Genomic DNA, 55,256 nt, shown 5'->3' with positions numbered 1-55,256 from the left:
CGGGCTTCGCGACCTTCCTGCGCCGGGCGGACAAGGGGCGGCCCGAGTACGGGCGCATCGCCTTCCTGCTGCCCGTCGGCTTCGGGGTGCTCGCGGGCCTCGCCGGAGTCTGACAGCCGGGACGCGGCTACGGGGCGGTGCACCTTCCCGTAGCCGCGCGGCTGGTTCGAGAAGGGGCGTGGCGGGGGAAGGAAACCCCATGCCCAGCCGGACCATCACCGTCCACCACATCCGCGCCATGCTGCACGGCGCCGAGCGCCACGGGATCGACACCGTCCCGCTGCTCCGCACCGCCCAGATCCCCCCGCTCCTGCTCGGCGACGACCGGGCCCGCATCACCGAGGTCCAGTTCGCCCGCCTCTTCCGGGAGCTGTACCGCGCCACCGGCGACGAGTTCCTCGGCCTCGGCTCGGCCGTCAGCAGGCCCGGCACCTTCGCGATGATGTGCCACGCGTCCCTCGGCTGCCGTGACCTTGGCGCAGCCATGGAGCGTGGCGTCACCTTCTACGGGCTGTTTCCGGGCGGCCCCGACCTCACCCTTGAGCACCGCGGGACGGGCAGCGCCGTCTTCGCCGTACGCAACGACCTCGAACGGGACTACTTCCTCGCCGAGTGCCTCGTCATCATCTGGCACCGCCTGTGCAGCTGGCTGATCGGACGCCGCATCCCGCTCCACTGGGCCGAGTTCGGGCATCCCCCGCCCCCGCACAAGGACGAGTACGGGCTCCTCTTCGGCTGCCCGGTCCGCTTCGGCGCGCCGCGCACGGGTGCCGGGTTCGACGAGCGCTGGCTGGCCGCGCCGCTGATACGGGACGAGGAGGCCCTGGAGGGCATGCTGAACCGTGCGCCCTTCGACCTCCTCTCCCGGCGCGAGTACGGGACGACGGTCGCCGAACAGGTACGCCGCGCCCTCGCCCGCGCCCTGCGCACGTCCCCGCGACTCCCCTCCCTCGGCGAGATCGCCGCACGCCTCGCGGTGAGCCCCGCGACGCTGCGCCGTCGCCTGGCCCAGGAGTCCACCTCGTACCAGCAGTTGAAGGACGCGGTGCGGCGTGACGCGGCGATCGCGGGCCTCGCCGAGGGCACGGAGCCCATCGCCGACCTCGCCGCACGGCTCGGCTTCTCCGAGGACACGGCCTTCCACCGGGCTTTCCGGCGGTGGACGGGGACGACGCCGGGGGCGTACCGGGTGGCACATCCTTACGACGGCTCGTGGGAGCCAGGGGGCGAGCCCGGGTCCGAGCCTGGTTCGGGCTCGGGCTGATCCGCGGGCGTTCCCCAGCGGTGGGAGTACGCGACATGTGACTGCTCCAGTTGCCCCTGTGCCGCGAGGGCGTCCCCCATGTCCTTCAGGGCGGCGGCGTACGAACCGGGATCGGTCTCGGGGTCCACCAGGGCGAGCACGGACCGGTACATGGACACCGCTTCCGCGTAGGCGCCCTCGCCCGTGATCTGCCGCAGCACGGTCGCCGCCTCAGCCAACTCACCTATCGTGGCGAGGCAGTTCGCCAGGGCGTACATCGTGGCGACCAGTTCGCCCGGCTGGTCGGCGCGCCGGCGGTACGAGACGGCCTGCCGATAGTGCTCGGCGGCCTCCTTGAAGTTCCCGGCGCCCCGGTGGGTGTCCGCGATGTCGTGCAGGATGCCGCCGTAGACACCGGGTGATTCCTCGGGCCCGGTCAGCGCGCGGGCTTCCTCGAAGCAGGCGAGCGCCTGCGCGTGCCAGACGGAAGGGCCGTCGAGGTTCCGATTGGCGTACCGGAACTGCGGGCTTCCTCCGCTGAGGTGCTGACGGCCCCGGTCGACGAGACCCCCGGCGAGCACGGTGGCCGTCGCCAGGGTCTCCGCGTGGTCGGGGCCGAGGACGCGCCGCAGGTCGGCGAGGACCTGCCGGTATGCGATGACGGAGCCCGCCGCGTCCCCCGCGACGCCCCAGGTGTAGCCGAGGCTGCGGCGAGTGGTGAGGGTGTCGAGGTGATCGGGTCCGAGGACGCGGTCCATGTCGGACACCAGCAGCTCGAAGGTGACCAGAGCGGTGGTCACATCGCCGGAGTCCCGCTGCCAGTAGGCGAGTTCACGGCGGGTACCCAGCGTCTCGGCGTGGTCGGGGCCGAGCACCCGGACCCGGTCGGCGAGCAGCTGCCGGTACGCGGCCACGGCTCCCCGCTTGTCCCCTTCCTCGCCTCGGTAGAGCGCGAGGTTGTGGCGGGCCCGGAAGAGGTCGGGGTGGTCTCGGCCGAGTACACGCTCCCGGTCGACGATGAGCTGTTCCAGTGCGGTGATGGCCCCCGCCGTGTCCCCCGCGTCGCCCCACCACAGGGCGAGCGAGCCCCGGGTGTCGAGGGTCTCGGGGTGGTCATCGCCGAGGACCCACTGCCGGACCACGAGGATCTGCTCCAGGCTGGCCAGGGCGCCCGCGACATCCCCCACGAGGCCGTGCGCGTGGGCCAGTTCGTGCCGGGCGCGCAGGGTGTCGCGGTCGTGGGGTCCGAGCACCCGCTCGCAGTCGACGAGTGCCTCCCGGAGTCCGGTGAGCGCCTCGTCCGGGTAGCCCGCCATACCGCGCAGGTCGGCCAGTTGGAGCCGGATGCGCAGGGTCTGGCGGTGGTCGGGGCCGAGCCGGTCGTGGGCCAGCCGTCCGAGGGTGCGGAAGTAGACGAGGGCGGCCGTGACCTGGCCGCTCTCCTGGACGCTGTCTCCGGCGAGGAGGAGCACGGGGTGGATGCCCGGCCGCCACAGGGCAGGTTCGGCCACCCGTCGTACGACATCGGTGTTGGCCCGCAGGAACTGGGAGAGCGCGGTGTCACGTTCGACGTCGGGCCAGGCGGCTGCGAGCGCGTCGGCCGCCGCGACGGCGGTCTCCTCCAGGACGTCGTGCGGGAGGGACTCGCGAAAGGTCCGCTGGATGAGCTGGTGCACGCGGACGGCCTGGTGCGGGACGCCGGGTGTGTGGTCGACAAGGCTCATGCGGTGCAGGGCACGCAGCGCTCCGACGGCGTCCTCGGCAGTCACCGCTTCCTCTGAGTGCGGGGTGCGGTGCGCGGTGAGGTGGGCGAGGGCCGGTGGGCTGGTGAGGACGGCCGCCGGGATGCCGTTCGGGTCGAGCAGCGAGATGAGGGCGAGCATGGGCCGGGCGAGCCCTCGCGGGCGCATGGCATCGGCACGCTCGGCGGAGAGGGACCAGGTGGCGGTCACGGTGACGGTCTGGGTGTCGGGCAGCATGCCCCGCTCAGGGAAGAGCAGCTCCAACTCGCGGCTGCGGGCGGAGAGTTGCCTCCGATACTCGGCACAGGTCACGTCCCTGGCCTCCAGAAGGTAGGCGGCGGCCTGGGAGAGGGCGAGCGGCAGATCACCGAGATCCCCGGCGAGCCGGGCCACGCAGTCTTGCGGATCATGCCGTGCGGGACAGTCGCCGCGGGGCCGCGCCCGGTCACACTCACCGGGGTCCTTGTCACCGTCACGCCCACCACTGTCCGCATGACCGCACCCGGCGCCCGCCCCTTCATGCCCCGCGTCCAGCACCCGCGTCAGGTAGTTGACCGACTCCTCCCGTGCGAAGAGGCCCACCTCGATGCTTCGGCGGCCGTGGCCCGCCAGGACCGCGTCGCGGCGGCGTGTGGTGATCAGGGTGCGGCCGCGTGGACTTGCCGGAGGCCACAGGCCGCCCCGGTGCAGGGCGGGGTCGGCGAGGAGGTCGACCGGGTCGGCCAGGTCGTCGAGGACGATCAGCCAGCTGGGGCCACCCGCCGGGCGCGGTTCGAGCCAGGCGAGGAAGCGGGCCGCGGCCTGTTCGGAGTCGGCGCGGGCCAGACCGAGCCACTCCTCGGCCGCCTGGGCGTACGCGGAGACGATGGCCTCGCGGTTGACGGCGGTGACCCAGAGGAGCAGGTCGATCTCACCGCTGTCCCGCAGGTCACGCGCGTAGCGAGCCGCCAGCTGGGTCTTGCCGACGCCCCCGGTCCCGGCGAGCACCTGGCCGAGCACGGCGGTGCCTCCGTCGGCCATCTCCCGGGCGAGGCGCCCGCCGACGGCACGCCCCTGGAAGCAGTGGGCCTCCTGCGGCAGCACGCCGACCAGATGCGGCCACTCCCTTTGGGGCGGGCCTGCGGCAGCCGGTCCGCTCAGCCCTGGGGCGGAGCCGGCGGGGTAGGGCCCGCGGGGCCTCCCTGCCACAGCCCGCCGTGCACTTCGTTGATGTTGAACGTCGCGCCATGGCTCTCGTACGACCCGACCACGGAGGTCGCGCCGGGCCCCGCCACCGAGATCCGGCCGAGGCCCGGTGCGGTGCCGTGGCCCTCGACGAGCGCCTGCAACTGCGCCACCGCCTCGCGCCGCCTCGCTTCGTCCAAGGACTCGAGGAGCATCTCGAAGCGCGTGCGCCACGAGGCCTCTTCGTCGATGCGGGCCCGCAGGGCGGCATCACCGCCGGGCCCCGTCAGCGCCACCGCCGTCTGGTCGAGCCGGGCCAGCTCCGCCCGCTCCCGTTCCTCGTCGCCGCGCCCGAACCAGCGGGCCACCGCCTGCCTGATCCCGGACCACGCGTCCGTGCCCGCGGCCCCCGCCACGGCGAGACCAGCCGCCGCTGCCAATGCCGTCATCGTGCTGTCGAGCATCCCCCCACCTCTCTGCAACGCCCGAAAGGCTCCCCCCATGAACGTAGCGCCGGAACGGTGTCAGAGACACAGAGTCAACAAAGCTGAGCGCTCCCGTCAGCGCCGGACTTACCCGTGAGTCACTACGGTCGTCGCCTGAATGCCCCAGCCACTGAGGACAGTTGGGAGAGCCGCATGCACGTTCGTACCAGCGCAAGAACCAGCGCAGGAACCATCGCAAGAGCCCTGGCCGTGGTGGCCGCGCTCGGCCTCTCGGTCATCACCCCGGTGACGGCACAGGCCGCACCGGCTGACGCCGCCGCCCCCGGCGACATCGTCAGCTCCGCGCCCAGCAGCTTCCACCCCCTCCCCGGCCAGCCGACCCACACCAAGGCCTGGAAGATCAACTACCGGTCGACGACGGCGAAGGGCGAGCCGAACACCGTCTCCGGCACGGTCATCGTGCCGCAGGACGGCAGGAAGGGCCCCCGCCCCCTCATCACGTACGCCGTCGGCACGATCGGCATGGGCGACCACTGCGCCCCGAGCGCCGGCTTCCCCCGGGGGACCACCCTCGAAGCCAACCTCATCCAGCAGCTCACCCTGCGCGGCTGGGCCGTGGCCGTGACGGACTACGAAGGCCTCGGCACCCCCGGCGACCACACCTACACGGTCGGCAGGGCCGAGGGCCATGCCATGCTCGACGCCGCCCGCGCCGCGATCCGCCTCCCGGATGCCGGGCTCGGCGAGGACACCCCGGTCGGCATCATGGGCTATTCGCAGGGTGGCCAGGCCTCAAGCTGGGCGGCCGAGCTGCACGGTTCGTACGCCCCCGACCTGAAGGTCAAGGGCACGGCTACCGGCGGTGTGCCCGGCGACCTGATGAAGGTGGCGGACTTCAACGACGGTTCGTACGGCTCGGGCCTGATCTTCATGGCGGCCATCGGCCAGAACGCGGCCTTCCCCGAGCTGAACCTGGAGTCCTACCTCAACCCGGCGGGCAAGAAGCTGATCGGCACGCTGCGAAACAGCTGCGTGGCGGACGGCGCGGTGCTCGGCGCCTTCAAGAAGATCTCCGACATGACGGTGAAGAACCCCCTCGACCAGCCGGACTGGCAGCAGCGCCTGCGCGATTCGACGGTCGGCACACGGGCTCCGGACGCGCCGGTCTACCAGTACCACGTCATCACCGATGAGCTGATCCCGTACGGCGTGGGCAAGCAGGTCCGCAAGGACTGGTGCGCCAAGGGCGCGAACGTGGAGTGGCACACGGTCCCGCTGGGCGAGCACGTCTCCGGAGTGATCACGCAGTCACCGCTGGCGGCGAACTGGCTGGCCGACCGCTTCGCCGGAAAACCGGCGCGGGGCAACTGCCAGTAGTCACCCGAGCCGCCCGCTGGACCACCGCGGGCGGCCGGGGGCACCCTGGAAGAAGGTGTTCCGGAGGTGATGGTCATGGTGATGAGAACAGCTGTGGGCTGGCACGTGGAGATGGAATTCGAGGAGGACGCCCACCGCACCCGTGCGGCAGCCCTCGTAAGACTCCCCGACGGGAACGAGGTGCGGGCGCACGGATACGCGAGCCGGCACCCCTCCGACTCGTCACAGCCACGGGTCGGCGAGGAGATAGCGGGGGCGCGGGCGCTGAACGAGCTGGCGATGCAGCTCCTGACGAAGGCGCACGAGGAGATCGACGAGGCCTCGGGCAGGACGTCGCACGCGCTGAGGTGAGGTGAGCTGAGGTGAGGTGAGCCGGTGACGTCGGTGCGCGGCGGGCAGGCGCCCGCCGCGCACCGACGCTCAGGCCGCCGTCCGCTCCACCGGAATCCACAGCTCCGCGTCCGCCCGCGTCCCGTCGTCCGAGAGGCGCGTCCGCAGGATCTCGGGCCCCGGCCTGCTCTGGTACGGGTTCGACGGGAACCACTGCGTGAACACGTCCCGCCACAGGTACTGGAGCGTCTGCGGGAACGGCCCCTCGCTCTCGAAGACGGCCCAGGCCCCGGCGGGGACGGTCAGCACGTCCATGTCGTCCGGCGCCTCCGCCCGGCTCACCACACCGTGCCAGTAGTCGAGTTCGGTCCCCTCGGCGCGGCTCGGGTCCAGACCGTCGCTCACCGAGACGATCCCCTGCGGCTCCTGGTCCGACAGGCTCTCGATGCGCCCCAGCGTCTCCTGTCCGATCCCCCGGATGAACTCCGCGATGGCCGGGTTCATGCCCTCGTGCACGAGCGGAACTCGCGCCTTCCTCCCGACGACACGGAACTCGTCCCTGTCCACAACCCGGTACTGCATGCTGCTGCTCCCTTCGACGATGAGGCGAAAGGACATCCGGGGCTGGGAGCGCAGCGTCGCGCCGTCCCGCCTGGCCTCGCCGGGTCCGACGCCGTGCATCCCGCGGAACGCCCGCGCGAACGCCTCGCCCGACGAGTAGCCGTAGCGGACGGCGACCTCAAGGAGCGTCCGCTCCCCGGCAAGCACCTCGGCACCCGCGACGGTCAGCCGCCTGCGCCGGATGTACTCCGACAGCGGCATCCCCGCCAGCGCGGAGAACAGCCGCCGGAAGTGGTACTCCGACGTCACCGCCGTCCGCGCCAGATCGGCCACGTCGATCCGCTGATCGAGGCGGGCCTCGATGTGCTCCATGGCCTGGTTCAACCGCTCCAGCACCCCGGACTCCTTCCCTTTCACACCCATCACGCTAGGAAGGAGCCACCCTGCCGGACCCGACATCCTGTGCCCGGTCCGGTCGGGCTCACGACCGTCGTCCGCCGGTCGTCGTCAGAGGGAGGGACGCTCTAGACCACGCACGCGAGAGGCACGTAACCCTTGATGCCCCGGTAGTTCACGTGGTGCCAGCGGTTGTCGTCCTTCCAGCCGCACAGCGAGTAGGTGCCGGCGAGGTCCACCTGGCACTTCAGGAGCTTGGCCTTCTTGCCCTTGGGCAGCAGCCCCAGAGCGGTGGAGTTGACCTTCATCGACTTGCGGATCTTCACGCTCTCGTGGGCCTTGACGTAGTTCCCGCCGGCACAGGAGATGGCCGCCGCCTTCGTGGCGGTGGTGCTCGGTGCCGAGGCCGACGCCGAGGTGGCGCCGAACGCCCCGACGACGAATACCGCCGCGGTCAGGGCGGTGGTGGCGGTGATGCCCCGTCGCTTCAGAGACTTCATGTGTTCCTCCGTTTACGCATTACGGTCAGCGGGCCGGAGGTACACGCCCATGTCCTGGAACAGCCGAAGAGCCGAACGGTCACACAGCAATCAGCCGAACAATCGGACAGCCGGACAAGGCCGACCGCCCGCGTGATGCACCCCCGTGCCACGCGGCGCGCCGAAGCGCGCTCGTGGCGATCTTGCCACTACCCCGCCCACAAGATCGACCTGCTCCACCACTCCCTCACAACCACGGTCCGCCGCCGGGGGCCCGGAGCTCGGCCCAGACCGTCTTGCCGATGCGGCGCTCCGTGACACCCCACGCCACGGCAGCCGCTTCGACCAGCCGGAGCCCCCGGCCCGACTCCGCCTCGGTGTCCGGCGGGCACAGCCGTGGGACGCGGTCGCCGCGGGCGTCCGACACTTCGATACGCAGCGTGCGCGCCGACTCCGCGTAGAGGAGCCGGAGTTCGAAGTCCCTTCCGGGTACGTGGCCGTGCGTGACGGCATTGGCAGCCAGCTCGGCGGTGATGTGCGCTGCCGCGTCGGAGAGGTCGCTGCCGTGCGGGATGCCCCAGGCTTCCAGCTGGTGAGCGGCGAGGCGGCGGGCGAGACGGGCGCCTCTGCGGGTGGGGCTGAGTCGCTGCGCGAACTGCATTTGGGGGGTGGAGATTTGGGATTCCATGTCACCGAGCGTGGTCGGTTCGCTCTAGTCTGACCATGTACGACGCCGCGACGGAGCGTAGCTGTATGAGTGCGGTTGGTTGGGCGTATGAGGTGTCGACCGTGACTGCGGGGCGGTACGGATATGGCGAGTGCGGATCGGGAAGAGCGGCCGGAACGGCCCGCCGAGGCGGACGGCACAGCGCATCTCTTCAGCGCGCTGGGCAAGCAGATCAAGGTGCTGCGTGAGCACGCGGGCCTGAGCCAACGGGATCTGGGCAAGGCGGCGCATTGCGGGGAGGCGCTGATCTCGTCCATGGAGCGAGGGGTCCGGACTCCGCAGCCGGAGTTCCTGATCAGGGCGGATGAATTGCTCGACGCCAGGGGCGTGTTGGCGGCGGCTGTGGATGACGTACGGGAGGCGCAGAAGAGGGCACGGACGCGGCACCCGGAGTGGTACCGGGGGTACGCCAGCTTGGAGGCGTTGGCCGTCCAGCTGTACGTCTACACCAACCAGTCCGTCCCAGGCCTGCTCCAGACCGAGGCGTACGCACACGCCATGTTCACCCAGTGGAAGCCCCTGCTGAGCGAGGAGACCATCGAGAAGCGGGTGGCGGACCGACTCGCTCGTCAGCAGATCTTCGACCCCTGGCCCTCACCTACGTTCAGCTTCATCCTGGACGAGAGCGTGCTGCTGAGGCCCATCGGCGGGAAGGCAGTCCACAAGGAGCAACTGCGGAAGCTCCTGCGCATCGGAAGCATGCGGACTGTCCAACTACAGGTGATGCCACTCGCTCGGGAGGAACAGCCAAGCCTGGACGGGCCGTTCACGCTTCTGACGCCCAAGAAGCAGCAGCAGGTGGCGTACATGGAGATCCATACGTACCCGCGCTTGATCACCGTTCTGGAGGAAGTCCGTGTGCTGGCCGTCCGCTATGGGATCCTGCAATCGGAGGCTCTCACGCCCCGTGACTCGCTGACCCTGATCGAGAAGATGCTGGGAGAACTATGAGCACCGAGGAACTCACCTGGTTCAAGTCCAGCCACAGCAGCGGCGGCGGAGGCGAATGCCTCGAAGTCGCTTACGCCTGGCGCAAGTCCAGCCACAGCGGCGGCGAAGGCGGCGAATGCGTAGAGGTATCCCCCCACCCCCACGCCATCCACGTACGCGACTCAAAGAACCCCAGCGGCCCCAACTTCACCGTCAGGCCCGCGGCCTGGACCGCCTTCCTGGCCCAGGCAACCCGCTCCGAGGTCTGACGCACCGCACGTCCCGCCGACAGGCAAAGGCGCGCCGCCTGTCGTAGCCCCGTCATGCCCAGCTACAGTTCCTTGCCCCCACGGCACCACCAACTCCCCCCACGACTGCATCCCGAACTCCCGTACGTCCGTACGTGGTTCCACCGGAAAGGGAACGCCAGCCGTGTCCAAACGCCGCCCTCTCAGACCCGCAGCCGTCGCCTCCGCGGCAGCCGTCGTCATCCTCGCCCTCGGATTAACCGGAACCGCGCACGCGACCGCGCCCGCCTCGGCCGCCAGTTCCGTCAAGGCCGTCGGCGACGATCCGGACCAGCCCGAGAACCCCCTGTACGACGCCCCCGAGGGTTTCTACGTCACGTCCGGGCGCGAGTCCGTCTCCCTGTCCTGGAGTTCGCTCTCCGCGGCCACCGGCTACGAGGTCTACCGGGCCGAGGCGGAGGGCACTGAACCGGACGAGGTCGGGCCCTACGAACTGCTCGACACCGTCTCCGCAAGCTCGTACAGCGACACCGCGGGCGACGCCGACGTCTCGTACGCCTACAAGATCCGCGCCCTGGACGACGCGGGCCACTTCTCGCCCTACACCGAACCCCTCCGCGGCACCCGGGACACCGTCTCCCCCTTCTCGCCGCGCGACCTCACCGTTGCCCGCGAGGACGAGCGCGGAGTGACGCTGACCTGGCGCACCGGTGACTCGGACTCGGTGAAGTACGTCCTGTACCGCGCCGAGTCCCCCAACGCCCGGCGCACGAAGGTCGGTTCGATCACGTCGCTGACCTTCCGTGACACGAAGGGCGAGGCGGGCCGCACGTACCTGTACGAGGTGCGGGGCGTCGACGCAGTCGGGAACGAGTCCGAGGCGTCGAACGCCGTGAACGGCACCAAGACCGTCGGCTCAAGCACCGCTCCCAAGGCGCCCACCCTGGGCAACGCCCAGCTCGTGGGCAAGCGGCTCACGCTGTCGTGGACGCAGAGCCCGTACGTGCCGGTCTCCTCCTACACCGTCTACCGCTCCAAGACCTCGCCGGTGGACATCACCGACCCGGCCAACCGCGTGGCCACCACGACGAGTACCGAGTACTCCGCGACGGTGGGCGAGGACGAGGGCGAGCGGGACTACTACTACGCCGTCGTCGCCACGTCCTCGTACTCCGTCTCCTCGCCCGCCTCCGCGTCGGTCAAGCCGACGTACTCGGAGCCGCGTCCGCCGGGCGCCACGCAGGTCTACGAGATCACGCCGGGCGCGGGCAGCGTGCGGCTCAACTGGTACGGGGTCCCGTCCGGCGGCGACGAGGCGCCGGTTACCGGCTACCGCGTCTACCGCTCCACGAGTCCCGGCATCACCAAGGACAACGCCGAGTTCACCCACTCCACAAGCAGCACGGAGTACTTGGACCGCGAGCTGACCGGCGGCACGAAGTACTACTACGCCGTCGCCACCGTCAACGCGGACGGCCTGGAGTCCGCACTCTCCCCCGAGGTGTCGGCCACGCCGACCGGCTGACGTAGGCCGGGGCCGGGTGGTTCGCCGCCTCCCGGCCCCGGAGCGGCCCGCCCTAGCCCCGAGGCTCCCCGTACCACCGCCAGGACGTACGCCGCGCCTCCCCCGGCAGCTCGCCCCGCCCCGTCGCCCACAACAGCGTCGGCCAGGGCTCCTCGCCGGAGGGGACGTCGGGGAACAGGCGGTGGAGGACCCGGGCGCACACGTCGGCGGGCGGCGCCCACTCAAGGCCAAGGCCCTCGGCGAGGTCGTACGCGTGGACGAGGGCCTCCACTGCCCCCATCGCGGCGAATCCCTCCGGGTCGGATATCCCGTAGCCGTGATAGGAGCGGGCCTCCGGGGGCGCGGTTCGCACCATGGCGATCAGCAGTGCCCCGCTCGCCTCAAGGACCTGAAGCAGCCCGGCTGGGCCCGCGGCCCGGTCCGCGTGAATGGCGTTGGCGGGCCCTCCGGGCCTGCGGGACTCCCAGATGAAGGGCACCTCGCCCTCCAAGGGCAGCTGTCGCGGGCCGAGTTGAGCGGCGTACGCGAAGAGGTCGTCGGCGAGGTGCTCCACGGTCTCCCAGCAGTCCCACTCCAGCGACCCCGCCTTGCCGTCCCAGGCGGCCGGGGGCGCCTCACGGAGGGTAGCGAGGGCGAGCTGGACGACCCGGTCGAGGTCATCGGGGGTTACGGGACCGGGAGTGGCGGCATCTTGTTCGGCTTGTCGGCGCATGCGGGAACGGTAACCGCAGGGCGGCCTCCGGCACCGGCGGGCGCTAGTCCTCCTCGTCCGCCCCGCAGGAACTCCCGTTCCTCGGCATCTCCCCGTACAGCAGGAACCCGTCCACCTTCTCCCGCACGCACTTCGACCCGGCGTAACCGGTGTGCCCGTCGCCCTTGTTGTCCAGGACGACCGCCGCCGAGCCGAGCCGCTTCGCGGTCTCCTCGGTCCAGCGGTACGGCGTGGCCGGGTCGCCCCGGGTGCCGACGAGGAGGAAGTCGGGGCTCTTCACGTCGCGTACGTCATCGCGGATGTAGTCCGTACCGGCGGGCCGCCCGTAGCAGAAGAGGACCGGCATCAGCATCGACTGCCCGAAGATCGCTGACGTCGACTCGAACTCCGCCTGGAGCTTGCCGACCTCCTTCTCCAGGCTCTTCGCGTCGGGCCGGTCCGGGTCGTCGGCGCAGTTCACGGCCATCAGCGCGGCGGCCATGTTGTCGGCGGGAACGTCCTCCGGCGCCCGCCCGCGCACCCCCGCGAGTCCGCTGCCGGGGTTCTGGTGGGCCAAGGACCCGCTCATCCGCAGCAGAGCCCTGGGGTCACCGTCCGCGAGCAGCGCGCCGAGTGCCTGCGAGAGCGCGGGCCACGACTGCCTGCTGTAGAGCGCCTGGCCGAGTACGTCCACGACGTCCTGGCCGGTGAACTCCGCGCCGTCCGACGACTGGAGCGGGTACCTGTCGAGCCCCTTGATCACTTCGGCCATGTTGTCGCGTGCCGCACGGGAGTCCGTGCCGAGCACACAACCGGCGTTGTCCGTGCACCAGTTGATGAAGTTGTCGAGGGCGGTCTGCCGTCCCTCCGCGCTCACCAGGGCCTGCTCCGCGACGTCCTCGGTCAGCGTGTCCACACCGTCGAGGACCATGCGCCCGACGTTCTTCGGGAACTGGGCGGCGTAGACGGCGCCGAGCCGCGTCCCGTACGAGAAGCCCAGGTAGTTGAGTTTCTTGTCGCCGAGCACCTGGCGCATGACGTCCAGGTCGCGCGAGACGTTGACGGTCCCGACGTACGGAAGGACGGGCCCGGACTTCTTCTTGCACGCTTCGGCGATCTTGCGCATCTCGTCCAGTACGGCACCGGGGTCATCGGAGTCCCCCTCCATCTGCGGCTCCTCGGCACCCGCGTCCCCGCAGCTGACGGGCGAACTCTCGCCCACACCACGGGGGTCGAAGGAGACCACGTCGTACCCCTTGCCGAGATACTCGAACTCCTTCTGCGAGCTGAGCAGACCGGAGACTCCGGCGCCGCCGGGCCCACCGAAGTTCAGCAGGAGCGAGCCACGGGGCTTGCCGCTGGACTTGATGCGGATCATGGCCAGCTTGACCGTGCCGCGCCCGGGTTTCGCGTAGTCGAGGGGGACGGTGATCTTGCCGCACTGGATGCTCTTGTCCTTGGGGACGGCGGTGGCGTCGGTCTCGGACATGAGACCCGCCCCGTCTCCCTCGCAGGCGCCCCATTTGATCTTCTGCGTGTAGTAGCGGGAGAGGTTGGGCGAAGGGGTGGGCGAAGGGGCGTCGGCCGCGCTCTCGGCCGCGTCGCTCTGGGGCGCCTCGCTCTCGGGCGCCTCGCTCTCGGTCGGCAGCCCGGCGTCCGTGCCAGGCAGCCCGGCTTCCGTGCCCGGCAGCCAGGCCCCTGTCCCCATGACGGCCAGCGCTGTCACGCCGGCGAGTGCAACAGCTCCACGCACGGCAACCTCCCTGGGTCTGCCCCTCGATCACCCTAAGCGCGGGGCAGCGGCCCCGCCCGTTCAGGTGACAGTGAGTGACATTCGCTACCGCGCGTGGCCACTACCGTCCGTGGCCGTAGAGCCCCTCGATCTCCTCCGCGAAGTCCCGCTCGATGGCGTCCCGCTTCAGCTTCAGGGACGGGGTCAGATGGCCGCTCGCCTCCGTGAAGTCCACGGGAAGCACGGCGAACCGCCGGATGGACTCGGCCCGCGAGACGAGCTTGTTGGCCTCGTCGACGGCACGCTGCAAGGTCTCGCGCAGATCGGCGTCATCCACCAGAGCGGCCAGGCCCGTGTGCTCCGTGAGCACCTTCTTCTTCATGCGGCACCAGTGAGCGATGCCGTCCGCCTCAAGGGTGAGCAGGGCGGTGATGTAGGGCCGGTCGTCGCCGACGACCATGCACTGGCCGACCAGCGGGTGGGCGCGCAGCCAGTCCTCCAGCGGGGCGGGCGCCACGTTCTTGCCGCCGGTGGTGATGAGGATGTCCTTCTTGCGCCCGGTGATGGAGAGGTATCCGTCGGCGTCGAGGGCGCCGATGTCCCCGGTCGCGAACCACTCACCCTTCGCGGGCACCGCACGCCCGGCCTGCCCGTCCCAGTACCCGCCGAAGACCTGCCCTCCGGCGAGCAGCACCTCACCGTCGTCCGCGATCCGCACGCGCGTGCCCGGCAGCGGCCACCCCACCGTCCCGAGCTTCGGCTTCAGCGGCGGGGTCACGGTCGCGGCGGCGGTGGTCTCGGTCAGCCCGTACCCCTCGAAGATCTCGATGCCCGCCCCCGCGTAGAACGCGGCGAGCCGGCGCCCCAGCGGTGAGCCGCCGCAGATCGCGTACCGCACCTTGCCGCCGAGGGCAGCGCGGATCCGCCGGTAGACGAGCGGGTCGTACAGCGCGCGGGCCAGCCGCAGCCCGAAGGCCGGCCCGGGGCCCGTGCCGTGCTGCTCCGCCTCGACCGCCTCGCCGTAGCGGACGGCGATGCGGGCGGCGCGGTCGAAGGAGGAGGCGCGGCCCATCTTCTCGGCGGTAGCACGCCCGGTATTGAAGACCTTCTCGAGCACATACGGGATGGCGAGCAGGAAGGTGGGCTTGAACCCGCCCAGATCGCCCAGCAGATCCTCGGTCTGAATGCTGGGCGCGTGCCCGAGCCGCACCCGCGCGCGCAGACAGCCGACGGCGACCATGCGCCCGAAGACATGGGAGAGCGGCAGGAAGAGCAGCGTGGAGGCGGGCTCCTTGCTGACGGACTTGAAGACGGGGTGGAGCAGCTCGATGGCGTTGTCGACTTCGGCGAAGAAGTTGCCGTGGGTCAGGACGCAGCCCTTGGGGCGCCCGGTGGTCCCGGAGGTGTAGATGAGCGTGGCCACGGAGTCGGGCCCCAACTCGGCCCGCCTGCCCTCCACTTCGACATCGGAGATCCCCGCCTTCCGCCCCAGCTCGGCGAGCCGCCGCACGTCCCCCTTCTCGAAGGTCCACAGATGCGCCAGGTCGGGCATCCGGTCGCGCTCGGGCCCGAGCGAGGCGGCGAGCGCCGAGGTCTCGACGGCGAGGGCGACGGCGCCGGAGTCCTGGAGTATCCACCGGGTCTGATAGGCGGAGGAGGTCGGATAGACGGGCACGGTGACGAGCCCCGCCGCCCAGCCTGCGAAGTCGAGCAGCGTCCACTCGTACGTCGTACGCGCCATGATGGCGAGCCGGTCGCCCGGGGCGAGCCCTTCGGCGATCAACCCCTTGGCGACGGCGAGGACTTCACCGGCGAACTCGGCGGCCGTGACATCCCGCCACCGCCCGCCCTCGCCCTTGCGGGAGAGCACGGCTTCGGTGGGGGCTTCACGGGCGTTGTCGAAGGGGATGTCGGCGAGGGACCCACTGCTGACGACGGAGGCGAACGGCGGCACGGAGACTTCGCGTACGACGCCGTCGAGGTGGCGCAGGTGGGGTTCTACGAGAGCGGGCTGGGGGGTGATGGGGGGCATGGGCGGGACTCCTTGTAGGAGGGGGGTGGATTTTCCAGCCCGTCGTGGGGGCCCCCTGCTCCTTAAGAGCTTGGGGGAGTTTGAGGACGAACTCGGAGAGGCCGGTGATGACGGTGCGCAAGGCCCCGGCGCAGCCGGTTTCGGGAAGGGGCGGGCTTGGGGAAAGAACCCGCCCCACCCACGCGGGCGACTACCGCTCCAGAATCGCCGTCACCCCCTGCCCACCCGCGGCACAGATCGAGATCAGCCCACGCCCAGGAGCCCCCCGCTCGGCCAGCAGCTTCGCCAACGTGGCAACGATCCGCGCACCGGTAGCGGCGAACGGATGCCCCGTGGCGAGCGAGGACCCGGCGACGTTGAGCCGCTCCCGGTCCACGACGCCGAGCCCCCGCTTCTCCCAGGCGGCCAACGTGGCAAGCACCTGCGAGGCGAACGCCTCGTGGATCTCGACGAAGTCGAAGTCCGCGAGCCCGAGCCCCACCCGCTCCAGCATCCGCGGCACGGCGTAAGCGGGCGCCATCAGCAGCCCGTCCTCGCCACCGGCGACGTCACCGCCGACGAAGTCGACGGCGGCGGTCTCGTACGCGGTCAGATAGGCAAGGGGTTCGAGCCCACGAGCCCCCGCCCACTCCTCGCTCGCGAGCAGGGCGACGGCGGCCCCGTCGGTCAGGGGGGTCGAATTCCCGGCGGTCATGGTGGGGTTGGGGACCTTCGCAGGACCCTTCGCAGGCCCCTTCACCCCGAAGACGGGCGTCAGCTTCCCCAGCTTCTCGACGCTCGACCCGGGCCGCAGATTCTGATCCCGCTCAAGCCCCCGGAAGGGCACGACAAGACCGTCGAGGAACCCCCTGTCGTACGCGGCGGCAAGCCGCTGGTGGCTGGCGGCGGCCAGTTCGTCCTGCGCCTCGCGCGTGACGCCCCACGCCTGGGCGGTCACGGCGGCGTGCTCGCCCATCGAAAGCCCGGTGCGGGGCTCGGCGTTGCGCGGGATGTCGGGCACGAGGTGCGAGGGCCGCACGCGGGCGAGGGCCTTGACCCGCTCCCCCGCCGACTTGGCGCGGCGGGCGGACAGGAGGATCTTCCGCAGGGAGTCGTTGACGCCGAGCGGGGCGTCACTGGCGGTGTCCGCTCCGCCCGCCACGGCGGACTCCGTCTGCCCCAGCGTGATCTTGTTGGCGGCGGCGATGACGGCTTGAAGGCCGGTGCCGCAGGCCTGCTGGATGTCGTACGCGGGTGTGGTCGCCGCGAGGCGCGAGCCGAGGACGGTCTCGCGGGCGAGGTTGAAGTCGCGGCTGTGCTTGAGGACGGCGCCCGCGACGAACTCCCCTACGGCGCCCTCCCCCTCAAGCCCGTATCGCTCGACGAGCCCGTCGAGGGCGGCGGTCAGCATCTCCTGGTTGGACGCGGTCGCGTACGGGCCGTCGGAGCGCGCGAAGGGGATGCGGCTGCCGCCGATGACCGCCACGCGGCGGGTGGTGGGCAGTTTCATGTCTCGACCAGCTCCTGACCCTTGAGTAACCTTACTCTGAAGTAAATTTACGACCGAGCTGGGAGTTGGACAATGGCCGACCGCTATCTGAACTTCACGGGCACCGCACCCGGCCGCTTCCTCACTCGAAGGCTCGGCCTGCCCCAGCCGTCGGCACTGCGCCGCTGGACGCCGGAACGCCCTTATCTGGAGGGTGAGTTGCTCCACCTGACGGCGGGCGAGGGGCTCTCAGCCCTGCCGGACCTCTCCTCGGTCCTGGCGCGGACGCACCTCAAACTCGTGCCCGACTCATCCCGCCCGACGGCGGTGGTACTGGACGCAACGGGCATTAGCGACACCCCCGACCTCGCCCTCGCGCACGCGGCGCTGCACCCCGTGGTGCGCTCGGTGGCGGAGAACGGCCGCGTGGTGGTCCTCGGCGCCCCGGTCTCGCCGTCGGACCACCACCAGGCGGCGGCGCAACAGGCGTTGGAGGGTTTCGTACGCTCCCTGGGCAAGGAGCTGGGCAGGGGCCGCACGGCGACGCTGGTCCGCATGCGCTCGGCGGCGGCCGCGGAGTCGACACTGCGTTTCCTGCTGTCGCCGAGGTCGGCGTATGTCAGCGGCCAGGTGATCGAGGTGGGGGAAGCGGAGCGGTCTCCTTGCGACTGGGACCGCCCCCTGGCCGGCCGTACGGCACTGGTGACCGGGGCGGCGCGGGGGATCGGCGAGGCGGTGGCGGAGGTGCTGGCGCGGGACGGTGCTCATGTGGTCGTACTCGATGTGCCGTCCGTGCAGGCGGATTTGGTACGGGTGGCGGATCGGCTCGGGGGTACGGCGCTGCCGCTGGACATCACGGCGGACGACGCCGGGGAGCGCATGGCTTCGGCGCTCGCGCCGGGCGGTCTGGACATCCTCGTCCACAACGCGGGGATCACGCGGGACCGCAAGCTGGCCAACATGCCTGCGGACCGCTGGAATCCGGTCCTGGCCGTGAACCTGACGAGTGTGCTGCGTACGACGGACGCGTTGCTCAAGTCCGGGACGTTGAACCGGGGCGGGAGTGTCGTGGCCACGGCGTCGATCGCCGGGATCGCGGGAAATGCGGGCCAGACGAACTACGCCGCGAGCAAGGCGGGGATCATCGGTTTCGTTCGCTCGCTCGCGCCGGGGGCTCTGGCCGAGTACGGGGTGACGGTGAACGCGGTGGCCCCGGGCTTCATCGAGACGAAGATGACGGCGGCGGTTCCTCTCTTCATCCGCGAGGCGGGCCGCAGGATGAATTCCCTTGGGCAGGGGGGCCTGCCGGTGGATGTCGCCGAGACCACGGCCTGGCTCGCCTCCCCGGCGTCAGCCGGGGTCAACGGGCAGGTGCTGCGGGTCTGCGGCCAAAGCCTTCTCGGGGCGTAGCCCTCGCATGGACCGGCCCCTACTGGCCCCGCAGCGTTCCCTGCCCGAACAGGCCTCCCCCACCCACCCGCCCGTCACCCCGCAGCCGCCCCTGCACGAACAAGCTTTCCCACCCACCCACCCACCCGATTGCCCCGCGGTGCCGGGGGGCTGCATTCCGGGCGGGGGGGGCGGGATGTCGGCCAGCGGGGGCGGCTGGGGCAGCGACGCGCCCCACCCGTGGGAGCCCGACCCCCACGCACCCGCAGGCGGCAGTGAGACGCGAGGGGACGTGCCGGTATGTCTGCCCGGAGCACGGCTCCCGAAGACTCCGGAGCCGAAGCACCCACACGGCCACCGGACGATAGCGAGGACGGACATACCGGCGCGGCCCCGCCCCACAGCCGGAGCGACGCCGCAGCAACGCACGATGACCCGCAGCCGGCAGCCCACGCGAGGGGCCGTGCCGGTATGTCTGCCCGGAGCACGGCTCCCGAAGTCTCCGGAGCCGAAGCAACCCCACGGCCACCGGACGATAGCGAGGACGGACATACCGGCGCGGCCCCGCACCCACAGACAGACCGTTGCCGTACCCCCCGCACGCACCCGCCGCACACGCACCAGCCCCGCAGCGCACCCGCGCCCCGGAACCCCGCAAGCCACCCGCCCGCCGAAAGGACCCCCATGCTCGCCCCCCTGCTCCTCCGAGGCGCCGTCCTCTCCCCCTTCAAGCGGCCCCGGCCCGACGCCCCCCTCCCGGCCTCACGGCCAACCCTCAGCGGCGTGCGGCCCGACGCGGCGCACCTCGCCGCCTACTCCCGCCTCTGCGGCTACCGCAGCACCCCGCACACCCTCCCCCTCACCTACCCCCACGTCCTCAGCTTCCCCCTGGCCATGCGCCTCATGACCACCCGCGCCTTTCCGCTCCCTCTCCTCGGCCTCGTCCACACGTCCATCGAGATCACCCAGCAGCGCGCCCTGACCACCGACGACAGCCTCGAACTCGTCGTATACGCGGGCCAGTTGGCGTCGCACCGCCGCGGCACCGAAGCCACCCTCGTCACCGAGGCCCGCGTCGACGGAGACACCGTATGGACGTCCAGCAGCACCTACCTGGCCCGCCATCGCACCGACACGCCCACCACGCCCAGCGCCCCGCGCGACAGCGAGCCGCTCCCCGCCCTCGCCGAGTGGGCCCTGCCCCGCGACCTCGGCCGCCGCTACGGCGCCGTCTCAGGCGACCGCAACCCCATCCACCTGCACCCCCTCACCGCACGCCTCTTCGGCTTCCCCCGAGCCATCGCTCACGGCATGTGGACCGCGGCCCGCTGCCTCGCGGAACACGAGACGCAGCAAACGGCGCACGTACGCGTCGACTTCAAGGCTCCCGTGCTGCTACCCGGCACCGTCACCTACGCCGCCGACGGCCCCCACTTCGAGCTCCGCGGCACCACCGGAAAGATCCACCTCAGCGGGGCCATCCGTTAGGGAACCCACCGCCGCCCCTCCATCAACTCCCCCAGCCCCGCCCACGCGAAGTTCATCAGCGTCGCCGCGGCTTCCTTCGCGGACACCGAAGGGTCACCGTTCGCCCAACCGGCGAGCGACTCCGCAGCCCCCACCAACGCCTGCGCCAAGCCCGCCACTTCGCGCTCCGCGAGCTCCGGCTTCCGGTGTGCCTCCCGCGCCGCCTCCGCGATCAGTGACGTCACGAACGCCACGATCTCCTCGCGCATCACGGTGAACTCGGCGGCGAACGGCTCCCCCTGCGTCCGCGCCTGATGGTGCAGGACCACCCACGCGTCGGGCCGCTCCGCGGTATGCGTGAAGAACGCCCGCAAGCCGGACCACAGTTGTCGGTCGGCAGGACCGCCCCCGCTCACCCCGTCCCGCACCGCCGCGACCAACGCCGCGGCCTCCCGCCGGATGCACGCCGTGAACAGCTCTTCCTTGGAGTTCAGGTACAGGTACACCAGCGGCTTCGAGACCCCCGCGACCTCCGCGATCTCGTCCATGGAAGCCGCCCGGTAACCCCGCTGCCCGAAGATCCGCACCGCGGCGTCCAGCATCTGCTGCTCCCGCACCGCCCGCGGCATCCGCTTCTGCCGCTTCCCCACAGCACCCCCGGCCACCCCGGCCACCCCGGCCTTCATGTCGCCCACCCCGGCGCCCCCTCCCACACAGCCTGTGCACAGAAGGTCCAGCCTACGGTCGGCACGCTCGGCGCCAGATGGCACCACTCGACACCACGCGGCGCCACACGGTGCCACACGGTGCCACCGGGCTTGCGCGTGGCGCCATGATGGTGCCATGATGACGTCATGGACCTCACCCCGTATGTCGACACCCTCCGCCGCGAACTCGCGGTGGCCGCCGAAGCCGGCGGGGAAGACGCTCGCGAGCTGGCCGACCGGCTCACCGCTCCCCTGGAGTCGGCGACCCGGCTGACCATGCTCAACGTACTCTCGGCCGCCATGGACGAGATCACCCGCGAGCTCGCCCCCGGCTCGGTCGACGTACGGCTGCGTGGGCTCGACCCCGACTTCGTGGTGACGCTGCCGCCCGGCGACAGTGGCGCCACCGTGGAGCCATCCACGCCCGTCGAACCGTTCAAGACCCCGGCTCCGGCCGACGGCGACGAAGGCGGCACCGCCCGCGTCAACCTGCGCCTGCCGGCCCACCTCAAGGCCCGCGCCGAGGAGGCCGCCGGGCGCGAGGGCCTCTCGGTCAACGCGTGGCTGATCCGCGCCGTGTCGGCCGCGGTCGACGGCGACACCCGGCCGCGTACGACGCAGAAGGCACAAACGATCGGACAGAGCATCACGGGCTGGGTGCGCTGACCGCGCCCCGGTCCCGCCCCTCCCACCACTTCACCCACACCACGTCCCACCAGCGGGGACGCCCCAAAGACTCAAGAGGACGGGACAGCCATGCCTTCTTTCGACACTCCCGAACCGATCTCGGTCATGGCGCACGTGGGGGCCGGTTCCATCCGGTTCACCGCCGGCGACCGGCCTGACACCCTCGTCGAGGTCGCGGCCCAGAACCCGAAGAGGGACAAGGACGTGCGGGCCGCCGAGCAGACCGAGGTCACGTACGCGAGCGGCGTTCTGAACATCAGGACGAAGGAGCGCCTCATCATCGGCCCCACCGGCGCCGTCGACGTGACGGTCGAACTGCCCACCGGCTCACACGTCGAGGTGAGCGGCTCCTGGACCCAGGTGCTCGGCGAGGGCAGGCTCGGCAAGGTCCGCGTGAAGTCCTCGGGCGGCGACGTGCGCCTCGACACGACCGGGCCGCTCAACCTGACCGTCTCCCACGGCTCGATCACCGTCGACCGGGCCGAGGGCGCGGCCGAGATCACCACCAGCTCCGGCAGCATCCGCGTCGGCCTCGTCGAAGGCTCCGCCGTACTGAAGAACTCGCACGGCAACACCACCGTCGGCACCGCGACCGGCGACCTGCGGGTGAGCGGCGCCAACGGCGCCATCGAGGTCGCGCGCGCCGAGGGCTCGGTCACCGCGACCAACGCACACGGCGCCCTGCGCATCGCCGAAGCCGCCCGCGGCACCGTCCAGTTGGAGACCAACTACGGCGCCATCGAGGTCGGCATCCGCGAGGGCACGGCCGCCTGGCTCGACGTCAGCTCCGACAAGGGGCAGGTGCGCAACCTGCTCACCTCGTCCGAGGGCCCGGAGGAGAGCGAGGACACCGTCAAGATCCGCGCCCGCACCCGGCACGGAAACATCGACATCGTCCGCGCCCGCCCCCTCGCCTGACCCCTGACAACGCAGGCACCACAGACGCACAGCAGCACCCCCACGCGCAGCAGCACCTCACACACAGCATCCCCTTCACCCACTTCAGCCTTCGATCGGGAGGGCCCATGCCTTCATCTGTCATGTCCACGTCCAGCCAGAACAACGGCACCCCGCCCTCGGCCGCAGTCTCCGCCGTCGGCCTGCGCAAGTCCTACGGCGACAAGACGGTCCTCGACGGCATCGATCTCAGCATCCCCGCGGGGTCGGTGTTCGCGCTGCTCGGGCCGAACGGCGCCGGCAAGACCACCGCCGTGAAGATCCTCTCCACCCTCATCACCGCCGACGGCGGCCAGGCCCAAGTCGCGGGCCACGACATCGCCACATCACCGGACGGCGTGCGCGCCGCGATCGGTGTCACCGGCCAGTTCTCCGCCGTCGACGGACTGATCACCGGCGAGGAGAACATGCTCCTCATGGCCGACCTGCACCACATCTCACGACGCGAAGGCCGACGGGTCACCGCCGAACTCCTTGAACGCTTCGACCTCACCGAGGCCGCCAAGAAGCCCGCCTCCACCTACTCCGGCGGCATGAAGCGCCGCCTGGACATCGCCATGACCTTGGTCGGCAACCCGCGGATCATCTTCCTCGACGAACCCACCACCGGCCTCGACCCCCGCAGCCGCCACAACATGTGGGGCATCATCCGCGAGCTCGTCTCCGACGGCGTCACCGTCTTCCTCACCACCCAGTACCTGGAAGAGGCCGACGAACTCGCCGACCGCATCGCGGTGTTGAACGACGGCAAGATCGCCGCCGAAGGCACCGCCGAAGAACTCAAGCGGCTCATCCCCGGAGGCCACGTACGCCTCCGCTTCACCGACCCGACCGCCTACCAGTCGGCCGCCGCGGCACTGCACGAAGTCACCCGCGACGACGAAGCCCTGTCACTCCAGATCCCCAGCGACGGCACCCAGCGCGAGCTGCGCTCCATCCTCGACTGGCTCGACTCCGCCGACATCGAGGCCGACGAACTGACCGTGCACACCCCCGACCTCGACGACGTCTTCTTCGCCCTGACCGGCCCGGCCGGCATCCCCAACCAGCCCAAGGAGAACGTCCGATGAGCTCCCTCTCCCTCGCCGTCCGCGACTCGTCCACGATGCTGCGACGCAACCTCCTGCACGTCCGGCGCTACCCCTCCCTCACCCTGAACGTCCTGCTCACCCCGGTCATGCTGCTGCTGCTCTTCGTCTACATCTTCGGCGACGTGATGAGCGCGGGCATCGGCGGCGGCGGAGCGGACCGCTCCGACTACATCGCCTACATCGTCCCGGGCATCCTGCTGATGACCATCGGCGGCACCACCGTCGGCACCGCCGTCTCCGTCTCCATGGACATGACCGAGGGCATCATCGCCCGCTTCCGCACCATGGCCATCCACCGCGGATCCGTACTCATCGGGCACGTCGTCGGCAGCGTGCTGCAGGCGGTCGCCAGCGTGGTCCTCGTGGGCGCCGTCGGCGTCGCCATCGGCTTCCGGTCCACGGACGCGACGGCGCTGGAGTGGCTGGCCGCGTTCGGGCTGCTCGTCCTGTTCGCCCTGGCACTGACCTGGGTCGCCGTCGGCATGGGACTGGCCAGCCCGAACGTCGAGGCCGCCAGCAACAACGCGATGCCGATGATCCTGCTGCCGCTCCTGTCCAGCGCCTTCATCCCGGTCGACTCCATGCCGGGCTGGTTCCAGCCGATCGCCGAGTACCAGCCGTTCACCCCGGCCATCGAGACCCTGCGCGGCCTGCTCCTCGGCAGCGAGATCGGCAACAGCGGGTGGATCACGATCGCCTGGTGCGTGGCGCTCTCCGCGCTCGGCTACCACTGGTCGAAGGCGATCTACAACCGCGACCCGAAGTAGCCGGAAGAAACGACCCCCGCACCGGACGTGCCCCCGTACCCAGACATGGGTACGGGGGCACGTCGCGGTCGAGCCGGGGGACGTCAGGCGGCGGCAGGCACCGCCTGGGGCTCGTCGACAGACCCGTCGAACTCGTCGAGCGGCGAAGCCGACGCGTTCTCGTAGGCCTCACGGTCGAGAATCTTCTCGCGGGCGGCGACGATCACCGGAACAGCGGCCTGTCCCGCCACGTTCGTGGCCGTGCGCATCATGTCCAGGACCGGGTCGATGGCGAGCAGCAGACCCACGCCCTCCATCGGGAGGCCCAGCGTCGACAGGGTCAGCGTCAGCATGACCGTGGCGCCGGTCAGACCGGCCGTCGCCGCGGAACCCACCACCGAGACGAACGCGATGAGCAGGTACTCCTTGATGCCCACCTGCACGTCGAAGATCTGCGCGACGAAGATCGCGGCGATCGCCGGGTAGATCGCGGCGCAGCCGTCCATCTTCGTGGTGGCGCCGAACGGCACCGCGAAGGACGTGTACTCCTTCGGTACGCCGAGCCGCTCGGTGACCTTCTGGGTGACCGGCATCGTGCCGACCGAGGAGCGCGAGACGAAGGCGAGCTGGATCGCGGGCCAGGCGCCCTTGAAGAACTGCAGCGGGTTGACCTTGGCGACCGTGGAGAGCAGCAGCGGGTAGACGCCGAACATCACCAGGGCGCAGCCGATGTAGATGTCGGCGGTGAACGTCGCGTACTTGCTGATCAGGTCCCAGCCGTAGTCGGCGATGGCGAAGCCGATGAGGCCGATGGTGCCGATCGGCGAGAGCTTGATGACCCACCACAGGGCCTTCTGGAGGAGGGCGAGCACCGACTCGCTCAGGTCCAGGATCGGCTGCGCCTTGTCACCGATCTTCAGTACGGCGACACCGGCGACGGCGGCCATGAAGACGATCTGCAGGACGTTGAGCTCGGTGAACGGCGTGATGACGTCCGTCGGGATGATCCCGGTGAGGAAGTCGATCCAGGAGCCCGAGGTCTCCGGCTTGGCGCCGTCCTTCGGGGTGAGGCCGGTGCCGGCGCCCGGGTTCGTGATGAGCCCGATCGCGAGGCCGATGACGACCGCGATCAGCGACGTGATCATGAACCAGACCAGCGTCTGCGAGGCGAGCCGCGCCGCGTTGTTGACCTTGCGCAGGTTGGTGATCGACACCAGGATCGCGAAGAAGACGAGCGGGGCGACCGCCAGCTTCAGGAGCCCGATGAAGGTGCTTCCGACCTTGTCCAGGGTGGTGACGAGCCAGGACACGTCCTGGCTGCGGGCCAGCCAGCCGAGCAGGACACCGAGGACCAGACCGCCGAGGATCTGGGCCCAGAAGGGCAGCTTGAGGAACTTGGGTATCCGGGAGCCGGACTTCGGCTGCTCGACCTTGTCGGCCGGGGATACGGGGGAGTTCGCGGACACGGACACACTCCGGGTAATGGCGGGGGACGTGAGGGAGCGGCGACCGCGAGGGGTCAGAAGGAACGGCCGTAACGGCGCCGCTGCAATGCAGATGTCACTTGATGCTTGTCGCTCGCGCTGTTCAACGACGGCAACGACAGGCCGCGGACATGCAGCGGCAGAGATCGACATGCAGGCGCGCCACGAGCGGAACGCTCATGGCGATGCGGTGCGCGGCTGCTGTCTTCATGTCGAACACGTTAACACTTGAACTTTGAGAACATCAAAGGTCTTGTTTGGGTCAGACGGGGCCAATCAGAGGCAGAGTCACCCCCGGGACGCAAGAAACCCCGGCCTGGAGCGGTGCGCTCCATTGCCGGGGTTGAGGGGCTTTGTGACGAAACTTACGACACTGGCGACCCTTAAAGGACGCCTAGGGCGACTAGGACGCCTATGACTTCGCAGCACGGGCCGCGTCGTCGGCGAGGTCCTCCTGGGTGCGGTTCGCCTCCAGGTTGGCCTTGGTGCGCTCCACGCGCTCGACGACCTGGACCGACGCACGGTCGCGCTCCTTGCGCAGCACCACGAAGCTGATGGGCGCGGAGATGACGAGGGCGAGCAGCAGGACCCAGAGGAGGTTGGAGTCCCCGAGCCCCTTCGGCAGGGCCCCGACATAGACAAGTCCCCAGACCGCGAAAAAGCAGCCCACGAAGACCCCGAGGCGCATCAGCGTGTAGCGGAGCATGTCAATCCACTCTTCCGTTCCGAAATAGGCCCGAGTAGGACGAGCCCCTCCAGTGAAGCACGCGAGGGGTCGCGCCCGGCAAGGGGGTGAGCCCTCGCGCGAACCGTCAGCCGAGCGGGAGAAGCATGGTGATGTCGTCCCGGTCGTCACCGGGGGCGACGCGGATCGCGCCGGGCACACGCCCGACCTCCTTGTATCCGCACGACTCGTAGAACCGGTCGACTCCCGTGCCGCCCCGGCAGGTCAGCCGTATCGCCTCGATGCCGTCGAGCCCGCGTGCCGCGTCTGCCGCGGCGGCCATCAGGTCGCGCCCGTATCCCTTGCCCTGGTGCTTGGGATGCACCATCACCACGTACAGCCAGATCCAGTGCGTCATCAGCCGGTGCGTGTTGTACGCGAGGAAGGCGGTCGCGGCGACGGCGCCGTCCTCGTCGTACCCGACGAGCAGCCGGGTCTCTCCCTTGCTCAGCTGGGCCAGGCGCTTGAGCCACTCGGGCCGGATGTCGTCGACCGTCACGGGCGGTACGAAACCGACGGCCCCGTCGGCGTTGGACACGTCGACCCAGAGGGCGAGGACGCCGTCACGGAGGGCGGGGTCGATCTCCGGGTCCAGCCGGAAGGTAAGTGTCATAGAGCTAGATTAACTATTACCCACCCCGTGCCTCAACCGTGTTCCGCATCGCGGACAACGCAGCGAGCCCCGGCCTCACCGGCCGGGGCTCGTCGTCAGCAGGGAGGCCGTCAGACCCGCATCGCCTGCGGCGTCTCTCGCAGCGACAGGTCAGGACCCTCGTACTCACGGATCGACTCGTAGCGCGTGTTCCGCTCGACGGGGCGGAAGCCCGCCTCGCGGATCAGGTCGAGCAGGTCCTCGCGCGTCAGCTTGTTCGGCGTGCCGAAGTTGTCCGCGTCATGCGTGATCTTGTACTCGACGACCGAGCCGTCCATGTCGTCCGCGCCGTGCTGCAGCGCGAGCTGCGTCGTCTGCAGGCCGTGCATGACCCAGAAGACCTTGACGTGCGGGACGTTGTCGAAAAGGAGGCGCGAGACCGCGAAGGTCTTCAGGGCCTCGGCGCCCGACGCCATGGTCGTCCGCGCCTGGAGGCGGTTCCTGACCTTGCCGTCCTTCATGTCCACGAAGTCGTGCTGGTAGCGCAGCGGGATGAAGACCTGGAACCCGCCGGTCTCGTCCTGGAGTTCACGAAGGCGCAGCACGTGGTCGACCCGGTGCCGGGGCTCCTCGATGTGGCCGTACAGCATCGTGCACGGGGTCTTGAGACCCTTCTCGTGCGCGAGGCGGTGGATGCGCGACCAGTCCTCCCAGTGGGTGCGGTGGTCGACGATGTGCTGGCGGACCTCCCAGTCGAAGATCTCCGCGCCGCCGCCGGTGAGCGACTCCAGGCCCGCCTCGATCAGCTCGTCCAGGATGTCGGACGCCGACATCCCGGAGATCGTCTCGAAGTGGTGGATCTCCGTGGCGGTGAACGCCTTCAACGAGACGTTCGGGAGCGCCTTCTTGAGCTCGCTCAGCGAACGCGGGTAGTACCGCCACGGCAGGTTGGGGTGCAGGCCGTTGACGATGTGCAGCTCGGTGAGGTTCTCGCCCTCCATCGCCTTGGCGAGGCGGACGGCCTCCTCGATGCGCATCGTGTACGCGTCCTTCTCGCCCGGCTTGCGCTGGAACGAGCAGTACGCGCACGAGGCGGTGCACACGTTCGTCATGTTGAGGTGGCGGTTGACGTTGAAGTGCACGACGTCGCCGTTCTTGCGGGTGCGCACCTCGTGGGCGAGACCGCCGAGCCAGGCGAGATCGTCCGACTCGTAGAGGGCGATGCCGTCCTCGCGGGACAGCCGCTCACCGTCCCGGACCTTCTGCTCAAGATCGCGCTTGAGACCTGCGTCCATGCCCTCGCCCTTACCTCTCCCTACGACCCGCCACAAACTCCCGCCAACGGTACGCCCCGGAGCTCACTCCTCTTCGGGCAGCTCCCCGACGCGGTTCTCCCACTTCGTGGAGAGCACGATCGTCGTACGCGTCCTTGAGACGCCCTTCGTGCCGCTCAGCCTGCGGATCGTCTTCTCCAGGCCGTCCACGTCACTCGCCCGGACCTTGAGCATGTACGAGTCGTCGCCCGCGATGAACCAGCAGTCCTCGATCTCGTGCAGGTCCTTCAGGCGCCGCGCCACGTCCTCGTGGTCGGCGGCGTCCGAGAGGGAGATGCCGATGAGGGCGATGACGCCCAGGCCGAGCGATGCGGAGTCCACGGTCGCGCGGTAGCCGGTGATGACACCCGCCGCTTCGAGGCGGTTGATCCGGTCCGTGACGCTCGGTCCCGAGAGGCCGACGAGACGGCCAAGTTCGGCGTACGAGGCCCTGCCGTTCTCGCGCAGAGCCTGGATGAGCTGCCTGTCCACGGCGTCCATAGGTGCGATGCCTTTCATTATTCAGCGATACCGCGAGTCTATGTTCAGAATCTAAGGCACAACAGGGTCTATGCCCTATGAATCTTCAGAAAAAGGCACTCAGGAGTGCGCGACCAGGTGCTAGTCCGCCGAAGGGGCGGAGCCCGAACCGAGCTCTCCCTTCCAACGGCGGTACAGCTGATGCGGCACGCCTGCCGCATCCAGCGTCCGCCCGGCGACGAAGTCCACCAGATCCTGGATGTGCGTCGCCCCCGCGTAGAACGCCGGAGAGGCGGGCAGCACGACCGCGCCCGCCTCGTCCAGCGTCACCAAGTGCTTCAGCGTCTGTCCGTTCAGCGGCGTCTCGCGTACGCAGACCACGAGCCGGCGGCCTTCCTTGAGCGTCACGCTCGCCGACCGCTGCAGCAGATCCTTCGAGAGTCCCAGCGCCACCCCGGCCACGCACGCCGTCGACGCGGGCACGATCAGCATCCCCTTGGTCGCGTACGACCCCGACGAAGGCCCGGCGGCCAGATCCCCCGCCGCCCAGTACCGCACGTCGTCCACCGGCACGTCGAAGGTCCCGGGCTTCCCGTCGGCACCACGCCCGAGCCACTCCCGCAGGTCGTCCTGCCAGTGCGCGTCCCGGAAGGCGATGCCCGTCTCGTCGAGGATCGTCAGGCGCGAGGCCCGCGAGACCACCAGGTCCACGCTCTCCCCGGCCGCGAGCAGCGCCCGCAGCACGGCTGTGGCGTACGGGGTCCCCGAGGCACCGGAAACCCCCACGATCCAAGGCTTACGCTGCGTATCTCCTTGCTTCACGCTGTGAGCCTAGACGGTCAGGCCGCGCACCAGCAGATCGAGCAGCGCACAGACGAAGAGCGCGATGCCGATGAAGCCGTTGACCTGGAAGAAGGCGCGGTTGAGCCGCGAGAGGTCGTGCGGCTTGACGATGTTGTGCTCGTAGACGAACGCCCCGGCGACCACCGCGAGCCCCAGCCAGAAGAAGACGCCCGCTCCGGTGTCCGCCGCGTACCAGACGAACAGCGCCGTGGTCACCAGGTGACAGGCGCGCGCACCCCAGATGGCCTTGGCGATGCCGAACCGCGCGGGCACCGAGAGCACGCCGACCTCGCGGTCCGTCTCCACGTCCTGGCAGGCGTAGATCAGATCGAAGCCGCCGATCCAGATGCCCACCGCGAGGCCGAGGATGACCGCCTGCCAGGACCACTCGCCGGTGATCGCGATCCAGGCGCCGACCGGCCCCATGGCCTGGGCAAGGCCAAGGATCGCCTGCGGGAAGTTCGTGAACCGCTTGCCGTAGGGATAGACCACCATCGGGATCACCGCGACGGGCGCGAGCGCCAGGCACAGCGGGTTGAGCAGGGCGGCGGCGCCGAGGAACACGACGAGGGCGATCAGCGCGCCGGTCCAGGCGGACTTCACCGAGACCGCGCCCGTGACGAGCTCGCGGTGGGCGGTCCTCGGGTTACGGGCGTCGATCTCCCGGTCGATGACGCGGTTCGCGGCCATGGCGAACGTGCGCAGGCCGACCATGCAGATGGTGACGAGGAGCAGCCGGCCCCAGTGGATGTTCCCGTCCAGCTGGAACATCGCGGTCAGCGCGGCGATGTAGGCGAAGGGCAGGGCGAAGACCGAGTGCTCGATCATGACGAGGCGCAGGAACGCCTTGACCTTGCCGGGCGGGGCGGGCTCGGGCCCGAAGAGTTCCGGGGTCGCTGAATCAGCACTCATCTTTAGAGCCCGTACTCCTTCCAGCGGCGGTCGACCTTCGACGCCGTCTCCGGGTCGGACTCGACCATGTTCGGCCAGCCTCCGTCCCGTACGTATCCCTCTTCGGGCAGCTTCTTCGTCGCGTCGATGCCCGCCTTGCCACCCCAGAACTGCTGGTAGGAGGCGTGGTCGAGATGGTCGACGGGACCTTCGGCCACCGTCAGGTCGCGCGCGTAGTCGGTGTTGCCGAGCGCGCGCCAGGACACTTCGTGCAGGTCATGGACGTCGCAATCCTTGTCCACGACGACGATCAGTTTGGTCAGCGACATCATGTGGGCGCCCCAGATGGCGTGCATGACCTTCTGCGCGTGCTTCGGGTACTTCTTGTCGATCGAGACGATCGCGCAGTTGTGGAAGCCGCCGGACTCGGGCAGGTGGTAGTCCACGATGTCCGGGACGATCACCTTGAGGAGGGGCAGGAAGAAGCGCTCGGTGGCGCGGCCCAGCGGGCCGTCCTCCGTCGGCGGGCGGCCCACCACGATCGACTGGAGCAGCGGACGCTTCCGCATCGTCACGCAGTCGATCTTCAGCGCGGGGAAGTCCTCCTGCGGCGTGTAGAAGCCGGTGTGGTCGCCGAAGGGGCCTTCGGGGAGCATCTCGCCCGGCTCGAGCCAGCCTTCGATGACGACCTCGGCGTGCGCGGGGACCTGGAGCGGGACCGTCTTGCAGTCGACCATCTCCACGCGCTTGCCCTGGATGAACCCGGCCAGCATGTACTCGTCCATGTCGCCGGGCAGCGGCGCCGTCGACGCGTACGTGACAGCGGGCGGGCAGCCGAAGGCGATCGCGACCGGCAGCTTCTCGCCCCTGCGGGCGGCCACCTGGTAGTGGTTGCGGCTGTCCTTGTGGATCTGCCAGTGCATGCCGATGGTGCGCTTGTCGTGGCGCTGGAGGCGGTACAGGCCGAGGTTGCGCACCCCGGTGTCCGGGTCCTTGGTGTGGGTCAGGCCCAGGTTGAAGAAGGAGCCGCCGTCCTCGGGCCAGGTGAAGAGCGCGGGCAGCTTCTCCAGGTCGACGTCGTCGCCGGTGAGGACGACTTCCTGCACGGGCGCGTTGTCGGACTTCACCTTCTTCGGCGGTACGTGCGTCATCGCGCCGAGCTTCCCGAACGCCTCGCGCACGCCGACGAAGCCGTGCGGCAGCTCCGGCTTGAGGAGGCCGCCGATCTTCTCGCTGATCTGGCTGTACGACTTCAGGCCGAGCGCCTTCAGGAGGCGGCGGTCCGTCCCGTACACGTTCATCGCGAGGGGCATCGAGGAGCCCTTGACGTTCTCGAAGAGGAGCGCGGGGCCGCCGGACTTCTGCACCCGGTCGGTGATCTCGCCGACCTCCAGATACGGATCGACCTCGGCCTTGATGCGCTTGAGATCGCCCTCGCGCTCCAGTGCACGGAGCAGGGAGCGAAGATCGTCATAAGCCATGCGTCCCAGTATCGGCCACCGGCTACCCTGGCCGGGTCACCGGGGTTCGCACGCCGCCCTTCCTTCGTCGCTTGGGGAATCGCGCAATCATGCTCAGGTATCTGCCGTTCCTGCTGGTCCTGGCGGTGTGGATCTACGCCTTCATCGATGTCCTGAACACTCCTGAGAAGGAGATCAGGCATCTGCCGAAGGTGGTCTGGGTCATCATCGTGCTGCTCTTCGGCGAGGTTCTCCTCGGCCCGATCGCCTGGTTCGTCACGGGCAAGGTGCGCAAGACGCCTGCCGCCGGGGGTGTCACGCGTCCCGGGCGCGGCGGCCGCGGCGGTCAGTGGGTGGCGCCGGACGACAACCCCGAGTTCCTGAAGTCCCTCAGGGACGAGGACCCGGACGGGAAGAAGAAGGACAAGGGCAGCGACGGCTGATGGAACTACGGCTGATCGTCACCTTCGAGAAGGTCGCGACCGTCCTCAGCTTCACGCAGGCCGCGGCCGAGCTGAAGTACGCCCAGTCCAGCGTCACCAGCCAGATCCGCTCCCTGGAGTCCTCACTCGGCACCGAGCTCTTCGACCGGCTCGGCAGCCGCATCCGCCTCACGGAGGCGGGCGAGCGCCTGCTCCCCTACGCCCGGCAGATCATCGAGCTGACGGACGAGGCGCGGACCGCGGTCGTGGACGCCGGTGAGCCGAGCGGCGCCATCGCGGTCGGCACGATGGAGTCGCTGACGTCCTACCGCCTGCCCCCGCTGCTCGAACTCTTCCACCACCGCTACCCGAAGGTGCAGCTCTCCCTGCGCCCCACGCTCGGCGACGAGACCCGCCATGCGCTGCGGCAGGGTACGTACGACGTCGGGTTCCTGATGGAGCGGGAGACCGAGCACGCGGGCCTGGAGACCGAGGTCCTCGCCGAGGAGCCGCTGGTCCTGGTCTGCGCGCCCACGCATCCGCTGGCCGGGCACGGGGGCGACTCGCTCGTCACGGGCGATCTTGCGGCGGTGCAGCTGGTGGGGACGGAGCCGGGCTGCCCCTACCGGGATCTGTTCGAGGACGAGCTGCGGGTACGGAACGGCGCTCCGCCGCCCTTCATGGAGTTCGGCACGATCGAGGCCACCAAGCGGGGTGTCGCCGGTGGCCTCGGGGTGGCGCTGCTGCCGCGGATGGCGGTGCGGGACGAGCTGGCTTCGGGGGTGCTCGTCGCGCTGCCGTGGGAGCCGCCGTTCGTCCTGCACACGCAGCTGGCGTGGCGCTCGGGCAAGCGGCTTCCCGCGCATGTGCGGCTGTTCATCGAGCAGTCGGTGCGGCTGGTGCGGGAGCAGGCAGCGGAGCCGGTGAACTAGCGACTGTCCTGGGCGACTTGACGCGGTTGACCTTCAGGCTCGCGAGGACGATCAGTGGTACGCCGAGCGCCTGGACGAGCCCGATGTGGTGCCCGTAGACGGCCCAGTCGGCGACCATCGCGACCGCCGGGTAGGTGAAGGCGAGTACGGCGATCTTGGCGGTGGGCAGCTTGGCGTACGCCGCGTACATCAGGACGTACATCAGTCCCGTGTGGATGACGCCGAGCCCGACGAGCCAGCCCCAGCCTGCGCCGGTGCCGCTCATCGCGCCGAAGTCCGCGAAGGGCAGCAACAGCGGTATGCCGACAAGGACTTGAACGAGGGCGATCAGGTGGGGTCGCACACCGGTGATGCGCTTGGTGACGAGGGTGGAGAGGCCGTAGAGCAGGGCGGCGAGGAGCGCGAGGCCGATGCCGGCGAGTGAGCCGAGGTCGCCGGGACGCACCCCGGAGACGAGCACGAGACCGGCGAAGGCGGTTGCAAGCCACATGAGTTGATGCCTGGTCAGCCGCTCACGGAAGATGAGGGCGCTCATCAGCACCAGCAGGAACGGCTGCGTGTGGTAGACGACGGTGGCCAGGGAGATCGAGGTCGCCTCGTACGCCTTGAAGAGGAACACCCAGTTGAAGACGATGAACGCGCCGCCGAGCGCCGCGAGTCCGAGCTTCTTCGGGGTGAGGCCGTGGTCGCGGAAGTAGCCGCGGGCGAAGGCGTAGGCACCGAGGGCAAGGGCGCCGAACAGCACGCGGAAGAACACGACGTTGAAGGCCGAAGCACCCGACTCGACGACGAAGATCCCGAGGGTGCCGGAGAGCACCATCGCGGCGGTGAGCTGGGCCGTGCCCTTGTTCTCTGAGGTCATGGAGTTCATGCCCTGAAGCTACGAGCGGGCGTATGCGCTGGTCCACGAGCCAGTGGGGCGTCCTGCCGATGGGGTCATCGGCGGGGACGATGGCACCGGAGGAAGGTGCGCACATGGACCACTTGGATCAGGCACAGGCCCGCGCATGGCTCGCGACCGCCGTCGAGGAGGCCCGGCAGGGCCTCGCGGAGGGCGGCATCCCGATCGGCGCCGCGCTCTACGGCGCGGACGGGGCGCTGCTGGGGCGCGGGCACAATCGCCGCGTCCAGGACGGCGATCCGTCCCTGCACGCGGAGACGGCGGCGTTCCGGGACGCGGGGCGGCAGCGCACGTACCGCGGGACGACGATGGTCACGACGCTCTCGCCCTGCTGGTACTGCAGCGGCCTGGTGCGGCAGTTCGGGATCTCGCGGGTGGTCGTCGGCGAGGCCCGGACGTTCCACGGCGGCCACGACTGGCTGGCGGAGCACGGCGTGGAGATCGTGATCCTCGACGATCCCGCGTGCGTGACGATGATGCGGGACTTCGTGGCGGCACGGCCGGAGCTGTGGCGCGAGGACATCGGTGTCGGCGACGGCGTCGACTGATCCGGCCGACTAGTCGGTTAGCAGGACCAGCGCGAGCAGCCCGGGGAAGCGCGCCTCGAACTCCTCCCGGCGGAGCCGGTTGACCCGCCGGGGCCCCTCGTCCCGCTGCTCGACGAGGCCGGCTCCCCTCAGCACCCCGAAGTGATGGCTCAGCGCGGCCTTGCCGACGGGTACGTCGAAGCTGCCGCAGGCGCGGGTCCAGTCGGGGGACGACGCCAACTCCCGTACCAGTTCGAGGCGTACGGGGTCGGCGAGCGCGGTGAGCGCGGTCAGCACGGGCACCTCGTCCGGGTGGACGTGCACCGGCGCCGCGCGGTGGTGAGTGTTCGCCACGTCCGATCCCTTCCTGTCCCTTCCTGCCCTCAGCCCCTTGCCGAGTGTTCGATGAGAACCATACACTCCGAGTGTTCGCTTCCCATTGAACACTCGAAGGGTGCTCACCCATGCGCGCGATCCAGCTCCAGGAGTACGGCGGCCCCGAGGTCCTCAAGGCGGTGGACACGAGGGGCATCCCCGAGCCGGGCGCGGGCCAGATCACCGTGGACGTCGCCTACACCGGCGTGAACTTCGCCGACCTGAAGGCGCGCGGCGAGGGCTACCGCGTCCCCTCGCTCCCCTACGTGCCCGGCCTGGAGGTCTCGGGGCACGTCCGGGCACTCGGCGCGGGCGCCGAGGGCTTCGAGGTCGGCCAGGAGGTCGCCGCGCTCACCGACGGCGGGGCGTACGCGGAGGTCGCGCTCGCCGATGCGACGACGGTCTTCGCCCTGCCGAGCGGCGTGGACCTGCGCACGGCCGCCACGCTGCCCACGGTCCTGCCCACGGCACACGCGCTGCTGCACGAGGTGGGCCGGTTGCGAGCGGGCGAGACGGTTCTCGTTCAGGGCGCGGCGGGCGGAATCGGCACGGTGGTGGGCCAGTTGGCGAAGGCGGGCGGGGCGGGCGCGGTGTACGGCGTCGTATCGAGCGAGGCGAAGGCGGAGTACGCGCTGAAGCACGGATACGACGAGGTGTTCATCGAGAACTCTGGGGGCTCCGGGGACTCCAGGGACTCCAGCGACTCCGGGGACGGCTTCGCCGCCGAGGTGCGCGCGGCGACCGGCGGACGAGGGGTGGACCTCGCCCTGGACCCGGTCGGCGGCGACACCTTCCGCGGCGGCCTCGCCGCGCTCGCCGTCTTCGGGCGGCTCGTCTCGTTCGGCAACGCGAGCTCGGCGGAGCCGTGGCGGGTGGGCCAGCCGGAGCTGTACGGGACAGGGCTCGGAGTCTTCGGCTTCTCGATCCTCTCCCTCGCCAAGTCGGCGCCCGAGGCCCTGCGTGAGGTCGCCGCGCGGGCCTTCGCGAAGGTGGCCGACGGGACGGTGGAGTTGCCGGTGACGGCGGAGTTCCCCCTGGCGGACGCGGCCGACGCGCACCGCTTGATGGGGGCGCGCACGAGCACGGGAAAGCTGCTGCTGAGGGTGGCAGGTGCAGGCTGAACTGATCACTCGCTCTGCCCGTAGGCGTGCCGCAGCTCATTCCACCGGCCCAGGCTCCACGTAGACCAGTCCTTCGGCCGCCCGTCGAGCGCGTCGACGAGGAACTCGAAGTGGTTGTGCCACCCGGCGAGGCAGTCGAGGCGCAGCTCGTCGTCGCCGGCGAACTCGTTCGTGAAGCGGAGGGTCGTGGCCTGCGCTTGAGCGTGCGCCGCCTCCAGGTGGAAGCGGCACCGTCCGTGCAGGTCGATCGTGTACTCGGCGACCCGCTCCGGGTCCCACGCGGTGATGTGCCCGGAGTGGGTGGCCGCCTCGTCCCCGTTGAGCCACCGCAGCGAGACTGCGCCACCGAGCCGCGGCTCGAACACATCAGCGGCGGCCAGCCACCCCGGAAGACCCTCCGGGGTGGCCACCGCCGCCCAGACCTTCTCCACCGGGTGGGGAAGGTGAAGCTCCTGATGAAGATGCTGAACCGGCTTCCCGGTACCGCTGGAGCTCTCCGTCCTGCTTACGCCCTGCCCGATCATCGCCGTCATGGCCCAAGCCTGACCCGGTACGAGCCGTTCCGCACTCCCGGCGGAGCGGTCAGATGCCCGCGTCAGACACCCGCGTACGAGTGCTTGCCGGTGACGAAGATGTTCACGCCGTAGTAGTTGAACAGCCAGCAGCCGAAGGCGATCAGGGCCAGGTAGGCGGCCTTGCGGCCCTTCCAGCCTGCTGTTGCGCGTGCGTGGAGGTAGCAGGCGTAGGCGACCCAGGTGATGAAGGACCAGACCTCCTTGGGGTCCCAGCCCCAGTAGCGGCCCCACGCGTCGCCCGCCCAGATCGCGCCCGCGATGATCGTGAACGTCCACAGCGGGAAGACCGCGGCGTTCACGCGGTACGAGAACTTGTCGAGCGTGGCCGCGGCCGGGAGGCGCTCCAGGACGGAGGTCGCGAAGCGGCCCGGCTTCCCGCCGGAGGCCAGCTTGTTCTCGTAGGAGTCGCGGAAGAGGTAAAGGATCGTCGAGACCGCGCCCACGTAGAAGACGGCGCCGCAGAAGATCGCGGTGGAGACGTGGATCCACAACCAGTACGAGTGAAGGGCGGGAACCAACTGGTCGCTGGCGGTGTACAAGACAGTGACGGCGAGACCGAGATCGAGGAGGACCGTGGTGATCAGCGGAAGGCCGAGCCAGCTGACGTTCTTCTTCAGCGCCAGCAGCACGAGGTACACACCCACGGCCATGGTGGAGAAGGTGATGTTGAACTCGTACATATTGCCCCACGGCGCCCGCTGCACCGAAAGGGCGCGGGTGAGCACACCGCCGAACTCGACGAGGAACGCGAGCACGGTGAGGGACACGGCGATACGGCCGTAGAGGTCCCCCTTCTCGTCACCGGCCGCCGCACCAGGACCGTCCGGCACATCGCGGGTTCCGGTGACGGAGCGGGTGACGACCTTGGGGGCCGACTTCGGGCGGTCGAGGACGGCGGTGCCGCCCTTGGCCTTGACGGTGACGCCGGGCGCCTTGGCGGCGGTCTCGGTCCGGGGGGTCAGCGCGGCGGCCGTGCGGCCGACCTTGCTGCGGCTGCCGAGGATCCACTCCGCCATGTGCGCGAAGAAGGCAAGGAGATAGACGGCCATCGCGGAGTAGATCAGCACATTGCTGATGCTCGCGAGGTTCTCGTTCGGTTCGGCGGCGAGGGTGGTGGCGAGATTCATTTCTCAGCCCCTTCGGCAGGAACAACTTGGGGGGTGGAGTCACCATGCTCGGCATCGGAATCGTCGGCATGATCGGTTTGCTCGGCCTGATCGGCGTGCTCGGCTTGCTCTGCCTGATCGGCACGGTCGGGTTCGGGCGCGCTCGGCGCCTTCTCGTGAAGGTGCGCGGCGAGGTCGCCCAGCTCTTCGGGCAGCTTGGCGGACTCGCTGCGGCCGAGCCCTGCCATCTCGACGACGGTGACGCCGTCGGCGCCCCGCACGGCCCGCACCCACACGCGGCGGCGCTGGATGAACAGCGATCCGGCGAGGCCGACGATGGCGGAGACCGCCCCGACGAGCGCCCACATGCTGCCCGGCTGCTGGGAGATCTGGAAGGTCGCCCAGCGCTTGATGTCCTTCTCGAAGGTGATCGAGCCGGCGCCGTTAGGCAGCTTCATCGTCTCGCCCGGCCGCATCCGCTGCTTGAGGAGCTCGCCCTTGGAGTCCTTGAACTTGGCCATCTTGCTGGTGTCCAGCTGATAGACGTTCTGCGGCAGACCGGAGTCCACACCGAGGCTTCCGTGGTACGCGGACAGCGCGAGCACGGGGTAGTCCAGTGCGGGGAACTGGGAGAACATCTGGCCCTGGCCCGCGCCCGCGAACGTCGGCACGAAGAAGGCGTTGAAGCCGAGCTGTTCCTTCTTGCCGTTCTTGTCGCGGTAGCCGTCGAGGATCTTGATCGCGCCGGTGGCCGTGCCGTTGGAGTCGATCGGAAGGAGCGGCGTGGACTGCCTGCTGACGACCTTGCCCTTCCCGTCGCGCACGGTGACGGTCGGGGCGTAGCCCTGGCCGATGAGGTAGACCTTCGAGCCGTCGACCTCGAGCGGCTTGTTGACCTCGATGGCCTGCTTCTTCTCGGGGCCGTCGATGCCCTCGCTGTAGGTGACGTTCGCCCGGTAGGTGCGGGCCGTCCCCTTCTCGGGGCCCTTCCTCTCGAACGACGACTCGAAGCTGTCCAGCTTGAAGCTGAACGGCGCCAGGTCGTCGGTGTTGAAGAGGTTGCCGGACTTGAAGTTGTCGTACTGGGTGAGGGTGTTGGAGAACCCGTCCCCCTGGACGATGAGCTTGCCGCCCTCGGACTTGAACAGCGCGCCGACGGCGAAGGCCACCAGGAGCACGATCAGCGAGATGTGGAAGAAGAGGTTGCCCGCCTCACGCAGGTAGCCCTTCTCCGCGGCGACGGACGCCCCCGCGGCACCCTTGCCCGCCGTCAGGTCCGCGCGGAAGCGCCGCCCCTTGAGCAGACCGAGCGCGGCCTCGTGGACCTCATCGGGCCCGGCCTCGGTGCGCCACGTGGTGTACGCGGGCAGCCGGTCGAGCCGTTTGGGCGCGCCCGGCGGCCGGCCGCGCAGCTGGCCCACGAACTGCCAGGTGCGGGGCACGATGCAGCCGATGAGGGAGACGAAGAGAAGGATGTAGATCGCCGAGAACCACACGGAGCTGTAGACGTCGAACAGCTGGAACTTCTCGTAGAGCGGCCCGAGCGTGGTGTGCGCCTTCTTGAAGTCCTGGACCTTCAGCTCGTCGATGCTGGTCTGCGGGATCAGCGAGCCGGGGATCGCGCCGAGCGAGAGAAGCAGCAGCAGGAGCAGCGCGACCCGCATCGAGGTCAGCTGCCGCCACATCCACCGGACCCAGCCGACAACCTCACGGCCGGTCCAGACGAGCCACCCGGCGGCGCCGGGAGCGCGCCGGCCCCCGAAGGAGCCGGGCATCGCCCGGTCCACGGGAGCGGTGGACAGCTGGGAGCCCGCGGCGCCCAGATCACTCTGCTCTTCAGGGGCTTCGGTCTTGCTCATGGATCAGATCCCCACCGTGTAGCCGTTGGACCAGACCTGCATCTGCTGCACGATGCTGTCCCACACTCCGGTGACGAGGAGCAGCCCGGTCGCGATCATCATGATGCCGCCGATGCGCATCACCCAGACGTAGTGCTTCTTCACCCAGCTGAAGGCACCGAGCGCCTTGCGGAAGGCGACCGCCGCGAGGATGAACGGCAGCCCGAGCCCCACGCAGTACGCGACGCTCAGTATGGCCCCGCGCCCCGCGCTGCCCTGGTCGAGGGCCAGGGAGTTGACGGACGTAAGCGTGGGCCCCACGCAGGGCGCCCAGCCCACGGCGAACAGCGCGCCGAGCACCGGAGCCCCCGCGAGCCCCGCGGCCGGCTTCTTGTGGAAGCGGAACTCCCGCTGGGACAGCCAGGGCATGAGCCCCATGAAGAAGATGCCGAGAGCGATCATCAGGACGCCGAGCACCTTGGTGATGACGTCCTGGTAGTCCTGCAAGTTCTGCCCGACGAACCCGAAGAGCGCGCCCGTGGAGACGAAGACGGCGGTGAACCCGAGCACGAAGAGCCCGGCCCCCGCGGCCATCCGCCCCCGCTTGGCCTCCGCGAGGTCCGTGCCGCCGACCCCGGTGACGTACGACAGATAGCCCGGCACGAGCGGCAGTACGCACGGGGAGAAGAAGGAGACGAGACCGCCGAGGGCCGCGATGGGCAGCGCGAGGACGAGCGCTCCGTTCATGACGGTCTGGTTCGCTTCGCCGACGGCGGCGAGAGTGGACATCACCGGGAGATCACTCCTCCGCGATCAGCGGGTCGATCATCTTGCGCAGCTTGTCTTCGCTGAGCGCCTGCTGCGAGCGTGCCGCGATCTTTCCCTCGCGGTCGAGGACGATCGTGGAGGGGATGAACTTCGGGTTCATCGTGCCCTTGGGGAAGCGCAGCATCAGCTTGCCCATCGGATCGTGCAGGCTCGGGTAGGAGATCTTCCACTCCTTCTCGAACGTCAGCGCGGGACCCTTCTGCGGATCACGGGTGTTGATCCCGATGAACTGCACGTCCTTGCCCTTGGTCTCCTTCGAGACCTTCGCGAAGTTCGGCGCCTCGGCCCGGCAGGGCGAACACCAGGAACCCCACACGTTCAGGACGACGACCTTGCCCTTGTAGTCGTCGACGTCGAGGTGCTTGCCCGTGAGGGTCTCCCCCTCGAGCTTCGGCCCGTCCTGGCGCTCGCCCTTGCCGGCGGTGGCGATGCCGTCGGAGCCGGTGACGAAGTTCGTGTTCCCGGAGCCGCCTGACGTGCCGCCGGAGCTGCACGCCGACAGGGTCAGCGCGGCGACCGCGGCCCCAGCGCCCAGAAGGGCGGCGCGGCTGCGGCTACGGCTGCGGTTCGTGCTGTGGGGGGCGCGGCAGGCGGCACTCATGTGAAAAGTTTCGCATGTCTGTTTCGGGGATCTTCCGCACCCCCCGGGGTTGCGGAAAGTCCCATTTCAGACCGCCTTTCCGAGCCCCTTCCAGCCGCCCACGGGTTCCTGGCCGACCTCGAGGCCCTGCAGCTCGGCGAGGACCTTCGGGTCCTGGACGTCGAGCCAGTCGACGAACTGCCGGAAGGAGACCAGGCGTACGTCCTTCTTCCCCGCGATGTGCTTCAGGGCTTCCTCGACGGCGTCCATGTAGATGCCGCCGTTCCACTCCTCGAAGTGGTTGCCGATGAAGAACGGCGCACGGTTGGTCTCGTAGGCGCGCTTGAATCCGGCGATGTAGGACTCGGTGGCCTGCTTGCGCCAGCCCGGGTAGTTGGCCGGCGGCGCCTTCGTGGAGTTCTGCGACTGGTTGGCCAGGATGTTGTAGTCCATGGACAGGACCTCGAAGGAGTGCCCGGGGAACGGCATCGCCTGCAGCGGCAGGTCCCAGACGCCCATCTTCTTCTGGGGCCAGCGCTGACGGCCGCCGGGCGACGAGGCGTCGTAACGCCAGCCGAGCTTCTTCGCCGTCGGCAGCAGGTTCTCCTGGCCGAGGAGGCAGGGCGTACGGCCGCCGACGAGTTCCTTGTCGTAGTCGAAAGGCAGCGACGGCAGGTCGGTCCAGCCGGTATTCGTGCGCCATTCCTTGACGAAGGAGGTGGCCTGGTCGATTTCGCTCTGCCATTGCGCGGGCGTCCAGTTGGCGACCGTGCCGCTGCCCGCGCAGAAGTGCCCGTTGAAGTGCGTGCCGATCTCGTGGCCTTCGAGCCAGGCCTGGCGGACGTACTTCAGCGTCTCCTTGATGTGACCGTCGGTGAGATAGCCGATGTCGGAGGCGCCGACCGCGTTGTTCGGCGGCTTGTAGAGCCGCTTCTTCGACTCGGGCAGCAGATAAAGCCCGGAGAGGAAGAACGTCATCCCTGCGTCGTGATCCTCGGCCAGCTTCAGAAAGCGCGGGAAGAGACCGTTGCCGACCTCGCCCGCACCGTCCCAGGAGAAGATCACGAACTGCGGGGGCGTCTCACCCGGCTGCAGGGGAACGGGCTTGCCCGGCTGGTTGGGCTGCTTCCCCGTGTACGAGGTCGAACCGTCACCGATCGGCTTCGCCGGGTGCTTGTCGCCACCCCGGCCGTCCTTCGCGCCCTCCGCGGAACCGGCCGAATGGCTGCCGCCGCCCGTGCCGCAGCCGGCGAGCCCCAAAGCGGCCGCGGTCCCGACTCCGAGGCCGAGTATTCCCCTGCGACTGATGTCGCGCATTCCATCCCCATTCGTCGCGCCCTGCAGCCCTGCACGCATCCATGCATGAGGGACGCCCCGTTAGAGGGCGCGACGAACAATGGGGTTCCGACAAGTAGACACATATTGAGTGTCTTTTACCGAGAACGGACATACAGTCGCGAGCCGATTACCTGGCGTGGGCGCCCCGAAGGGGCGCGGGGAACTGCGCGCCCAGCCACGACGACGCCGCAGACAATCGACGGCAATACCAGCGGAGCGCTTATGCGCCGAACGCCTTCGCCTTCCCCTTCACCGGCTTGGCGCCGGCGAGGAGGTGTGCGGGCACGAGATCCCGCGCGGGCTCCGTGTACCCCACCGAGACGATCTTGTCGCCGCGGTACGTGAACGTCGTCAGCGAGGCGAGCGTGCACTGCCGCTTGCGCGGGTCGTGCCACAGGCGCCGCTTCTCCACGAAGCTCCGCACGATCCAGATCGGCAACTGATGGCTGACGCACACCGCTTCATGCCCACGGGCCGCGTCCCGCGCCGCGTCCAGAGCGCCCATCATCCGCACGACCTGCTCGATGTACGGCTCGCCCCAGGACGGCTTGAAGGGGTTGAACAGATGCTTCCAGTTCTCCGGCTTCTTCAGCGCGCCGTCGCCGACACCGAAGGTCTTGCCCTCGAAGACGTTGCCCGCCTCGATGAGCCGCCCGTCCGTCGCCAGATCCAGGCCCTGCGCCTTGGCGATCGGCGTCGCCGTCTCCTGCGCGCGGTCAAGGGGCGAAGCCACGACGTGCGTGACGTCACGCGGGGCGAGGTACTCGGCGACCCGGTCGGCCATCTGCCGCCCCAGCTCGGAGAGGTGGTAGTCGGGAAGGCGCCCGTAAAGGATCCCGTCCGGATTCTCCACCTCGCCGTGGCGCATCAGGTGGACGACAGTGAGCTCGCTGCCCGCGCTCATGCGGTGGCCTCCGTGGTGGATTCAGTGGCTTCGGCGGCCGCGCGCGCCGCCGCGGGCAGGGCCGCGGCGATCCGCTCGACCGCCCGCTCGTCATGGGCGGTGGACACGAACCAGGACTCGAAGGCCGACGGCGGGAGATACACGCCCTGCGACAGCATCGAGTGGAAGAACGCGGTGAAGCGGAACGACTCCTGGGTCTTCGCGTCGTCGTAGTTCCGCACCTCACGCTCGGTGAAAAAGACGGAGAACATGTTCGACGCGTTCTGCAGCCGGTGCGCGACGCCCTCCTTGGAGAGCGCGTCGGTCACAAGGGCGCGCAGCTGCCCGGAGACGGTGTCGACCCTGTCGTACGCGGCGTCGTCCAGGAGCCGCAGCTGCGCGAGGCCCGCGGCCGTCGCGATCGGGTTCCCCGACAGGGTGCCCGCCTGGTAGACGGGACCGACCGGCGCGAGGTGCTCCATGACGTCCGCCCGGCCACCGAAAGCGGCGGCCGGAAAGCCGCCGCCCATGACCTTGCCGAAGGTCATCAGATCGGGCCGCACCCCGTCGACGCCGAACCAGCCCGCCTTCGACGTACGGAAGCCGGTCATCACCTCGTCCGAGATGTACAGCGCGCCGTTCTTCGCGCACGCGTCCTTGAGGCCTTGGTTGAACCCGGGCCCCGGCGGCACCACGCCCATGTTGCCGGGCGACGCCTCCGTGATCACACACGCGATCTCGCCGGGGTACGTGTGGAACGCCTCGTGCACCGCTTCGAGGTCGTTGTACGGAACGACGATCGTGTCGCCCGCCTGGGCGCCGGTGACCCCAGGGGTGTCCGGAAGCCCGAGAGTCGCCACACCGGACCCGGCGGAGGCGAGCAGCGCGTCGACATGGCCGTGGTAGCACCCGGCGAACTTGATCACCTTGGCGCGGCCGGTGAACCCGCGCGCGAGACGGATCGCGGACATCGTCGCCTCCGTACCGCTGGAGACGAGCCGCACCTGCTCGACGGGCGCGATGCGCGCGACGATCTCCTCGGCGAGCGCGACCTCGCCCTCGCCGGGCGTACCGAAGGACGTGCCCCGGGCGACGGCCTCCTGCACGGCGGCGATCACATCGGGGTGGGAGTGGCCGAGGATCATCGGCCCCCACGAGCAGACGAGGTCGACGTACTCACGGCCGTCGGCGTCCGTCAGGTACGGACCGGTACCGGACACCATGAAGCGGGGCGTACCGCCCACAGCGCGGAAAGCGCGCACGGGAGAGTTCACACCGCCGGGCGTCACGGCCGCCGCACGGTCGAAAAGAGTCTGCGAAACTGGGGCGCTATACGGGAAGCTCACATGAACCATGGTGTCAGAGGCTTCGGACATCCTGCGGACAGGTGTTTCACTCCACGTTTTAGCCGGTGACCGTGGGGGAGGTCACTGACACGATGATCGGGTTGCGCGGCGGGGGCCGCGAGGCCTAGAAAAGCAGGGGCGGGCGCCCTGGAAAAGCAGTCGGGTGGAGATATGCATCGCGGTGGCGGACTGGGCGAGGGGACCGACGGCCTGGGTCCGCGGCGTGCCCGGCGGATCGGCAAGCACCGGCGCGAGGCGGAAGCGGCCGAGGCGGAGGCCTTGGCACGGGGCGATTCGGAGCAGGACCGGGCGGGAACCAGGAGTGGCCGGGTGGGCGGGGTGACCTACAAGTACTTCGGAGCCCCGGACGGCGCGACCGCCGCCCGCGTGCCCATCTCGATGCGCCCCGAAGAGCTCGGCGGTGATGAGCTCGGCATGGGCGGCATGTTCACGAAGATCAAGCCGGAGACGGTGGCCGCGATGGTCCTGACCGGCATCGAAGGCATACCCCTGCACAAGGTGCCCCCGCTCGAACTGGTCGTCCTGCATCCCGACTACGCCGTGGTGAAGCTCCCCATGACGGTCGTCGACCCGCTGCGCGGCGTCGGCGAGGAGTCGGTCGGCGCAGCGGCGTTCATCTGGTCCACGGTCCCCGACCGCGGCGGCCCGCGCGACGCGTTCAACGTCTACCAACTGCTGCACGAATGGCAGGACTTCAGCCACCGGCTGCATGACGCGGGGCATCAGGCGTACTGCCTGGTGTGGCCCTGACGCCCCGCGTCCCCGCGTCCCCGCGTCCCTTGTGCGTACGCCGGATCTACTCCGGCCGCAGCGCCGCCAGTTGCCGCTCGAAGGGGACAAACCCCTCGATCAGCTCCTCCTCCTGGACCGGCGCGGGCCGCATGATTCCGGCCAATTCTGTCGCCGCCCGCTCGATCCGCTCGTCCAGGCCGTCCGCGCCCCAGTCCTCGGACGCCGCGTACACGGCCGTCGGCAGGACCACCGCCCGCAGGTACGCGAACAGCGGACGCAACGCGTGTTCCAGGACCAGCGAATGCTGTGGGGTGCCGCCGGTCGCCGCGATCAGGACCGGCGTACCGGCGACGGCGTCCTTGTCCAGGACGGTCAGCACGTCGAAGAACGACTTGAACAGACCGCTGTACGAGGCCGAGAAGACCGGCGTGACGGCGATCAGACCGTCCGCGCCCTTCACCGCTTCGGCCGCCGCGCCCAGTTCCGGGCCGGGGAACCCCGTGACGTAGTTGTGCGCGATCTCCACGGCCAGGTCACGGAGTTCGACGACCTCGATCTCCACGTCGGCGTGGCGTCCGGTGGCCGCTGCCAGGCGGTCGGCCAGGAGGCGGGTGGAGGAAGGGACGCTCAGTCCCGCGGAGACGACGAGCTTCATGCGGTGGCCTCCTCGGCTTGATCCCCGGCCTGAGACGCCGCCACGCGGGCGGCGTGCGTCGGTGCGTCCGGGACGTTCGCCGGGCGGTTCTTGGCGAACTCCTCGCGCAGGACCGGGACGACCTCCTCGCCGAGGAGGTCCAGCTGCTCCAGGGCGGTCTTGAGGGGCAGGCCCGCGTGGTCCATCAGGAACAGCTGGCGCTGGTAGTCGCCGACGGTGTCGCGGAAGGACAGCGTCCGCTCGATGACTTCCTGCGGGGAGCCGACAGTCAGCGGCGTCTGGGACGTGAACTCCTCCAGGGAGGGGCCGTGTCCGTAGACGGGCGCGTTGTCGAAGTACGGCCTGAACTCCTTCACCGCGTCCTGGGAGTTCTTCCGCATGAAGACCTGACCGCCGAGCCCGACGATCGCCTGCTCCTCGGTGCCGTGGCCGTAGTGCGCGTACCGGCGGCGGTAGAGGTCGACCATCTTCTTGGTGTGCTCCTGCGGCCAGAAGATGTTGTTGTGGAAGAAGCCGTCTCCGTAGTACGCGGCCTGCTCGGCGATCTCGGGCGACCTGATCGACCCGTGCCACACGAAAGGCGCGACGCCGTCCAGCGGCCGTGGCGTCGAGGTGAACGACTGCAGCGGCGTACGGAACTTGCCCTCCCACGTCACGACGTCCTCGCGCCACAGGCGGTGCAGGAGCGCGTAGTTCTCGACGGCGAGGTTGATGCCCTGGCGGATGTCCTTGCCGAACCACGGATACACCGGGCCGGTGTTGCCGCGGCCCATCATCACGTCGACCCGGCCGCCGGCCAGGTGCTGGAGCATCGCGAAGTCCTCGGCGATCTTCACCGGGTCGTTCGTGGTGATGAGGGTGGTGGAGGTGGAGAGGATCAGGTTCTCGGTGCGGGCGGCGATGTAGCCGAGCATCGTGGTGGGCGAGGAGGGAACGAACGGCGGGTTGTGGTGCTCGCCGGTCGCGAAGACGTCGAGCCCGACCTCCTCGGCCTTCAGCGCGATGGCCACCATGGCCTTGATGCGCTCGTGCTCGGTGGGGGTGCGGCCCGTCGTGGGGTCCGGCGTCACGTCGCCGACGCTGAAGATCCCGAACTGCATGCCGGATCCGGACTGCATGGCTGACTCACTCTCCACAGGTTGTTGACGGTTCAACTATACCTGCGGAACGGTGGCGGGCCAGGGGGTATTCCCGGGCCACGCCTCGGTTCCCTGGCCACGCTTCGGTTCCCGGGCCACGCTTCGGTTCCCGGGCCACGCTTCGGCCAGGCTTGTCCGCCTCGGGAACCCCACCCGCCCCGCACGGCGTCTTGCGTGCAGTCACCACACAGCCGCACGGAGGTACGGAGGCAAGACCGGCTCATGGCACACGACGGAAACCAGCCGCGCGGCAGCATCACCGGGGCGCTCGGCGCCACCGGACACCACCGCGGCGCGCCGTACGGATTCACCCTCCGCGTGTCCGCCCTGACAGCCGTGCTCGGCTGCGCGATCGTGGCCGGCGGATTCACGGCGGCGTGGGACACCTTCGAGGGCGTCCGGGACTACGCGGACCGCAACATCGCCAACGAGGACTCCTACGTGGCCTACGCCGACGGCGGCTGGTTCCCGCTGGTGATGGTCGGTCTCGTGGAGTCGCTGCTGCTGCTCGTCCTGGCCCTCCTCGTCGTCTCCGTCCTGCACACCGCGTACGCAGTCGCCGGCGCGCACGACTCCCACGACTCCCACGCCGACGCGCGCGACGGCGGACCGCTGACCGTCCGCGAGCTGTGGCGGCGTACCCGGCGGCGCCTTCCCGCCGCCCTCGCGGTCAACGCTCTGAGCGGTCTGGTCGTGGGCGCCATGGCGTTGGCGGGCTATGTGCTGTGGATGACCGTCGAGCGTGGCGATGTGCCCGGAGTCGAGCCCACGCCCATCGGCGAAACCGCCGCCCCGCTCTACACGCTGGTGGGGTGGGTGCTGCCGATCGCCGTCATGTGCCTGGGCCCGCTGTTGTACTTCCGCCTGTCGCTGGCCACCGCCGAGACGGTCCTTGAGCGCCGCTCCCCGTTCGTGGCGCTGTACCGCTCGTGGGTACTGACCCGCCGCGCACGTACGCGCACCCTCGGCCTCGGCACGCTGCTCACCGCGGGCGCGGCACTCGTCGTCCTTCTGGCCGGGTACGCGGCCGCCCCTCTCGCCCACTTCGCCGGGCTCGGCATGCTGTGGCTCAGCGACGACAACGTATGGATCACCGGCGTGCTGGTGATGATCCTGCCCACGGCCGTGGGCCTGCTCCTGCTGCCCCCGTTGGTCATGCCGCTGGTGTGCGCGGCGTTCGCCCGTCTCCACGGAGAACTGCGCGCTCGCGAGGAGGCGGGGCGGGGGCCGGGCAAGGACTAGGCCGCGGTGGGGCCTGGGCCGCGGTGGGGCCTGGCTAGGCCGCGGTGGGGGCCTGCGGGGTCCAGCGGGGGTCCCGGCCCGTCTCCGCCAGGAGCTGCTCCAGCCCGGAGGCCCCTTCGGGTGCGGAGACCGGCTCCCCGAAGACACCCATCTTCCGGGCGGTCGGAGCCAGCCCCGCGACCGCTTCCCGCAGCGCGGCGATGACGCCGCTGCTCTCCGGGGCGGGCTCGTACTCCTGCCCCGTGGCGCGGGCCAGGTCCCAGGCGTGCACCGTCAGGTCGAGCAGTGCCATGCACCCGACGGTCTTCGCGGGCATGGCCATCGCGCCCGTGGTGCCCTCATCGGCGCCGGGCGTGGCCCAGGCGGCGACCAGCTTCCCCGCCTCGTCGGCGAAGCGGTCGCGCCAGTCGGGGCTCTCGGCCACGTAGTCGGGGGATTCGCTGAAGTCGGAGTCCTGCTTCGCGGCCAGCGCCTGGAACTGGACGATCACCTGGAGAAGGTGGTTGACCAGGGCTTTTACGTCGTACTCGGCGCAAGGAGTGGGGGAGTCGAGGCGCTCATCGGGGATGGCGCGGACCACGGGGACGGCGTGCGTGGTGGCCGCCTTCAGGAGGTCGGCCAAGCTGTTCTCACTCATGGCGTGACGGTAAGGCGGCGGCCACTGCCGTGGCTTGAAGAAACACGACACGGGCGAGAGACCCCGGCATACGATCCAGCCATGGCCGACGCTTCCGCTTCCGCCTCTGCTTCCGCCTCTGGGTCCGCATCTGGGGCGGCTCCCGGCCCGAGGCCGCGGACCGACACCCGCGGCATCGTCGACGCCGCCGGGCTCTTCGCCCGCGTGCGTTTCCGCCGCATCGCTCCGGGCGCGGCCGTACTGCGCCCCTACGTGGAGCAGTACTGGCTGATCGACTGGGACCTGACCGAGCCGTACGCCTCGCACATCGTGCCGCACCCGTCCGTGAACGTCGTCTTCCAGCGACTCCCCGGGCAGGAGCCGTTCGCCGAGGTGGCGGGGATCGGCCTCGACCTCTTCACGCAGAAGCTGGAGGGGCGGGGCCGGGTGTGCGGGGTGAAGTTCCGTCCCGGCGGCTTCCGGCCGTTCGCCCCGTCGGCGCCGGTGTCCGCGTGGACGGGGCGACGGCTGCTGCCCCTGGAGGAGGTGTTCGGGGAGGTCCCCGAGGGCGCGCTGGACGCGGTGCTCTCCCCCGCCGATGAGCACGCGCGCGTGGCGGCCCTCGACGCCTTCCTGCTGAGCCTCGGGCCCACGCCCGACCCCCAGGCCGACCTCGCCATGGCCCTGGCAGAACGCATCCGCACGGACCGCGGGATCCGCCGGGTCGGTACGTTCGCACGGGCGGAGGGCCTGTCGGTCCGGGCCCTGCAGCGGCTCTTCTCGGCGTACGTGGGGGTCGGCCCGAAGTGGCTGATCCTGCGCCACCGGATCCACGAGGCGCTGGAACGCGCGGAAACGGACACAGAGGTGGACTGGGCAGAACTGGCGGCAACGCTGGGCTACGCCGACCAGGCCCACCTGATCAGGGACTTCACAACAACGGTGGGCGTGCCCCCAACGGCGTACGCACAGGCTGATTGAGAGCTGGGGCGGGCGGGACGGGCGGGACGGGGGGGGACGGGGGGAAACCCGCCGCGGGGCGATTGTCAGAGGCACCGTCTAGCGTCAAGACATGGAGAACCCGCCGCCGCGAGCCCCCGCACCCGTACAGCTCGAACCCTGGTCGGACGACGACCTCCCCCTGCTGGTCGCGAACAACTCGGCCGAGATGACCGCCCACTTGGGCGGGCCCGAGACAGAAGAAAAGCTGCTGGCCCGGCACCGCAGGTACCTCACGATGAACGGCAGCGGCCAGATGTTCCGCATAGCCCTCGGCACGGACGCCGTCGGCTCCATCGGCTACTGGGAGACCACCTGGCAGGGCGAGCCCGCGTGGGAGACGGGTTGGGGCGTACTGCCCGAGTTCCAGGGCCGCGGCATCGCGGCGACAGCCGCATGCCTCATCATCGCCGAGGCCCGCTCCGCCGACCCCCGCCGCCATCTCCACGCGTTCCCGTCCCAGGACCACACCGCCTCCAACGGCGTATGCAGAAAAGCCGGTTTCACGCTCCAGGGTCCGTGCGACTTCGAGTACCCCAAGGGCCACTGGATGCGCTGCAACGACTGGAGCGTCGACCTGAGCAGCGCCGACACCCCCTGACGGACTCCGCCCCATGCCACGATTCCCCCATGCTCATCGCCCGCTCCGCCGCCCTCTTCGCCCTCGCCGCACTCTTCGAGATCGGCGGCGCCTGGCTCGTCTGGCAAGGAGTGCGCGAACACAAAGGGTGGGCGTGGATCGGCGCGGGCGTCATCGCACTCGGCGTGTACGGCTTCGTGGCCACGCTCCAGCCCGACGCCGAGTTCGGCCGCATCCTCGCCGCGTACGGCGGCGTCTTCGTCGCGGGATCCATCGCCTGGGGCATGGTCGCCGACGGCTACCGTCCCGACCGCTGGGACGTGACCGGGGCGCTGATCTGCCTCGCGGGCATGGCCGTCATCATGTACGCGCCGCGAGGCCGCTGAGGGCATCGACGACCCCGCCTATCCTTGGCCGAGGATCAGGACAGAACGTACGTACGCCATAGGAGCAGCCATGACCGCCGCCGCGAACGCCGCGAACGCCGCGCCCGCCGCCACCCGCATCGCGATCGTCACCGGCGCGAGCAGCGGCATCGGCGCCGCCACCGCGCGCGGACTCGCGGCCGCCGGCTACCGCGTCGTCCTCACCGCCCGCCGCAAGGACCGCATCGAAGCCCTCGCCGCCGAGATCACGGCCGCGGGGCACGACGCGATGGCGTACGCCCTCGACATCACCGACCGCGACGCCGTGGACGAGTTCGCCACCGCCTTCCGCAAGGTCGCGGTCCTCGTCAACAACGCGGGCGGCGCGCTCGGCGCCGACACCATCGCCACCGGCGACCCCGCCGACTGGCGCCAGATGTACGAGACGAACGTCATCGGCACCCTGAACATCACCCAGGCCCTGCTCCCCGCACTCACCGCGAGCGGCGACGGCACGGTCGTGGTCCTCTCCTCCACGGCCGGCCACGGCACGTACGAGGGCGGCGGTGGCTACGTGGCCGCGAAGCACGCCGAGCACGTCCTCGCCGAGACCCTCCGCCTGGAGATCGTCGGCACTCCGGTGCGCGTCATCGAGGTGGCCCCCGGCATGGTCAAGACGGAGGAGTTCGCCACGACCCGCTTCGGCGGCGACGAGGAGAAGGCCGCGAAGGTCTACGCGGGCGTGTCCGCCCCCCTCACGGCGGAGGACGTGGCGGACACGATCACCTGGTCGGTAACCCGCCCGCCCCACGTGAACATCGACCTCCTGGTGGTCCGCCCCCGCGCCCAGGCCTCAAACACGAAGATCCACCGGGAGCTTTAACCCTCCGGGGCCCGCCCGCACCAGACGCGAGTCACCCACATCGGTGAACGCGTCGTATCGCCATGCCTGTTGGCGTCTGACCTGCCTAGGCTCAGGTCGACAACCAAAAACAGAACGGCCCTCGGCCGGGACTGCAATCCCGGCCGAGGGCCTGACCACACAGGAAGGCCTAGAGCTTCCTCATGGCTAAACGCGAGCCTAACGCGCTCCCACCGCAGTTCATGGACCTCGAAGTCCCTGAGTACGCCTACATGTTCGGCTTCTTGCAGGCCGACGGGCATCTGTCACAAGAGGCAGGGCAGAAGGGTCGACTGAGCGTCGAGATCAACGTGCGCGACATCTCAATCCTGCGCGAGTTCCAGCGCCTGACTCCGTACAACAGCACCATCAGCGAGCGCACCCGGGCCACGAACTTCGCCGAGAACCATCACTCGGCCATGTGGAGCCTGTACTCCCTCGAAGCGCGGACCAAGCTGAACCAACTCGGCCTGCCTTACGGTCGCAAGTCCAAGACGATCACCCCGCCACGCGTCGAGTTCTCGCGGCGCGACTACCTGCGGGGAGTCATCGACGCTGACGGCGCAGTGGGGTATTGCAAGGACGGCAGCCCCTACATCTCTCTCACAACGGCCAGCACTGCCGTCGGTGTCTATCTCTGCCGCTACGTCCGGCAGCTCACGGGCATCCAGCGCTTCATCAAACGCAACACCCGCGACAAGATCTACAACATTCCCTTTACGCGGGAGACAGCCCAAGCCCTGGGAACGGATCTCTACTACCCAGGCTGCCTCGCTCTGGAGCGCAAGCAGGCAGCCGTCGACTCGTTCACCTCGTGGGAACGTCCCGCTGGCATGAGAGCTGTCAGCGGCCGACGCCTCTGGAAGGAGTGGGAGGACCGAATCCTGCTCCAGCTCAGCAACGACGCGACTGCGGCCAAGGAACTGGGACGAACCGAGAAGAGCTGCCATCTGCGCCTGTGGCGGCTCCACACCGGCCAGGTACCGATGCCGAGCGGGCGCTAGCACGCTGAGAGTGGGGCCCGAGCTGACAACAGCTCGGGCCCCACTCTCATTTCAGCCCTTCACGCAAATGAATTGCTTAAGCTTCGCCACGACCTCAACAAGGTCACGCTGATGCTCCATGACCTGCTCGATCGGCTTGTACGCGCCCGGGATCTCATCCACGACACCCGAGTCCTTACGGCACTCAACGCCCCGCGTCTGCTCCTCAAGGTCCTGCACCGTGAAACGCCGCTTCGCCGCGTTACGGCTCATACGCCGACCCGCGCCATGTGAAGCCGAGTTGAAGGCCTTCTCGTTCCCGAGCCCCTTCACGATGTAAGAACTGGTCCCCATAGAGCCGGGGATGATCCCGTACTCGCCAGAGCCCGCACGGATCGCCCCCTTGCGAGTCACCAGCAGGTCCATCCCGTCGTACCGCTCCTCCGCCACATAGTTGTGGTGGCACGAGATCTCCTGCTCGAAGGTCGGCTTCGCCTTCTTGAACTCCTTGCGGATCACGTCCTTGAGGAGCGCCATCATGATCGCGCGGTTGTACTTCGCATACTCCTGAGCCCAGTAGAGATCATTTCGGTACGACGCCATCTGCGGGGTCTCGGAGACGAAGACCGCGAGGTCACGATCGACCAGGCCCTGGTTGTGCGGCAGCTTCTGGGCCACCCCTATGTGGTGGTCGGCCAGCTCCTTGCCAATGTTCCGGGAGCCGGAGTGCAGCATCAGCCACACGACCCCGTCCACATCGAGACAAGTTTCGATCATATGATTTCCGGATCCGAGCGTTCCCATCTGCTTCGTCGCCCGCTCCTGACGGAATTTGACCGAATCGGCGATCCCGTCGAAGCGCGACCAGAAGTCGTCCCACGCGGACGTCCCGAACCCATGCAGCCGCCCCGGATCCACCGGATCCGCATGCATCCCCCGCCCCACCGGAATCGCAGCCTCAATCTTCGACCGCAGCCGCGAAAGATCCCCCGGCAAATCATTGGCCGTCAACGAAGTCTTCACCGCCGACATCCCGCAGCCGATGTCGACGCCCACCGCCGCAGGGCACACCGCCCCCTGCATGGCGATCACCGAGCCGACCGTCGCACCCTTGCCGTAGTGGACGTCCGGCATGACGGCCAGGCCCTTGATCCAGGGCAGGGTCGCCACGTTCTGGAGCTGCCGGAGTGCGACGTCCTCCACCGAGGCCGGGTCCGTCCACATCCGGATCGGTACCTTTGCCCCGGGAACCTCCACGTACGACATAACGTCCTCATTCCCCCGTAGTGCCCTGTAGTTCAACAGAAGTCTTGAAAGTGTCGAAGCGCAAATACCGGCGCCAAGGTCAACGAAAGGGATCACGGACCGGCGTCCACGGCATTGCGTGCGATACACATTGTGTCCACCGGTCGCCCACCAGCGGCAACCCAATATCCCCGGCGAGAAGGAGCCCATACGGTGCAGCGGAAGGCCTACGTACCAGGCGTCGCGGCTCTCATCGCGGCGCTGCTCGCCGGCTGTACGGGCGGGGGCGCGCTCGGCGGGGAGCCGGACGACTCGAAGCCCGGCGACACCGGCGGGACGACAGCGGCCGCCGAGCCCGGCAAGTACCGCACGCTCCCCGAGCCCTGCGGCCAGGTCGACCGCGGCACGCTCGACTCGATGCTGCCCGGCATCGAGGAGATGCCGGACGAGGAGCAGCAGGAGAAGGCGTACGAGGGTGCGCCCACCGTCACGTACGACACCGACCGGCGTGTGGGCTGCCGCTGGAAGGTGGAGTCCTCGGACGCCACCCACCATCTGCTCGTCGACTTCGAGCGCGTCGTCTCGTACGACAACGCCGTGAGCGATGACACCCGTGCGACGGAGGTCTACGCGTCGAAGGTGCAGGAGGCGGATCTGCCCGAGCCCTCCGATACTCCGTCCGACACCCCGTCCGACAGCCCGTCCGCCGATGACGAGGAGGGGGCGGACCCCGAGCCGTCCGACGGCGCCACCACAGATGCTTCCGGCGACACCAGCGGCTCCGGTGACTCCAGCGACTCCGGCAACTCGTCGGAAGATGCCGTCACTCCTCCCGCCCTGATGCCCCGCATCCTCGACGACCTGGGCGACGAAGCCTTCGTCGACGACGCGCTCACGACGTCCGCTTCGGCGACCCGGCACCGCACGGTGACTGTGGTGTTCCGCACGTCGAACGTCATCGTGACCGTCGAGTACGACGAGCAGCCGGGGCGTCGCACCGAGCTGCCCGACAGCAAGGAAATGCAGGACAAGGCGCAGGAACTGGCCGGAAGCCTGGCCGACAGGTTCTCCGATTAGGGACGGT

General features: G+C 69.6%; 57 protein-coding genes (1 of these 57 running past the window's edge). 25 read left to right on the top strand and 32 right to left on the bottom strand.

Annotated features, from left to right (window positions below):
- Together E5671_RS27085 and E5671_RS27080 are read left to right on the top strand one after the other, a co-directional pair.
- Positions 1–113 carry the 3' portion of a hypothetical protein gene (locus tag E5671_RS27085; protein ID WP_160506521.1) on the top strand. It extends 268 nt beyond the left edge of the window, so only the last 113 of its 381 coding nucleotides appear in the window; its start codon lies off the left edge, out of view; it ends in the stop codon at positions 111–113.
- Positions 114–199: 86 nt separating this feature from the next.
- Positions 200–1,264 (top strand): AraC family transcriptional regulator, encoded by a 1,065-nt coding sequence (locus tag E5671_RS27080; protein ID WP_160506520.1) that lies wholly within the window; start codon positions 200–202, stop codon positions 1,262–1,264.
- On the opposite strand, the gene E5671_RS27075 is transcribed toward E5671_RS27080, so the two are convergent.
- Complete coding sequence (locus E5671_RS27075) at positions 1,201–4,068, bottom strand: tetratricopeptide repeat protein (protein WP_160506519.1); 2,868 nt, start codon at positions 4,066–4,068, stop codon at positions 1,201–1,203. The two genes, E5671_RS27080 and E5671_RS27075, sit on opposite strands and share 64 nt — an antisense overlap.
- Before the next feature lie 53 nt (positions 4,069–4,121).
- Positions 4,122–4,613, bottom strand: a complete 492-nt coding sequence (locus tag E5671_RS27070; RefSeq protein WP_160506518.1) for a hypothetical protein — start codon at positions 4,611–4,613, stop codon at positions 4,122–4,124.
- Between the two features lie 174 nt (positions 4,614–4,787).
- Between E5671_RS27070 and E5671_RS27065 the strand changes: the two genes are divergently transcribed.
- Positions 4,788–5,972, top strand: coding sequence for a lipase family protein (locus E5671_RS27065; RefSeq protein ID WP_160506517.1), 1,185 nt, complete (start codon positions 4,788–4,790; stop codon positions 5,970–5,972).
- Between the two features lie 69 nt (positions 5,973–6,041).
- Positions 6,042–6,323, top strand: a complete 282-nt coding sequence (locus E5671_RS27060) for a DUF1876 domain-containing protein (protein WP_160510440.1) — start codon at positions 6,042–6,044, stop codon at positions 6,321–6,323.
- Between the two features lie 69 nt (positions 6,324–6,392).
- On the opposite strand, the gene E5671_RS27055 is transcribed toward E5671_RS27060, so the two are convergent.
- From E5671_RS27055 to E5671_RS27045, 3 genes are all read right to left on the bottom strand, one after another.
- A complete protein-coding gene (locus E5671_RS27055) occupies positions 6,393–7,259 on the bottom strand; it encodes a GyrI-like domain-containing protein (RefSeq protein WP_160510439.1) in 867 nt (288 codons plus the stop codon).
- A gap of 128 nt (positions 7,260–7,387) precedes the next feature.
- Positions 7,388–7,759: a hypothetical protein gene (locus tag E5671_RS27050; RefSeq protein WP_160506516.1), complete on the bottom strand. Its 372-nt coding sequence runs from the start codon at positions 7,757–7,759 to the stop codon at positions 7,388–7,390.
- A 226-nt stretch (positions 7,760–7,985) separates the two neighbouring features.
- Positions 7,986–8,426: an ATP-binding protein gene (locus E5671_RS27045; protein WP_160506515.1), complete on the bottom strand. Its 441-nt coding sequence runs from the start codon at positions 8,424–8,426 to the stop codon at positions 7,986–7,988.
- A gap of 123 nt (positions 8,427–8,549) precedes the next feature.
- Here E5671_RS27045 and E5671_RS27040 point away from each other — a divergent pair, with 123 nt between their 5' ends.
- The 3 genes from E5671_RS27040 (at position 8,550) to E5671_RS27030 (ending at position 11,168) form a co-directional block, all read left to right on the top strand.
- Positions 8,550–9,416, top strand: coding sequence for a helix-turn-helix domain-containing protein (locus E5671_RS27040; RefSeq protein WP_160506514.1), 867 nt, complete (start codon positions 8,550–8,552; stop codon positions 9,414–9,416).
- Positions 9,413–9,664, top strand: a complete 252-nt coding sequence (locus tag E5671_RS27035) for a DUF397 domain-containing protein (protein WP_160506513.1) — start codon at positions 9,413–9,415, stop codon at positions 9,662–9,664. Before E5671_RS27040 ends, E5671_RS27035 begins: the two co-directional genes overlap by 4 nt.
- A 163-nt stretch (positions 9,665–9,827) precedes the next feature.
- Positions 9,828–11,168: a hypothetical protein gene (locus E5671_RS27030; protein WP_160506512.1), complete on the top strand. Its 1,341-nt coding sequence runs from the start codon at positions 9,828–9,830 to the stop codon at positions 11,166–11,168.
- Between the two features lie 52 nt (positions 11,169–11,220).
- On the opposite strand, the gene E5671_RS27025 is transcribed toward E5671_RS27030, so the two are convergent.
- From E5671_RS27025 to E5671_RS27010, 4 genes are all read right to left on the bottom strand, one after another.
- The gene (locus E5671_RS27025) at positions 11,221–11,880 is read right to left on the bottom strand and encodes a maleylpyruvate isomerase N-terminal domain-containing protein (RefSeq protein WP_160506511.1); all 660 of its coding nucleotides are present in this window, start codon (positions 11,878–11,880) and stop codon (positions 11,221–11,223) included.
- Between the two features lie 43 nt (positions 11,881–11,923).
- Positions 11,924–13,567 carry an alpha/beta hydrolase gene (locus E5671_RS27020; protein ID WP_160510438.1) on the bottom strand — a complete coding sequence of 548 codons (1,644 nt, stop codon included), beginning with the start codon at positions 13,565–13,567 and terminating at the stop codon, positions 11,924–11,926.
- Between the two features lie 145 nt (positions 13,568–13,712).
- Entirely contained in the window at positions 13,713–15,623 is a 1,911-nt protein-coding gene (locus tag E5671_RS27015; protein ID WP_160506510.1) for an AMP-dependent synthetase/ligase, read from the bottom strand.
- Between the two features lie 190 nt (positions 15,624–15,813).
- Entirely contained in the window at positions 15,814–17,112 is a 1,299-nt protein-coding gene (locus E5671_RS27010; protein ID WP_160506509.1) for an acetyl-CoA C-acetyltransferase, read from the bottom strand.
- A gap of 72 nt (positions 17,113–17,184) precedes the next feature.
- Here E5671_RS27010 and E5671_RS27005 point away from each other — a divergent pair, with 72 nt between their 5' ends.
- Complete coding sequence (locus E5671_RS27005) at positions 17,185–18,501, top strand: 3-oxoacyl-ACP reductase (RefSeq protein ID WP_160506508.1); 1,317 nt, start codon at positions 17,185–17,187, stop codon at positions 18,499–18,501.
- A 663-nt stretch (positions 18,502–19,164) separates the two neighbouring features.
- Positions 19,165–19,968, top strand: a complete 804-nt coding sequence (locus tag E5671_RS27000) for a MaoC family dehydratase (RefSeq protein WP_160506507.1) — start codon at positions 19,165–19,167, stop codon at positions 19,966–19,968.
- On the opposite strand, the gene E5671_RS26995 is transcribed toward E5671_RS27000, so the two are convergent.
- The gene (locus E5671_RS26995) at positions 19,965–20,633 is read right to left on the bottom strand and encodes a TetR/AcrR family transcriptional regulator (protein ID WP_160510437.1); all 669 of its coding nucleotides are present in this window, start codon (positions 20,631–20,633) and stop codon (positions 19,965–19,967) included. The two genes, E5671_RS27000 and E5671_RS26995, sit on opposite strands and share 4 nt — an antisense overlap.
- Positions 20,634–20,801: 168 nt before the next feature.
- Here E5671_RS26995 and E5671_RS26990 point away from each other — a divergent pair, with 168 nt between their 5' ends.
- The 4 genes from E5671_RS26990 to E5671_RS26975 all read left to right on the top strand — a co-directional run bounded on the left by E5671_RS26990 (position 20,802) and on the right by E5671_RS26975 (position 24,156).
- Positions 20,802–21,320, top strand: a complete 519-nt coding sequence (locus E5671_RS26990) for a hypothetical protein (protein WP_160506506.1) — start codon at positions 20,802–20,804, stop codon at positions 21,318–21,320.
- A 90-nt stretch (positions 21,321–21,410) separates the two neighbouring features.
- Positions 21,411–22,259, top strand: a complete 849-nt coding sequence (locus E5671_RS26985; RefSeq protein WP_160506505.1) for a DUF4097 family beta strand repeat-containing protein — start codon at positions 21,411–21,413, stop codon at positions 22,257–22,259.
- 122 nt (positions 22,260–22,381) lie between these two features.
- Positions 22,382–23,368, top strand: a complete 987-nt coding sequence (locus E5671_RS26980) for an ATP-binding cassette domain-containing protein (protein WP_160510436.1) — start codon at positions 22,382–22,384, stop codon at positions 23,366–23,368.
- Positions 23,365–24,156, top strand: coding sequence for an ABC transporter permease (locus E5671_RS26975; RefSeq protein ID WP_160506504.1), 792 nt, complete (start codon positions 23,365–23,367; stop codon positions 24,154–24,156). The genes E5671_RS26980 and E5671_RS26975 overlap by 4 nt, the downstream gene beginning before the upstream one ends.
- An 83-nt stretch (positions 24,157–24,239) precedes the next feature.
- Here E5671_RS26975 and E5671_RS26970 read toward each other — a convergent pair whose 3' ends face one another.
- The 8 genes from E5671_RS26970 to E5671_RS26935 form a co-directional block, all read right to left on the bottom strand.
- Entirely contained in the window at positions 24,240–25,601 is a 1,362-nt protein-coding gene (locus E5671_RS26970; protein WP_160506503.1) for a cation:dicarboxylate symporter family transporter, read from the bottom strand.
- A 430-nt stretch (positions 25,602–26,031) separates the two neighbouring features.
- The gene (locus tag E5671_RS26965) at positions 26,032–26,325 is read right to left on the bottom strand and encodes a DUF4229 domain-containing protein (RefSeq protein WP_160506502.1); all 294 of its coding nucleotides are present in this window, start codon (positions 26,323–26,325) and stop codon (positions 26,032–26,034) included.
- Between the two features lie 106 nt (positions 26,326–26,431).
- On the bottom strand, positions 26,432–26,956 hold the full coding sequence (locus E5671_RS26960; protein ID WP_160506501.1) for a GNAT family N-acetyltransferase: 525 nt from the start codon (positions 26,954–26,956) through the stop codon (positions 26,432–26,434).
- Between the two features lie 110 nt (positions 26,957–27,066).
- Positions 27,067–28,230 carry an aminofutalosine synthase MqnE gene (gene mqnE, locus E5671_RS26955; protein WP_160506500.1) on the bottom strand — a complete coding sequence of 388 codons (1,164 nt, stop codon included), beginning with the start codon at positions 28,228–28,230 and terminating at the stop codon, positions 27,067–27,069.
- 63 nt (positions 28,231–28,293) lie between these two features.
- The gene (locus E5671_RS26950; protein ID WP_160510435.1) at positions 28,294–28,749 is read right to left on the bottom strand and encodes an Lrp/AsnC family transcriptional regulator; all 456 of its coding nucleotides are present in this window, start codon (positions 28,747–28,749) and stop codon (positions 28,294–28,296) included.
- A gap of 120 nt (positions 28,750–28,869) precedes the next feature.
- Positions 28,870–29,550 carry a UbiX family flavin prenyltransferase gene (locus E5671_RS26945; RefSeq protein WP_160506499.1) on the bottom strand — a complete coding sequence of 227 codons (681 nt, stop codon included), beginning with the start codon at positions 29,548–29,550 and terminating at the stop codon, positions 28,870–28,872.
- A gap of 9 nt (positions 29,551–29,559) precedes the next feature.
- Entirely contained in the window at positions 29,560–30,483 is a 924-nt protein-coding gene (gene mqnP / locus E5671_RS26940; protein ID WP_160506498.1) for a menaquinone biosynthesis prenyltransferase MqnP, read from the bottom strand.
- Positions 30,484–30,485: 2 nt separating this feature from the next.
- On the bottom strand, positions 30,486–31,943 hold the full coding sequence (locus E5671_RS26935) for a menaquinone biosynthesis decarboxylase (RefSeq protein WP_160506497.1): 1,458 nt from the start codon (positions 31,941–31,943) through the stop codon (positions 30,486–30,488).
- Positions 31,944–32,032: 89 nt separating this feature from the next.
- On the opposite strand from E5671_RS26935, the gene E5671_RS26930 reads away from it, so the two are divergent.
- Positions 32,033–32,365 carry a PLD nuclease N-terminal domain-containing protein gene (locus tag E5671_RS26930; RefSeq protein WP_160506496.1) on the top strand — a complete coding sequence of 111 codons (333 nt, stop codon included), beginning with the start codon at positions 32,033–32,035 and terminating at the stop codon, positions 32,363–32,365.
- Complete coding sequence (locus E5671_RS26925; protein ID WP_160506495.1) at positions 32,365–33,276, top strand: LysR family transcriptional regulator; 912 nt, start codon at positions 32,365–32,367, stop codon at positions 33,274–33,276. Before E5671_RS26930 ends, E5671_RS26925 begins: the two co-directional genes overlap by 1 nt.
- Here the strand turns inward: E5671_RS26925 and E5671_RS26920 are convergent.
- The gene (locus E5671_RS26920) at positions 33,221–34,138 is read right to left on the bottom strand and encodes a DMT family transporter (RefSeq protein ID WP_160510434.1); all 918 of its coding nucleotides are present in this window, start codon (positions 34,136–34,138) and stop codon (positions 33,221–33,223) included. The genes E5671_RS26925 and E5671_RS26920 overlap by 56 nt on opposite strands.
- 113 nt (positions 34,139–34,251) lie before the next feature.
- Here E5671_RS26920 and E5671_RS26915 point away from each other — a divergent pair, with 113 nt between their 5' ends.
- Positions 34,252–34,725 carry a nucleoside deaminase gene (locus tag E5671_RS26915; protein WP_160510433.1) on the top strand — a complete coding sequence of 158 codons (474 nt, stop codon included), beginning with the start codon at positions 34,252–34,254 and terminating at the stop codon, positions 34,723–34,725.
- Positions 34,726–34,734: 9 nt separating this feature from the next.
- Here E5671_RS26915 and E5671_RS26910 read toward each other — a convergent pair whose 3' ends face one another.
- Positions 34,735–35,058 carry a helix-turn-helix domain-containing protein gene (locus tag E5671_RS26910; RefSeq protein WP_160506494.1) on the bottom strand — a complete coding sequence of 108 codons (324 nt, stop codon included), beginning with the start codon at positions 35,056–35,058 and terminating at the stop codon, positions 34,735–34,737.
- Between the two features lie 110 nt (positions 35,059–35,168).
- Here E5671_RS26910 and E5671_RS26905 point away from each other — a divergent pair, with 110 nt between their 5' ends.
- Entirely contained in the window at positions 35,169–36,200 is a 1,032-nt protein-coding gene (locus E5671_RS26905; protein WP_160506493.1) for a quinone oxidoreductase family protein, read from the top strand.
- Between the two features lie 5 nt (positions 36,201–36,205).
- On the opposite strand, the gene E5671_RS26900 is transcribed toward E5671_RS26905, so the two are convergent.
- The 8 genes from E5671_RS26900 to hemL all read right to left on the bottom strand — a co-directional run bounded on the left by E5671_RS26900 (position 36,206) and on the right by hemL (position 44,703).
- Positions 36,206–36,724, bottom strand: a complete 519-nt coding sequence (locus E5671_RS26900) for an SRPBCC domain-containing protein (RefSeq protein WP_443032800.1) — start codon at positions 36,722–36,724, stop codon at positions 36,206–36,208.
- A 71-nt stretch (positions 36,725–36,795) separates the two neighbouring features.
- Entirely contained in the window at positions 36,796–37,902 is a 1,107-nt protein-coding gene (gene ccsB / locus E5671_RS26895; protein ID WP_160506491.1) for a c-type cytochrome biogenesis protein CcsB, read from the bottom strand.
- Entirely contained in the window at positions 37,899–39,740 is a 1,842-nt protein-coding gene (gene resB / locus E5671_RS26890) for a cytochrome c biogenesis protein ResB (RefSeq protein ID WP_160506490.1), read from the bottom strand. The genes ccsB and resB overlap by 4 nt, the downstream gene beginning before the upstream one ends.
- Before the next feature lie 3 nt (positions 39,741–39,743).
- Positions 39,744–40,508 (bottom strand): cytochrome c biogenesis CcdA family protein, encoded by a 765-nt coding sequence (locus tag E5671_RS26885; protein ID WP_160510432.1) that lies wholly within the window; start codon positions 40,506–40,508, stop codon positions 39,744–39,746.
- A gap of 10 nt (positions 40,509–40,518) precedes the next feature.
- Positions 40,519–41,148 (bottom strand): TlpA family protein disulfide reductase, encoded by a 630-nt coding sequence (locus tag E5671_RS26880; RefSeq protein ID WP_160506489.1) that lies wholly within the window; start codon positions 41,146–41,148, stop codon positions 40,519–40,521.
- A 66-nt stretch (positions 41,149–41,214) separates the two neighbouring features.
- Complete coding sequence (locus E5671_RS26875) at positions 41,215–42,444, bottom strand: hypothetical protein (protein ID WP_160506488.1); 1,230 nt, start codon at positions 42,442–42,444, stop codon at positions 41,215–41,217.
- Between the two features lie 241 nt (positions 42,445–42,685).
- Positions 42,686–43,369 (bottom strand): histidine phosphatase family protein, encoded by a 684-nt coding sequence (locus tag E5671_RS26870; RefSeq protein ID WP_160506487.1) that lies wholly within the window; start codon positions 43,367–43,369, stop codon positions 42,686–42,688.
- Positions 43,366–44,703 (bottom strand): glutamate-1-semialdehyde 2,1-aminomutase, encoded by a 1,338-nt coding sequence (gene hemL, locus E5671_RS26865; RefSeq protein ID WP_160510431.1) that lies wholly within the window; start codon positions 44,701–44,703, stop codon positions 43,366–43,368. Before hemL ends, E5671_RS26870 begins: the two co-directional genes overlap by 4 nt.
- A gap of 321 nt (positions 44,704–45,024) precedes the next feature.
- Between hemL and E5671_RS26860 the strand changes: the two genes are divergently transcribed.
- Complete coding sequence (locus E5671_RS26860; protein ID WP_160510430.1) at positions 45,025–45,465, top strand: hypothetical protein; 441 nt, start codon at positions 45,025–45,027, stop codon at positions 45,463–45,465.
- A 46-nt stretch (positions 45,466–45,511) separates the two neighbouring features.
- Here the strand turns inward: E5671_RS26860 and E5671_RS26855 are convergent, their stop codons facing one another.
- Positions 45,512–46,102, bottom strand: a complete 591-nt coding sequence (locus tag E5671_RS26855) for an FMN reductase (RefSeq protein ID WP_160506486.1) — start codon at positions 46,100–46,102, stop codon at positions 45,512–45,514.
- Positions 46,099–47,202 (bottom strand): LLM class flavin-dependent oxidoreductase, encoded by a 1,104-nt coding sequence (locus E5671_RS26850; protein ID WP_160510429.1) that lies wholly within the window; start codon positions 47,200–47,202, stop codon positions 46,099–46,101. Before E5671_RS26850 ends, E5671_RS26855 begins: the two co-directional genes overlap by 4 nt.
- A 261-nt stretch (positions 47,203–47,463) precedes the next feature.
- Between E5671_RS26850 and E5671_RS26845 the strand changes: the two genes are divergently transcribed.
- Positions 47,464–48,483, top strand: coding sequence for a hypothetical protein (locus E5671_RS26845; RefSeq protein WP_160506485.1), 1,020 nt, complete (start codon positions 47,464–47,466; stop codon positions 48,481–48,483).
- Positions 48,484–48,517: 34 nt separating this feature from the next.
- Here E5671_RS26845 and E5671_RS26840 read toward each other — a convergent pair whose 3' ends face one another.
- Positions 48,518–49,120 carry a TIGR03086 family metal-binding protein gene (locus E5671_RS26840; protein ID WP_160506484.1) on the bottom strand — a complete coding sequence of 201 codons (603 nt, stop codon included), beginning with the start codon at positions 49,118–49,120 and terminating at the stop codon, positions 48,518–48,520.
- A gap of 81 nt (positions 49,121–49,201) precedes the next feature.
- Here E5671_RS26840 and E5671_RS26835 point away from each other — a divergent pair, with 81 nt between their 5' ends.
- The 5 genes from E5671_RS26835 to E5671_RS26815 all read left to right on the top strand — a co-directional run bounded on the left by E5671_RS26835 (position 49,202) and on the right by E5671_RS26815 (position 52,948).
- Positions 49,202–50,080, top strand: a complete 879-nt coding sequence (locus tag E5671_RS26835) for a helix-turn-helix domain-containing protein (protein ID WP_160506483.1) — start codon at positions 49,202–49,204, stop codon at positions 50,078–50,080.
- A 91-nt stretch (positions 50,081–50,171) separates the two neighbouring features.
- Positions 50,172–50,699 carry a GNAT family N-acetyltransferase gene (locus tag E5671_RS26830; protein ID WP_160506482.1) on the top strand — a complete coding sequence of 176 codons (528 nt, stop codon included), beginning with the start codon at positions 50,172–50,174 and terminating at the stop codon, positions 50,697–50,699.
- Positions 50,700–50,728: 29 nt separating this feature from the next.
- Positions 50,729–51,064, top strand: coding sequence for a YnfA family protein (locus tag E5671_RS26825; RefSeq protein ID WP_160506481.1), 336 nt, complete (start codon positions 50,729–50,731; stop codon positions 51,062–51,064).
- Between the two features lie 70 nt (positions 51,065–51,134).
- Positions 51,135–51,926: an SDR family NAD(P)-dependent oxidoreductase gene (locus E5671_RS26820; RefSeq protein ID WP_160506480.1), complete on the top strand. Its 792-nt coding sequence runs from the start codon at positions 51,135–51,137 to the stop codon at positions 51,924–51,926.
- A 182-nt stretch (positions 51,927–52,108) separates the two neighbouring features.
- A complete protein-coding gene (locus E5671_RS26815; protein ID WP_160506479.1) occupies positions 52,109–52,948 on the top strand; it encodes a hypothetical protein in 840 nt (279 codons plus the stop codon).
- 51 nt (positions 52,949–52,999) lie between these two features.
- Here the strand turns inward: E5671_RS26815 and E5671_RS26810 are convergent, their stop codons facing one another.
- On the bottom strand, positions 53,000–54,193 hold the full coding sequence (locus tag E5671_RS26810) for an RtcB family protein (RefSeq protein ID WP_160506478.1): 1,194 nt from the start codon (positions 54,191–54,193) through the stop codon (positions 53,000–53,002).
- A gap of 192 nt (positions 54,194–54,385) precedes the next feature.
- Here E5671_RS26810 and E5671_RS26805 point away from each other — a divergent pair, with 192 nt between their 5' ends.
- Positions 54,386–55,249, top strand: a complete 864-nt coding sequence (locus E5671_RS26805; RefSeq protein ID WP_160506477.1) for a DUF3558 domain-containing protein — start codon at positions 54,386–54,388, stop codon at positions 55,247–55,249.
- Positions 55,250–55,256: the final 7 nt, after the last annotated feature.

Origin of the sequence: Streptomyces sp. BA2 (genome assembly GCF_009769735.1) — a bacterium.
GTDB lineage: Bacteria > Actinomycetota > Actinomycetes > Streptomycetales > Streptomycetaceae > Streptomyces.
Note: the sequence above shows the minus strand (reverse complement) of the source record. Positions and strands in the feature narration are given on the sequence as shown.

Coding starts and splice junctions, on each gene's coding strand:
- E5671_RS27080 (WP_160506520.1), top strand. CDS start 200: ATGCCCAGCCGGACCATCACCGTCCACCACATCCGCGCCATGCTGCAC.
- E5671_RS27070 (WP_160506518.1), bottom strand. CDS start 4,613: ATGCTCGACAGCACGATGACGGCATTGGCAGCGGCGGCTGGTCTCGCC.
- E5671_RS27065 (WP_160506517.1), top strand. CDS start 4,788: ATGCACGTTCGTACCAGCGCAAGAACCAGCGCAGGAACCATCGCAAGA.
- E5671_RS27060 (WP_160510440.1), top strand. CDS start 6,042: ATGGTCATGGTGATGAGAACAGCTGTGGGCTGGCACGTGGAGATGGAA.
- E5671_RS27050 (WP_160506516.1), bottom strand. CDS start 7,759: ATGAAGTCTCTGAAGCGACGGGGCATCACCGCCACCACCGCCCTGACC.
- E5671_RS27045 (WP_160506515.1), bottom strand. CDS start 8,426: ATGGAATCCCAAATCTCCACCCCCCAAATGCAGTTCGCGCAGCGACTC.
- E5671_RS27040 (WP_160506514.1), top strand. CDS start 8,550: ATGGCGAGTGCGGATCGGGAAGAGCGGCCGGAACGGCCCGCCGAGGCG.
- E5671_RS27035 (WP_160506513.1), top strand. CDS start 9,413: ATGAGCACCGAGGAACTCACCTGGTTCAAGTCCAGCCACAGCAGCGGC.
- E5671_RS27025 (WP_160506511.1), bottom strand. CDS start 11,880: ATGCGCCGACAAGCCGAACAAGATGCCGCCACTCCCGGTCCCGTAACC.
- E5671_RS27020 (WP_160510438.1), bottom strand. CDS start 13,567: ATGGGGACAGGGGCCTGGCTGCCGGGCACGGAAGCCGGGCTGCCTGGC.
- E5671_RS27015 (WP_160506510.1), bottom strand. CDS start 15,623: ATGCCCCCCATCACCCCCCAGCCCGCTCTCGTAGAACCCCACCTGCGC.
- E5671_RS27010 (WP_160506509.1), bottom strand. CDS start 17,112: ATGAAACTGCCCACCACCCGCCGCGTGGCGGTCATCGGCGGCAGCCGC.
- E5671_RS27005 (WP_160506508.1), top strand. CDS start 17,185: ATGGCCGACCGCTATCTGAACTTCACGGGCACCGCACCCGGCCGCTTC.
- E5671_RS27000 (WP_160506507.1), top strand. CDS start 19,165: ATGCTCGCCCCCCTGCTCCTCCGAGGCGCCGTCCTCTCCCCCTTCAAG.
- E5671_RS26995 (WP_160510437.1), bottom strand. CDS start 20,633: ATGAAGGCCGGGGTGGCCGGGGTGGCCGGGGGTGCTGTGGGGAAGCGG.
- E5671_RS26990 (WP_160506506.1), top strand. CDS start 20,802: ATGGACCTCACCCCGTATGTCGACACCCTCCGCCGCGAACTCGCGGTG.
- E5671_RS26985 (WP_160506505.1), top strand. CDS start 21,411: ATGCCTTCTTTCGACACTCCCGAACCGATCTCGGTCATGGCGCACGTG.
- E5671_RS26980 (WP_160510436.1), top strand. CDS start 22,382: ATGTCCACGTCCAGCCAGAACAACGGCACCCCGCCCTCGGCCGCAGTC.
- E5671_RS26975 (WP_160506504.1), top strand. CDS start 23,365: ATGAGCTCCCTCTCCCTCGCCGTCCGCGACTCGTCCACGATGCTGCGA.
- E5671_RS26965 (WP_160506502.1), bottom strand. CDS start 26,325: ATGCTCCGCTACACGCTGATGCGCCTCGGGGTCTTCGTGGGCTGCTTT.
- E5671_RS26960 (WP_160506501.1), bottom strand. CDS start 26,956: ATGACACTTACCTTCCGGCTGGACCCGGAGATCGACCCCGCCCTCCGT.
- mqnE (WP_160506500.1), bottom strand. CDS start 28,230: ATGGACGCAGGTCTCAAGCGCGATCTTGAGCAGAAGGTCCGGGACGGT.
- E5671_RS26950 (WP_160510435.1), bottom strand. CDS start 28,749: ATGGACGCCGTGGACAGGCAGCTCATCCAGGCTCTGCGCGAGAACGGC.
- mqnP (WP_160506498.1), bottom strand. CDS start 30,483: ATGAGTGCTGATTCAGCGACCCCGGAACTCTTCGGGCCCGAGCCCGCC.
- E5671_RS26935 (WP_160506497.1), bottom strand. CDS start 31,943: ATGGCTTATGACGATCTTCGCTCCCTGCTCCGTGCACTGGAGCGCGAG.
- E5671_RS26930 (WP_160506496.1), top strand. CDS start 32,033: ATGCTCAGGTATCTGCCGTTCCTGCTGGTCCTGGCGGTGTGGATCTAC.
- E5671_RS26925 (WP_160506495.1), top strand. CDS start 32,365: ATGGAACTACGGCTGATCGTCACCTTCGAGAAGGTCGCGACCGTCCTC.
- E5671_RS26920 (WP_160510434.1), bottom strand. CDS start 34,138: ATGACCTCAGAGAACAAGGGCACGGCCCAGCTCACCGCCGCGATGGTG.
- E5671_RS26915 (WP_160510433.1), top strand. CDS start 34,252: ATGGACCACTTGGATCAGGCACAGGCCCGCGCATGGCTCGCGACCGCC.
- E5671_RS26905 (WP_160506493.1), top strand. CDS start 35,169: ATGCGCGCGATCCAGCTCCAGGAGTACGGCGGCCCCGAGGTCCTCAAG.
- E5671_RS26900 (WP_443032800.1), bottom strand. CDS start 36,724: ATGATCGGGCAGGGCGTAAGCAGGACGGAGAGCTCCAGCGGTACCGGG.
- ccsB (WP_160506491.1), bottom strand. CDS start 37,902: ATGAATCTCGCCACCACCCTCGCCGCCGAACCGAACGAGAACCTCGCG.
- resB (WP_160506490.1), bottom strand. CDS start 39,740: ATGAGCAAGACCGAAGCCCCTGAAGAGCAGAGTGATCTGGGCGCCGCG.
- E5671_RS26885 (WP_160510432.1), bottom strand. CDS start 40,508: ATGTCCACTCTCGCCGCCGTCGGCGAAGCGAACCAGACCGTCATGAAC.
- E5671_RS26880 (WP_160506489.1), bottom strand. CDS start 41,148: ATGAGTGCCGCCTGCCGCGCCCCCCACAGCACGAACCGCAGCCGTAGC.
- E5671_RS26875 (WP_160506488.1), bottom strand. CDS start 42,444: ATGCGCGACATCAGTCGCAGGGGAATACTCGGCCTCGGAGTCGGGACC.
- E5671_RS26870 (WP_160506487.1), bottom strand. CDS start 43,369: ATGAGCGCGGGCAGCGAGCTCACTGTCGTCCACCTGATGCGCCACGGC.
- hemL (WP_160510431.1), bottom strand. CDS start 44,703: ATGGTTCATGTGAGCTTCCCGTATAGCGCCCCAGTTTCGCAGACTCTT.
- E5671_RS26855 (WP_160506486.1), bottom strand. CDS start 46,102: ATGAAGCTCGTCGTCTCCGCGGGACTGAGCGTCCCTTCCTCCACCCGC.
- E5671_RS26850 (WP_160510429.1), bottom strand. CDS start 47,202: ATGCAGTTCGGGATCTTCAGCGTCGGCGACGTGACGCCGGACCCCACG.
- E5671_RS26845 (WP_160506485.1), top strand. CDS start 47,464: ATGGCACACGACGGAAACCAGCCGCGCGGCAGCATCACCGGGGCGCTC.
- E5671_RS26840 (WP_160506484.1), bottom strand. CDS start 49,120: ATGAGTGAGAACAGCTTGGCCGACCTCCTGAAGGCGGCCACCACGCAC.
- E5671_RS26835 (WP_160506483.1), top strand. CDS start 49,202: ATGGCCGACGCTTCCGCTTCCGCCTCTGCTTCCGCCTCTGGGTCCGCA.
- E5671_RS26830 (WP_160506482.1), top strand. CDS start 50,172: ATGGAGAACCCGCCGCCGCGAGCCCCCGCACCCGTACAGCTCGAACCC.
- E5671_RS26825 (WP_160506481.1), top strand. CDS start 50,729: ATGCTCATCGCCCGCTCCGCCGCCCTCTTCGCCCTCGCCGCACTCTTC.
- E5671_RS26820 (WP_160506480.1), top strand. CDS start 51,135: ATGACCGCCGCCGCGAACGCCGCGAACGCCGCGCCCGCCGCCACCCGC.
- E5671_RS26815 (WP_160506479.1), top strand. CDS start 52,109: ATGGCTAAACGCGAGCCTAACGCGCTCCCACCGCAGTTCATGGACCTC.
- E5671_RS26810 (WP_160506478.1), bottom strand. CDS start 54,193: ATGTCGTACGTGGAGGTTCCCGGGGCAAAGGTACCGATCCGGATGTGG.